The sequence below is a fragment of the Collinsella aerofaciens genome (assembly GCF_040910185.1).
Taxonomy (GTDB): Bacteria; Actinomycetota; Coriobacteriia; order Coriobacteriales; family Coriobacteriaceae; genus Collinsella; species Collinsella aerofaciens_BF.
Map to the genome: position 1 here is coordinate 1 of NZ_JBDGBA010000017.1, position 47,227 is coordinate 47,227.

Below are 47,227 nucleotides of genomic sequence, written 5' to 3' on the forward strand. Positions count from 1 at the left end.
GGTCACCGCGCGGTCCGCATCTGATGGTGTCGACGTCAATGGTATACGGGTGCATCATCGACGTCTTCAATACAGAAAATATCAGTGCGGAATGTTCTGAAAACTAAGTCCAGCACGGGCCCTGCGGTAACTCGGCAGGGGGAGTGCGATTCCTTGATCGCTCACTTAGTTTAATAAGAAATTGAGCGAGGCCGGAGCTTTAGCTCCGGCCTCCCCATATAAGGGCTCGGCAAAGCCGAGCCACCAAATTTGCATCAGCCCCCAGAACATGTTTGAGAACTGTGCCTGAAGTACGTATTTGCAGGCCCCGTATCGGTGGTGCCTCCCGGCGCATTCCGCAGGGGGAGCGATATTTTGCAGCATGAAGTGCGTAGCAAAATATCGCTCATGCCCGAGGACGCGCTGGGAGGCAACACCGATACGGGGCCGGACATATCGATTTACCAGCGCATTTACAAATTCGTAAACTTTTTTCAAAAAAGTGCTTGCACAGTTCTCGAATCATAGGTTATTATCTTCCTCGTTGAACGCGCGGGTCCAACAAAACGAACTGCGAATCAACAGCATAGCATGTCGGAGTGGCGGAATTGGCAGACGCGCTAGCTTGAGGTGCTAGTGACCGCTTTTTGGTCATGCGGGTTCAAGTCCCGCCTCCGACACCATCGCATTTGAGAAGCCTCTTCGGAGGCTTTTTTGTTACCGATAGACGGTGAGGTCCACGATGGAAACGCTTGAGCGCAACGAGTGGGCAGACGTTGCCCAACTGGTCGAGATCACGAGCGATGCTGTCATCATCTGTGAGCTCGACGGAACCATTCTGCATGTGAATAACCGTTTGCTCGACCTGATGTGCGAGGAACGCGCTGACGTCATCAGCGGTGATGTCAAAGACGTTCTGTACTCGTCTGCCTTTGAGCGCGCGACCGAACATCGTCTGCCGTTTGAGACCGATGGCTCCGAGAGCGAGCTGATGCTCAAGCTGAGCGACGGGTCTTTTATTCCCGTCTTGGTTCGCGCAGGTTCCGTTACGCCTCCGCGTATCTTTGGACGTCGTGCGCCGCGTGTCCTGGTGGCGCTTCACAGCATCGAAGAGCAGTATTCCCACGATCGTCAGCTCAAACGTGCGTTATCGGAGCTTAGGGTGGCGAATAAACGCCTTTCGGGTACCCTTTCGGTCATTATGAGTACCGTGGGCTCCGATGAGCTCCCCAGCTTGCTCGATACCGTTTTGAATCAGCTTGTTGGAACGCTCGATGCCTCCGGTGCGGCTATCTATTTTTCCGAGAGCGGCGGCTTTAAGCTCCGCGGTGTTTCTAAGGAGCTTGAGGACAGCTATCTGCCTGAGTTTATGCCGTACGGCGCGGGCATTCCGACCTACGTGCTTCGCGAGTCGCGTGCCTGTCGCCTGTCGATTCAGCAGGACCTTGAGGGCGACCGGGTTGCTTCGGGTATGTTCATGGATTTGGACAATCGTTCCAAGCACTTGCTGCGCGTGCAGGATATGCCCCCGTATCGCAGCGAGATCTGTCTTCCCGTGTTTTACGGCACGCAGGTCCTTGGCGTGTTGGAAGTTGGCTGGAAACGCCCCCAGGCGCCACTTGCCTATGACGTGAACGTGCTCGAGGTCATCTGCGATTACCTGTCTATTCAGCTGGTCGGCATGGCGTCGAGCTTACGTTCGCGCCGCACGGCGGAGCTCGGCCGCTCGCTCAATTTGCTGCGCGACGAACTGTTTACCTATCTCGATGATCCCGTTGCCGCCTCGCGAGCGGTGTCGACGGAAATCTGCACGGTGCTCAATTGTCATTTCTGCCCCGTGGAGTATGATGCGGGCCTTGAAACCTATGTCATCGATTTTGAGGGCGGCAGTCGTGTGGCGCTGCCGGACGATCCGGAGTCACTCTTCTTTTCTGTCACGGCGCCAGCAGCGCGCCTGGGGGCAGCCCCCGACGGGTTTGAGACATCGGTGTTGGGCGGGACGAGCGCTGACGACCTCAAGCACGTGCGCCTTACACGTGTGGACGAATCCACGTCTATGGGTTCATGGTTGAGGGCCCACGGCCTACCGTGTCAGGGGCTTTATGTCGACTCCGGCATCGAAGCGGGGCGCTACCACTCGGAAGCGGATGGCAAACGAAGTAACGATGCGATCGTTCCCGCTGATATCGCCAAGGGGCCGACGAGGCGCGCTTTGCTGCTCCGCGATGGCAGCCAAGAACCAATTGACGACCTTGAATACGACTACCTGGTGCATCTGGCGCATGACTTTGAGCTGATCTATGAGGGTGAATCTCAAAAGCGCGAAGAGCGTCATATCGCTCAGACGCTTCAGATTGGCATGAGAAATTCGCTTGGTGACGTTCCGGGCATTGCAACCGATTCGGTATACCTATCGGCAACGAATTCTGCGTTGGTCGGCGGCGACTTCTATACGCTTGTCCGTCTTCCCGACGATTGTGCCGTAATGATTTTGGGCGATGTATCCGGCAAGGGGATTGAGGCGGCGTCGATGTCGGCGCTCGTCAAGACGGCGCTGACGGCCTATGCCTGGGAGGGTGCAGGGCCTGCCCGTATGGCACGCTCGCTCAATAGCATGCTCATGGGCTTTTCGAGGGTCGAGACGTTTGTGACGGCGTTTATCGCCAAGATTGATCTTAAAGCGGGCCGCGCTACTTATTGCTCTGCGGGACATCCTCCCACTATGGTCATTAGGCCGTCGTCGACGCCGCGTGGCGGCGGCGAGACCTGCGGGGGAGAAGTGGAGCTCCTTGGGTGCCAATCGGGCGTGATCGGTGCCTTTGAGAGCATGGTCTACGAGACGGGCGTGTTTACATTCGCTCCTGGTGACATGCTATTTATGTATACCGACGGAACAATCGAAGCACGTGATCGCTCGGGTGCTTTCTTTGGCGAACAACGCCTTCGCGACCTTCTGCTCTCTGTCTCGGGTGAGGGCGTATCGGGAATCTGCGGCAAGGTCTTGGGCGAGCTTGATCGCTTTACCGAGTCGGCGCTGGACGATGACATCGCGCTGGTCTCCCTTGAGTTTTTACGGGGTCGATCGTAGGTCACGACGCCTGACGGGCGAAATCTGCGCGGTTGCAGATACGTGTGCATCGAGCGAGCTCTTTTGGGGAACCATGGTCGTATGAATGAGTGGAATGACATAGCGGTTTTGACGCCACCGGGCGATATCGACATCGCCTCGGTGCCCGTGCTGCGCCGACGGTTGGATAATTTGATCGACCGGGGCGTGCGTCGTGTTGTCATCAATTGCCAGACCGTGGGCTTTATCGACTCGACGGGTTTGGCGTTTTTGCTTACACGTGCTAGAGAGCTTATGAGGCATGAGGGACTGCTTTCGCTCGTTAACGCCTCCGATGAGGTCGTTCGCTTTTTGGAAATTGCCCGACTTGTCGACATCCTTCATGTCGCGGGCCCGGCGCGTGAGTCGATTCCCGCCATTCCGGTGGGGGAGTTGCCGCGATGGAGCAAGAGCGTCGAAGTGCAGCGAGGCATCGAGAATCTCCCGTATTATCGGCACCGTGTGGCCGAGCTTCTCGAATCACTTCCCCTGAGGCGTGATGAACGCTATGACGTCGCATTGGCGTTGGGGGAGGCATTGGGTAACGCATATGACCATGCGGGCGGTGTTGGCTGCATCCTGACGGTTCAGGCCTATGGGGACCGTGTTGTGCTCGAGGTGCTTGATCGTGGCGTAGGCTATTCTATCGATGGGGTGAGCGAGCCGGTGGCATCCGAGGAACGCGGACGCGGTATCAAGCTTATGCGTATGCTCGTCGATAATGTGGAAGTTGCTCGTCGTACGGATGGCGCCGGCACACGTGTTCGGATGGTGAAGCTGTTTAGCTCGGCATTGGAATCGTGCGCTTAGGGTCTTGGCTTGGCATTATTTACCTGCATGAACTTGCTTCGAGCAACTTTTTTGAAAAAAGTACTTGCGTCTTTAGGACAACTCGCGTAAATTAATAACCCGCAAGCGGACATGGCTCAGTTGGTAGAGCACAACCTTGCCAAGGTTGGGGTCGCGGGTTCGAGCCCCGTTGTCCGCTCCATTGCATTTCCGGACCGTTTAGGCGGTCCTTTTTCGGCGAAGTGGCCAAGTGGTAAGGCAGAGGCCTGCAAAGCCTTTACCCCCGGTTCGAATCCGGGCTTCGCCTCCAGGCAACATCCGGGCGCTCCGGCGCCCGTTTTGTTTTACATATGCGGACATGGCTCAGTTGGTAGAGCACAACCTTGCCAAGGTTGGGGTCGCGGGTTCGAGCCCCGTTGTCCGCTCCAACTATCTTACGCGGTTCTAACGAACCGCGTTTTTTGTTGACGCTGCGCGGGCCCCGGGCACCCCATCTTGCCCCTCAATCGTCGGTCGCGTACATAAAGTACGCTTCCCTCCTCTTTCGCGGCAACCTGGGGCACCCGGACCCCGCTCGCTGTCGTGGCCGGGAAAGTGGGTCTTCCGTTCTTTTCACTAATCGGTCGATTCGTCCCAGGAGGCTTGAACCCGAGAGGGGTCGAGCATTTTGGGTCGTGGCTGTGGCGTTGCTTGCCGCGGATGTCCGCTTTGGGCGTATCATCGTGGGCATCTCGCAAAACCTCGTTGCAAGGGAGACTCATCCCATGTCTACAGAAAAGTCCTCGTCGCGCTCATGGATGTCCGATGCCGCGATCTATCAGATCTACCCGCGCTCGTTTAAGGATTCGACTGGTTCGGGTCTGGGCGATATCGCGGGCATTACCCAGCAGATGGACTATCTTGAGCGGCTGGGTATCGAGGCCATCTGGCTGAGTCCGTTTTACCCATCGCCTCTTGTCGATGGCGGCTATGATGTGGCGGACTACTGCGATGTCGACCCACGTCTCGGCTCGCTTGACGACTTCGATGACATGATCGCTGCGGCTCACGCGCGCGGCATCAAGGTCATCGTCGACATCGTACCCAACCATTCATCCAACCAGCACCCCTGGTTCAAAGCCGCTCTTGCCGCCGGCCCCGGATCGCCCGAGCGCGCCCGTTATATCTTCCGCGATGGTCGCGGCGAGCATGGCGAGCTGCCTCCCACCAATTGGAATGCCAACTTTGGCGGCCCCGCCTGGACGCGTGTTGCGGACGGTCAGTGGTATCTGCACATGTTTACGCCTGAGCAACCGGACTTTGACTGGTCATGCCCCGAGGTTCACGCGTTCTTTTGCGATGTCCTGGCGTTTTGGAGCGATCGAGGCGTCGATGGCTTTCGCATTGATGTGGCGCACGGTCTCGCCAAGGATCTCGACCGCGATGACCTCGACCGGTGGCATCTCGCCGAGGGCGATGACATGGTTGACGACGGCACCCATCCGCTGTGGGACCGCAACGAGGTCCACGAGATCTATCGCGAGTGGCGCCGCGTGTTCGACCGCTATAATCCGCCGCGCAGCGCCGTTGCCGAGGCGTGGGTGCTGCCCGAGCGCCAGTATCTCTACGCGCGTCCCAGCGAACTTGGCCAGACATTCAACTTTGAGTTCGCCAAGGCCACTTGGACCTATGATGACATGCACGCTGCAATCGAGGAGGGCTTGAAGGCGGCCATCGAATCCGATTCCGCCTCGACCTGGGTACTCTCCAACCACGACGTGCCGCGCGTGGCGACACGCTATGCCCTGCCGCAAATCAAGGCGACGCGCTACCACCAGATTGCGCTCGACTGGCTCTTACGCGACGGGTCGTCTTATGACGAGGACCGTGAACTCGGCGAGCGCCGCGCGCGGGCGGCCCTTTTGCTTGAGCTGGCGCTTCCGGGCTCGGCATACGTGTATCAGGGTGAGGAGCTCGGCCTTTTTGAGGTTGCTGACATTCCGTGGGCTGCACTCGAAGATCCCACTGCGACCAATACGCACGGATCGAAGCGCGAGAAGGGGCGCGACGGCTGTCGTGTGCCCCTGCCGTGGGTGGCGGCGGACGATCCCGCGCAGGGCGGATCGTTTGGGTTTTCACCGGCGGACGCCGATACGGCGCCCCATCTGCCGCAGCCTGCATGGTTTTCCGATTACGCTGCCGATAGGGAAGAAGCGGACCCGACATCGATGCTTGCGCTCTATCGTGACGCCCTTTGGCTGCGGCGCAAGCTGCGCGGGCGCGCCAACGATCTTGCGTGGCTCGATCTTGACGGGCGCACTGGCCTTGCGGATGGTGCCGAGGGCACTGAGGGCGGCGTCATCGCCTATCGCCGCGACAACGGCTGGGCGTGTGTGACGAACTTCGGCGCAGCGCCCGTGGAACTGCCGGCGGGCAGGGTCCTGCTCACCTCATCACCGCTTGCAGACGGCAGGCTCGCGCAGGACAGCTCTGCCTGGATCATGCTCTCTGAGTTGTAGGGGTCTCTTGCGGCGAGTTTGCGTTTGCCTGCGCCTTCCGTGGTGGCTGATGTCTTCGCGAGGTTCGCGAGGGCGTTGCAAAACTTTTCAAAAAAAGTTCTTGCATAGGATGCGGGCATCACGTAAGATTAATCCTCGTAAGCGGACATGGCTCAGTTGGTAGAGCACAACCTTGCCAAGGTTGGGGTCGCGGGTTCGAGCCCCGTTGTCCGCTCCATTTGGGCGTTTAGCTCAGGGGGAGAGCGCTTCCCTGACACGGAAGAGGTCAGAAGTTCAAATCTTCTAACGCCCACCAAATGTTCGCAGCCCAGAGGCTTTGCCTCTGGGCTGTTTTGTTTTGCTACCAAGCACGCCGCCAAATAAGCCACCAAATATTGATCCAAGGTCCGTACGCGATGGTCTTCGCATCCCGTAGGGGTGCCGGCAGATTGCATACGTCCTGGCCGATCGTGACCGCAACATGTTGGTCAAGCATAATCTTTTGGATTCTTTTGGCGTGAGCGGCTTGGTTTTGGTAGGATTTGTCAGCGGCTTGACTAAGGGGGTTTTATAACTGCCATGCAGGTAGCCGTGTTGGTAACGTTTTACCGACTTGCCAAGAACCCCTCATAATTAATGCGTCTGCAAAATGACCAATTGCTTTGACCTGCTGAAACACTATATGTTGTGTTTGAACTAAAAAAAGAATACAGGATATAGATGCGTCTTTGTCGTATGATAGATGGCGGACAGAGAACGAAGACCTTATTCGTCCCATTTGGACACGCCTTTGAGCCGCTTGATCGGCCGCGAGGATTGTCCGCATGAGGACTTATGGTTTATCGAGAACACAGATTGCGCGACGGCGCCGCAAGACAGGGGCAAGCCCTGCCGGGCATCGTTTGGCTCTGAAGCGCAATGAGGCTACGACGCGAAAGAGGCAAGAGGATGAAGATCATCAAGCGCAGCGGCACCGAGGTTACCTTTGACATCGATAAGATCGTCAATGCCATCCGCGCCGCAAACTTGGAGGTCGAGGAGAGCTCTCGTCTTACCGACCGCCAGGTGGTTTACGCGGCACAAAACGTCGCCGAGGCATGTGAGAACGCGGGCCACACCGTGTCGGTCGAGGAGATTCAGGATCTGGTCGAGGACGAGATCATGCGTCTCGACTGCTACGAGGTTGCCCGCCACTACATCATCTATCGCTATGTTCAGAGCCTGAAGCGCCAGAAGAACACGACCGACGACAAGATTCTGTCGCTGATCGAGTGCAACAACGAAGAGGTCAAGCAGGAGAACTCCAACAAGAACCCGACCGTCAATTCCGTTCAGCGTGACTACATGGCCGGCGAGATCTCCAAGGACCTGACTCAGCGTGTGCTGCTGCCCCAGGAGATCGTGGATGCCCATAATGAGGGCCTGATTCATTTCCACGATTCGGATTACTTTGCCCAGCACATGCACAACTGCGATCTGGTGAACCTGGAGGACATGCTCCAGAACGGCACTGTTATCTCGGGTACGCTGATTGAGAAGCCGCACAGCTTCTCGACCGCCTGCAACATCGCGACGCAGATCATCGCCCAGGTTGCTTCCTCCCAGTACGGTGGCCAGTCGATTTCGCTGACCCATCTTGCCCCGTTCGTCGAGGTGAGCCGTCAAAAGATTCGCGGCGAGGTCGCCCGCGAGCTCGAGGAGCTCGGCGTTTCCGCATCTCCCGAAAAGGTCCGCGAGGTCGTTGAGGACCGTCTGCGTGACGAGATTCGTCGCGGCGTCCAGACGATCCAGTATCAGGTCGTGACGCTTATGACCACGAACGGCCAGGCGCCGTTCGTGACGGTCTTTATGTATCTTAACGAGGCCCGTACGCCTCAGGAGAAGCACGACCTTGCCATGATCGTGGAGGAGACGCTTCGCCAGCGCTACGAGGGCGTTAAGAACGAGGCCGGCGTGTGGATTACCCCGGCATTCCCCAAGCTCATCTATGTACTCGAGGACGATAACGTTCACGAGAATTCCCCGTACTTCTACCTGACCCAGCTGGCCGCTAAGTGCACCGCCAAGCGCATGGTGCCCGACTACATCTCCGAGAAGAAGATGCGCGAGCTCAAGCTGTCTAAGGGTGAGACCGCGGGCAACGGCGACTGCTATACCTGCATGGGCTGCCGCAGCTTCCTGACGCCTGACCGTTCCGGTAACGGATTTAACAACGTGGCCAACGCGCTGAACTATGATCCGAACAAGCCCAAGTACTATGGTCGCTTTAACCAGGGCGTCGTGACCATCAACCTGCCTGATGTCGCACTGAGCTCGCATCAGGACATGGACAAGTTCTGGAAGATCTTCGATGAGCGCCTTGAGCTGTGCCACCGTGCCCTGCTGTGCCGTCATGAGCGCCTGATGGGTACGCTTTCGGATGCCGCACCGATTCTTTGGCAGTACGGTGCCCTCGCTCGTCTGAAGAAGGGCGAGACAATCGACAAGCTGCTCGTGGGCGGATACTCCACCATCAGCCTGGGCTATGCCGGCCTGTATGAGTGCGTCAAGTACATGACGGGCCACAGCCACACCGAGAAGGAGGGCACGCCCTTTGCCATGGCCGTCATGCAGCGCATGAACGACAAGTGCGCGGAGTGGAAGGCCGAAAGCGATATTGACTTCTCGCTGTACGGTACCCCGCTTGAGTCGACGACCTACAAGTTCGCCAAGTGCCTGCAGCGTCGTTTTGGCGTCATCCCGGGCGTGACGGACAAGGGCTACATCACCAACAGCTACCACGTCCACGTGTCCGAGGAGATCGACGCATTCGACAAGCTCAAGTTCGAGGGTATGTTCCAGCAACTTTCGCCGGGCGGTGCCATCTCCTATGTCGAGGTTCCCAACATGCAGGACAACCTCAAGGCTGTCATCCGCGTGATGCAGTACATCTACGACAACATCATGTACGCCGAGCTCAACACCAAGAGCGATTATTGCCAGGTGTGCGGCTACGACGGCGAGATCAAGATTGTCGAGGATGACGGCAAGCTGGTGTGGGAGTGCCCCAACTGCGGCAATCGCGACCAGGAGAAGATGAACGTCGCTCGTCGTACGTGCGGCTACATCGGTACCCAATTCTGGAACCAGGGTCGAACCGAGGAGATCCGCGACCGCGTGCTGCATCTCTAATACCGCTCCGGGGCTGAACCGAGAGGGCCGCTTGGGCATTTGCTCGCTATTTCGGACAGTCCTGCGCAAGACGAAGGCCACATTAAGTGGCCTTCTTTGCGTGCGGAACTCATATCGAGCAAATGCCCAAGCGGCCCTCTCGGTTCAGCCAAGTTGACGTAGCTGAGATGCAGCGCGCAGCCTGCTCACTCCTCGAAGTTCTTAGTGGAATTGAGTTGACTTGCAACAGCGCTTTGCTTGCGAAGTCGGTTGAGCTGCAACTCAGTATTTATTAGACCTCGAACCCTATACTCGATGTTCGCTTCGTTCACCGAGTATCGCTCGCGAGGGGTCTGGAGTATATCGTCCCGCCCGCAGTTCTGCAGCGAGCGCAGCGAGCGAAGCTGTTTGAGGACGGGATGATATACTCCAGACCCCCAGAAAGGTTACCTATGAACTACGCGAACATTAAGTATTTCGACATTGCTGATGGGGAAGGCGTTCGTACTTCTCTGTTTGTGAGCGGGTGCCGTCGCGGGTGCAAGAATTGCTTTAACTCCGTCGCGTGGGACTTTGCTGCGGGCGAGCCGTTCGATCGCGCCGTCGAGGACAAAATTATCGAGAGTCTCGATCATCCCTTTATCGATGGCCTGACGATTCTGGGTGGCGAGCCCATGGAGCCCGAGAATCAGGCGGGGCTTGTTGACTTTATCGAACGCGTGCGTGCGGCCTATCCCGCGGGGTCGGGCAAGACCATTTGGTGCTTTACCGGCGACGTGCTCGAGGAGCTTATGCCGGGTGGTCGTCACCATACCGAGGCGACGGACCGTATCCTTGCCTGCCTCGATATGTTGGTGGATGGCCCGTTTGTTCAGGATCTGTACGATATCTCATTGCGCTTTAGGGGCTCGAGTAACCAGCGTGTGATCGATATGAACGCTACGCGCGACCGTGCTGAGCGCGAGGGCGTTGCGCTTTGTGATGCGGTTGAACTTTGGCGTGATGATCCGGTCTATTCGACCCATACTATGTAGCTTGTGGCCGATGCCGGAGGGCGTGGTACCATAGCGCGAACGCAAAATCGGAAAAGTGAGGCCCAGATGGTCGATCAGGAAAAAGTCGAGGCCGCCATTAAGCTGTTGCTTGAGGGCATAGGCGAGGACCCAACTCGGGAGGGCCTGCTGGAGACCCCGGCGCGCGTTGCCCGTATGTATGGCGAAATCGCCGGCGGTATGGACCAGAGTGCCGAGGAGCACCTGTCCAAAACGTTTGCCGTCGCTTCGAACGATTTGGTTATCGAGCGCGACATCACGTTCTACTCGCTGTGCGAACATCATCTGCTGCCGTTTTATGGCAAGGCTACCATTGGCTATATCCCCAACGGCCGTGTCGCAGGGCTCTCTAAGCTTGCTCGCACGGTTGAGGTTTATGCCCGCCGTCTGCAGCTGCAGGAGCAGCTGTGTGCGCAGGTTGCCGACGCCCTCATGGATTATCTCGCTCCCCAGGGAGCGATTGTGCTCATGGAAGCTGAGCATATGTGCATGACCATGCGCGGCGTGCAAAAGCCCGGCACCAAGACCGTGACGCTCGCTCGCCGCGGCGTCTTTGAGACTGATCCCGCGCTCGAGGATCGGTTCTTTAGGATGCTGGGCCGTTAGCATGAGGGTCGTCAACGACTTTACATCGAAGACCGATGAGGGGACGTCGCGTCGCGGCTTTATGGCTTCGGGCCTGACTCCCTTTGGTGCCATGCCTCGCATTGATTACATTTGTGCCAACGGGCTGTTCCGTCGGCACCTGGGCAACATTGCACAGTTGGAATCGGGGCGCATCTTCTGCCGCCACGGTATTGACCACCTGCTGGATGTCGCTCGCATTATGTGGATCAAGAATCTCGAGGAACAGCTCGAATTTGACCGCGAGGTCATCTACGCCACGGCACTTCTTCACGATATCGGCAAAGATGAACAGTATGAATCGGGTATATCCCATGATGTTGCAAGCGAACGCGTCGCTGATGCGATTCTCGGCGGTATGCCCGATGACGTAGCGTTTGAGCCGGCCGATGCCGCAGCCATTAAGACGGCCATTCTGGGCCATCGAAAGCTGCGCGTGAACAGCCAACCGCTCGAGCGCCTGCTCTATGCAGCCGACAAAGCGTCGCGCGCCTGCTTTGCATGCCCCGCGCGCAATGCTTGCAACTGGAGCGATGATAAAAAGAACCTGTCGATTCGCGTGTAGTTAGTTTACGCGGTCGGGGTTCTAAACGAAGGAGACGATCGCGATGAGCAACAAGAAACTGCCCGAGAATGCAACCAAGACTGAAGGCGCCGAGCTCGCCCGCCGTGGAAGGGGCGAAATATCCACCGCAACGGCGGTTCCCCACGTGAGCTATGACGATCTGCGCCATGCTGACCGCATTACTATCGACGGTCTCGAGGTCTTTGCCAACCACGGCGTGTATCCCGAAGAGAACGCGCTGGGCCAGAAGTTCATCGTGTCCTTGGTGCTCTATGCCGACCTGCGTGCAGCGGGGGAGCACGATAACCTGGACGCTTCGATTGACTACGGCTCGGTGTGCCACGATGTCGATGGCTATCTGCGCGAGCATACGTTTAAGCTCATCGAGGCTGCAGCCGAGGGTGTGGCCCAGATGCTGCTGCGTCGTTACCCCCTGCTGCTTGGCGTGCACGTTAAGCTTGATAAGCCTTGGGCGCCCGTCGGTCTTCCCCTGGCAAGCTGCGGTGTCGAGATCGAGCGTGTGCGCTAACCGACTCTAGAGCTCGTTGGCGGGCGGTTTTTTGAGCCGCTGCGACAGAGCCCTGTTGTTGGGGCAGTACGTGTCGAGCAGCGCGTGAAACCGATGATTGTGGCTCGGTTCGAGCAGGTGGACGAGCTCGTGGGCGACAACCATGTCAAGGCACTCGACGGGGTAGGCGGCAAGTTCTCGTGCGATGCGAATGGCGCCGGTTTTGGGCGTGCATGATCCCCAGCGCGTTTTCATGCTGCGCACGGAAACGCGGGAAACGGCGACACCCATTGCGATTTCGTACGCGCGCACCATATCGCGCAGCGCCGTGGTGACCTCGGATGCATAGAGCTGGTCGATGCGGGTCTGGAGCTCATCGGACGTCAGGCCGTCGAGGGTTGCGCGCCGCTTGGCCTGTGGGCGTTCGTTCGATTTGTCGGCACCCATAAAACTTGCGAAGGTGGCCTGCTTGGGCCGCGGTGCGGGTGATGCAAAGTTGCGATCGAGCGCATCTTGTACCGTGATGGGCTTGCCCCAAAGTGCAATGATGGACGAGGGGCTGAGCGGCTCTCGCGCCGTCGCCTGACGTTGCTCGCGCTGGGCAAGTCGTCTGATAATCCAGGCGCTGTTGCGCTTCACAAACGCTTCGATACGCTCGCGGCTGGCGCCGAGCGGTGCGCTGGCGTGGACCTCACCGCTCGATGTGACGCGCAGGTTGAAGTTTTTGACGCGCTTTTTGGTAACGACGACGGGGATGGGAGTCCCATCCGGTTGGGGTAGGAAAAGCGTAAATTGCTGCGTCAAAAGTGGTCCTTCAGATTGGGGACGGGCCGGCATGTCGACCGTTCGGCATGCCGGCCCGCTCAGGGGATGTGAAATTAATAACGCTCAAAGAAGGCAAGGGCATTATCGCTGCAGAGCTTCTGCATCACGGTCTTGCCAAAGTGCTTGGAGAGCATGTTCTGGAACTCGGGCATCTTGCTGGCATCGGAGAGGAAGGCGGGCACCGTGGCACCGTCCCAGTCGCCGCCGAGCGCGATGACGTCCTCGCCGCCCAGGTCGAGCCAGTGCTCGATATGTGCCGCCAGCTGGTCGAAGGTGACGTCTGCGGCTGTCTTGTCGGTTGCGTCGTTGGAAAGGAACTCGCTGCAGTAGTTGAGGCCGACGATGCCACCCATGTCGCGAATGGTGCGGAACTGGTCGTCGGTGAGGTTGCGCTTAACGCCGCAAACTGCACGGGAGTTGGAGTGGCTGGCGACGAAGGGACGTGTGGCGTGGGCGACAACCTCGTCAAAGCACTCATCGTTGAGGTGGGAGACGTCAAGCACCATGCCGGCGTGCTCCATCTGCGTAAGTGCCTCGATGCCGGCGGCGGTGAGGCCGGCGTGGGTATCGTGTCCGCTCGCGAGCGGTCCCTGCGCATTCCAGCTGAGCGATGACATGAGTACGCCCAAGCTCTTGAGCACCTCGATCAGCGCGGGGTCCTCGGCAAAGAACGTGGCGTTTTCGATGGTGTGGATGCAGGCGACCTTGCCGTCTTTGAGCGCGGGGCGAATGTCTGCCGCGCTGCGTACGTTGACCATGCGGTCGTGGTTGAGCATTGCCTGGCCGCTCATATGCGCCATGATCTGCGCCTGGAAGCGCGCGGCGTGGGCGGTGGGAATCTCATCGGGGACAAACGTGGCGAAGCACTGTGCCCATGGCGTGTTGCCGATCTTTGCGAGCGAGATGGCGCAGGCGTTGCCCTCGATGAGGTCGAAATCTTGCGGATGCGTTTCGTCGCCGGGGAAATAACCGTCGGTGCCGGCGGTAAAGCGCAGGTCGAGATCGAGCGTGGCCCAGCCGATGCGGTCGGCGGTGTCGCAGTGTAGGTCAAATACGGGATATGCCATGGTTCCTCCGGTTGCAGCGTTTCTTTGCAAACTGTCATTGAATTGTATGACTAGGGTATAGTTAGCGCCATATGTTCACGGCGGCCCGCGTTGTGCGCCGCCCTTATCACGGAGGTTACCATGTCCAACCAGGGCAAGAAGGTCAAGACTCATTATCGCGGCACGCTCGACGACGGCACGCAGTTCGATAGCTCCTACGATCGCGGCGAGCCGCTGGAGTTCACCTGCGGCGCCGGTCAGATGATCAAGGGCTTCGACGCCGCTGTTGTCGACATGCAGGTGGGCGAGAAGAAGACCGTGCACATTCCTGCTGCCGATGCCTACGGCGAGCACAATCCCGAGATGGTTATTACCTTCCCGGCCGAGCAGGTTCCCAACATCGAGCAGATCGAGAAGGGCATGAAGCTCTTCCTGTCCACGCCGAGCGGCATGCCTGTCCCCGCCGTCGTCATCGACGTAACGCCCGAGGCTGTGACGCTCGATGCCAACCACGAGCTTGCCGGCAAGGACCTCAACTTTGATATCGAGCTCGTCGAGGTCGAGGGTTAGAGCATGCCTGAGCGCTTGGTTTCGACGACATGCTTGGGAAATCTCAACGATCCGTCCTATGAACTTCTGCTTCGCCGGAAGCTGGGCGGCGTCTTTGAAGTTGACGAGCTACTGCTCGATTGGGACCAGGCTGATGTATGCGCGTTTGTGGGCGTGACGGAGCTGGGGCGCACGGTCGATGTTCGGCTGGATACTGCCGACGGCGGTCGTTTTGTCGACGGCGACGTGCTCGCCGTCGACCGTTCGGGCGTGGTGCCCGTGGCGGTTGTCGTGCGCCTGCGCAGCGCCGAGGTTTATTTGGTCGAAGTTGACCGCATGGACCCGATTGCGCTCGCGCATGCGTGCTGGGAGATCGGCAATATGCATGCGCCGCTTTTTCGAGGCGATTCGGACGAGTATACCGTGCGCATGTATACGCCGGTGCAGCCTGTTTTGGGCCGCATGCTCCGGGGCGTCGAGGGCGTTCGGCTCTCGACGGTTACCCGTGAACTCGATTCGGACCGGCGCTTTGCGTCGAGTGCGGCGGATGCCGTTGTGAGTATGGCACCAGACTTTACGATCGTAAAGAAGGCGCGCGGTTAACGTGCGTATAAGTAAGGCGGACTTTGAGAGACAACTATTCAAAGTCCGCCTTTCTGTTGATGAGATGCTGTGGGGGAGCATATGGGTCTTGAGGGAATCAAGCTGATTGCATGCGATTTGGACGGCACGTTGCTGCATCCGGGGGAGCGCGAGCCGCGTTCCGAGGCCTTTGAGCTCATCGATGAGCTGCATCGTCGCGGTATCGTGTTTATGCCGGCGAGCGGCCGTCAATATGCGAGCTTGCGCTATCTGTTTGCCCCGGTGGCCGATGAGCTCGCCTATGTATGCGAAAACGGAGCCCTGGTGATGAGCGAGGGGCGTGCCGTTGTCAAGCGTTCCATGGAGCGTAGCCTTGCTATGGATATCGCGAATGCCGTGGTTGCGTATCCCCATGCCGACGTGACCCTTTCGTGTGAGGGACACCTCTACACCATGAGCGGCAACGATGCGTTCGTCGACCATTTGCGCTATGAGGTTCACTGCGATGTGGCGGTGGTCGACCGCCCCGAGGACATCGACGAGGACGTCATTAAGATTGCCTTCCAGACGCCCGAGGTGGATCAGCCGGCGGCCCTGGAGTATTTCGAGCGCCTCTTTAGCGACCGTGTCGACGTGATGACGTCGGGAACCGAATGGACGGACTTTATCGGTTTCGGTTCGGGCAAGGGCTCCGCGCTTGCCGATTACGGTCGTGCCCTGGGTATTTCGCCCGATGAGATGATGGCGTTTGGCGACAATGAGAACGATCGCGACATGCTCAACGTCGTGGGCCATCCCTATCTGATGGAGAGCTGCAACCCCTCTATGCGTGGCATCAACGACCGCGTCCGCTACGTGCGCACGGTCGAAGAAGAACTGCGCCGTCTGCTCGCCGAGTAGGTTTTCGCGACATACCTAGAAATCTATTTTTTGCTGCAAAGTGCGGAAAGGCGGATTTTAAGGCATGTCCCGAACATCTACCGGCAGTCGGGGCAGAGACCCTCGAAGATGGTGTAGTGCGACGTGACGCGCCAGCCGATTTGCTCGGACGCCTTGGCGTCGAGCTGGGCATCGAAGGGGAGCGGTACGTCGATGACGCGGCTGCACGAGGTGCAGATGATATGCGCATGCGGCTCGATCGTGCGATCGAAGCGGCTGCCGCCCGGCGTCTTGATGGAGAGGATTTCGCCGGCGTCGGCCAAGAGATTGAGATTGCGGTAGACCGTACCGCGGCTGATTTTGTCATCCTGCGCGCGCACGACGTTGTAGATTTCGTCGGCGGTGGGATGGTTATAGCTTTGGCGCACGGCGTCAAGAACCAGCTTTCGCTGCCTGGTATTCCTTCTTTGCACCGCCATGCGCCTCGCCTCTTTTCTATTAACGGTCATAGGTAAATGATACCGTATTTAGTACACAATACTAATAATGAGGACTGAAACCGTCTTCATTGGCAAGTGGGGCTCGGGCCTGGGCGTCTACGAGGCGAAAACGCGTTCCCATGCGCTCGTAGGAGGCATGAAGCGCCTCGAGATGAGATAGGATGTTTGCCGGAGCTCCCTGTATCTCCATCTCGACTGAGCCGTCTTCCATGTTACGCACCCAGCCGGTGAGTGTGCGTGCCTGCGCGAGGTTGGTGTTGGTAAAGCGAAAACCAACGCCTTGGACTTGCCCCGTCCAGTGCAGGAAATAGCGCAGGGGAGCGTCTTGAGTGGCCTCGTCGCTTGCGAGTACGGTAAGCCTGCGGCGCAGCTCGAGCTCGACGTTTGATGGTTTTTGAGGCTCTCGACTGCCGCCGGTGACGCTGGAGAAGAACGTATCGAAGAGGCCCATCGCTATGCCTGCTTGCCTGCGTCGGCCGGGAAGGTAATGCCGGCCTGCCGGCGCACGGCATCCATGATACGCAGTGAGACGAGCGTGACATCGCGGTAGTGGCCAAGCTCGTGGCGTCCTGCCGGGGTCTCCCAAATCTCTTCCTTAACGTTATCGATGCCGCCGATGGCGGTGATAAAGTCTGTGAGTTCGTATTCCATAGTGTTGCTCGATTTGGGTAGGTCGAGCACGCGGCCGTTGTCGCCCTGTTCGCGCGGTGCCTCAGTCGCCGAGCCGCGTACGACATCGCCGCGATAGTCGATGCGGACGTTGCGGGGCGTGGACAGATGGTCGATCTGGATAGTGCCACGCTCGCCTTCGATCTGCGAGGGCAGCAGGTCATTCGTAATTTTGGAGTGCGCGAGCTCGACGGAGATGCGGCCTCCGCCATAGCTGGCGAGGATGGAACCGCAGCCGTCGATGGGGCCGTGCGTGAGCTGTCGCGTGGTGGGGTCGAGCAGAGTAGTCATGCTCGTAAGGCCGGAAGGCATGCCGAAAATCTCGACCATGGGCTCGACGGCGTAGACGCCAATGTCCATGAGGGAACCCGATGCCATATTGCAGTCGAAGATATTGGTGGCGCGTCCCGCGAGAATCTCGTTGTAGCGCGAGGAATACTTGCCAAAGCGCAATGAGGCGCGGCGGATGGGGGCGATCTCGCCCAGGGCGTCCTCGATGGCGTGGAAGGCGGGATCGTGGAGGGGACGCATGGCCTCGAGGGCCACGACACCTGCTGCCTCGGCAGCGCGGAAGACTTCCAGCGCCTGCGCTTCGGTGGCGCAGAAGGGTTTCTCGACGATGACGTGCTTGCCACCGGCGATGCAGGCGAGCGCCTGTTCGTGATGGAGTGCATTGGGACTGCCGATGTAGACGGCATCGACGTCGTTGGCGGACGCGAGCTCGTCGAGTGCGGTGAAGTTGCGTTCGCCGCCGTGCTCGGCAGTAAAGGCGGCGCCGTGCTCGGCATTGCGCGAGAGCGTGCCTACGAATACGGCCTGGTCGTTGGCATTGACGACCTGGATAAAGTCGTCGGTGATCATGGATGTGCCGATGGTTGCGATACGCAGCATGTGTCCCCCTTGCGTTGTTTGGCCTACAGGATGAGTGTAGCGCGTGGGGATATAAAGCTGCGCGAAAACGCTATTACAGGTCGCTCTCGTTAAAGCCGGTGTCGATATCGAGGTTACTGCCGTCGGCCGCCGTGGTGGCGAGTTCATCGCAGCGCTCGTTGAGCTCGTGACCGGCGTGACCCTTAACCCAGATGAACTCAACCTTGTGCTTGCTTTTGACGGTGAGTAGGCGCTCCCACAGGTCGCGGTTCTTGACGGGCTGCTTGTTGGCGGTTTTCCATCCGCGCTTTTTCCAGCCGTCAATCCAGTGTTTGTTGAAGGCGTTAACGACGTACTGCGAATCGGAATGGACCTCGACCTCGCAGGGGCGGTTAAGTGCCTCGAGCGCCACGATGACCGCCATGAGCTCCATGCGGTTGTTGGTGGTCTTGGCGTAACCGCGCGAAAGCTCGGAGGTGAAGGTCTTGCCGGCGGGGTTGGTGTATTTGAGCACGGCGCCGTAGCCGCCGCGTCCCGGATTTGATCGGGCCGAGCCGTCGGTATAGATGATGACCTTCACGGGCTTCCTTTCGTTGGGTACGTTTCGTGTGAGTGACCATTGTAGCGCCATGCCCGCCGGGGGCTAGCAATCTACGATTTCTATCCCGTCTTCCGACAGTTAGTTGGCATGGATGATGCGGTTGAGCTCGTCGAGGTATTGCTGCAAGAGGGGAGAGGGCTTGCGCTCGTCGTGCATGATATAGCCTACGTGCATCGTTGGGGCGTCTGCTAACGGGATCGATGCCATACCCCATTGCATTTCATTGGAGAGGACGCCGGTCGACAGGGTGTAACCGTTCGACGTGATAAGTAAGTTAGTAAGTGTTCCGCGGTCCGAGATTCGTATGTTGCGGTCGCAAGGGATATAGCTAAAAGGTTCCTCGGCGTAATAGAAGGAGTTTGAGGTTCCCTGCTCAAAGCTGTAGCGCGTATAGGGTGTGAGGTCGGCAAGGGACAGCTGCGGGCGGCGGGCAAGCGGGTGGCGCTCGCTAACGAAGACGTGGACCGTCGCGTCGAATAGGGGATGGAAGCTCGCGCGCGCATCGGCAAAAGCCTTCTGCAGAACACGGGCGTTAAAGTCGTCCAGATACAGGATGCCGATGTCGCTGCGAAACGCGCGGACGTCATCGATGATCTGCGATGTGGTAGTCTCGCGCATGATGAACTCGAACTTGCTGTCGCGGCAGCGCTCGACCACGTTGACAAAGGCCTCGACCGAAAAGGCGTAGTGCTGGGCGGAAATGGCGAGGCGGGCTTGCGGGGTGCCGCCGTCCTCGTAGCGCGCCTCGAGCATATCGGCCTGCTCTACGACCTGGCGCGCATAGCCCAAAAGCTCGGTGCCGTCGTTGGTGAGCGTGACGCCGCGGCTGGAGCGCGTAAAGATCTCCAGGTGGAGCTCCTGTTCCAGGCTTTTGACGGCGTTTGAGATGCTGGACTGAGCGGTATAGAGGCGCTGAGCTGCGGCATTGATTGAGCCGGACTCTGCTACGGCGATCAGGAAACGAAGCTGCTGGAGGGTCATCGGCGCCATCCTTTCGAGTGTTATCTATATAACCGATAACAGGTTAGCGCTTTTAAGTGATTGACCGAGGGAAACAATGCTCGTACTATTCAAAACACACAAAGGCGGTAGGTAATTAAGCCAAACACGGAACCGGGATGCGAAAGGAGGCCCGCATATGAATTGCTTACCAAGACGAATGCCGGGCTCCTGTTTGCGCCCGTCGGCGTGATCAGGAGACAGCGACTTACTTCTCTCTAATTTATTAACTTTTGTTCGATCAAGGAGATCATCATGAGCCAGTTCATCAACAACCCCGAGCACACCTTTGGTTTCGATACCCTGCAGCTTCACGTTGGCCAGGAGAGCGCCGATCCCGCATCCGACTCCCGCGCCGTGCCTATCTACCAGACCACGAGCTATGTGTTCCGCAACTCCCAGCACGCCGCCGATCGCTTTGGTCTTGCCGACGCCGGTAACATCTACGGCCGTCTGACCAACTCCACCCAGGGCGTCTTCGAGGACCGTATCGCCGCACTCGAGGGTGGTGTGGCAGGTCTTGCCGTCGCCTCCGGTGCTGCTGCCATCACCTATACCCTGCAGGCTCTTGCCCAGGCCGGTGACCACGTGGTGGCTCAGAAGACCATCTACGGTGGCTCCTACAACCTGCTGGAGCATACGCTCTCCCAGTTTGGCGTCGAGACCACCTTCGTCGATGCCCACAACCTGGACGAGGTCGAGGGCGCCATCAAGGACAACACCACGGTCATCTACCTCGAGACGCTCGGCAACCCCAATTCTGACATCCCCAATATCGACGCCATCTCCGAGATCGCCAAGAAGCACGGTTTACCGGTTGTCGTCGACAACACCTTCGGCACCCCGTATCTGTTCCGTCCGCTGGAGCATGGTGCCAACATCGTCGTCCACTCCGCAACCAAGTTCATCGGCGGCCACGGCACCTCGCTGGGCGGTGTGATCGTCGACGGCGGTAACTTCGATTGGAAGGCGAGCGGCAAGTATGAGCAGATCGCCGAGCCCAACCCCTCCTACCATGGCGTCTCGTTTGCCGAGGCTGCCGGTCCCGCCGCCTTCGCAACCTATGTCCGCGCCATCCTGCTGCGTGACGAGGGCGCCTGCATCAGCCCGTTCAACGCTTGGATCCTGCTCCAGGGCACCGAGACCCTGTCGCTGCGCGTTGACCGTCATGTCGAGAACACCAAGAAGGTCGTTGAGTTCCTGGCTGGTGATAGCCATGTCGCCAAGGTGAACCACCCGAGCCTGTCTGAGCACCCCGATCACGAGCTCTATCAGAAGTACTTCCCCAACGGCGGTGCCTCGATCTTTACCTTTGAGATTAAGGGTGGCCAGGAGGCAGCTTGGAAGTTCATCGACCATCTGCAGGTCTTCTCGCTGCTCGCCAACGTGGCCGACGTCAAGTCGCTCGTCGTGCACCCGGCTACCACCACGCACTCTCAGCTCTCTGCCGAGGAGCTCGCCGAACAGAACATCACGTCCTCCACGATCCGTCTTTCCATCGGTACCGAGAATGCCGAGGATATCATTTGGGATCTGAAGCAGGCCTTCGCCGCGCTGGACGAGTAAGGCGACTTGTGCAAGGACCCCTTGCGACTCGATAGGTATAACTGCATAAAATGCCTGCTCAAGGCGCCTGTGCGAACAATGGTTGCACAGGCGTCTTTTTTGCATAGAGAGGGCGCAAAAACAGGGTTTTTGACACGCTTTATGCAATCGAGATGTGGAAAACTCCTGTTAAGAGGATGTGAGTTTTACGCAATTGACGTGCGCCTTTTGAGTAAAACCGCAGGTCGCGATTTGCTCGGGGTACTATGCAGCGCGATCGAATCACACGCAGCTCAAACGCAGCAAAAACGCACTACGGAGGTTTCTAGCTACATGAGGATCGATTCACGAAAACCGAAAGCCGCCGCCCTTTCCGCCGCTCTGACCGTGGCACTTTTGGCGGGCGCCGGTGCAACTGATGCCCACGCGGTAACACTATCCGATACGGTCGGATCTACGCCGTCCGAGGCGACTCTGGTGCAGCCTGTCGACTACCGCGGCGACGGTTATGGCTCTATGCAGGAGTGGAACGCCTCGATGGAGGCCAAGCGCGATTCCCTTGAGATGCGCGCTCAGATCATTATGAATATGTATGGCGACTATGCTACCGATGACGAGCGTGCTGTGCTGCAGGGTTGCATCGACGGTGCGGGTAGCCTGTTGACGATGGGGGAGGTCGACGCCAAGTCGACCGAGCTCGATGAGCTGCGCGCTGCGCTTGAGGATGCCAAGTGCGAAGCGCTCGAGGCTGCCGCCGAGGCGGAGGCTGCCGAGGCCGCCCAGGCTTCGTACTACAACGCCGGTTACACTCCGTCTTACGCGTCTGCCGCGTCCTACGCGAACGGATCGGGCCTGACGCGCTCTGCGGGTGTCAATAACTACAACGGGCGCCGCGAGACCTATTACAGCAGCAATGTGCTTTATCACTATCGCACGGGCGAATGGACTCAGGATTCTGAGGGCTTCTGGCGCGATTCCGACGGCTATTACGTTGTTGCCGCGGGCGATATGGCCCAGGGCTCGACCTTTACGGGCTCCAAGGGTGATTGCAAGGTCTATGACTCCGGCTGCGCTGCCGGAACCACCGACTACTACACCGGTTGGTAATTATTCTGCATCACGGATATTTGGCGGACGGGCGTCTTTACCGAGCTTTAGGGCAACGTAAAGCCGCCCGTTCTTTATGCGCGTCTGAGTTAACAGAGCCCTTACCGTGGCGGTACGCTGGGCGTATGGATGCGGGGCACACTGGTTCTTGAGAAATAAGGTCTTTCTCTTGGAGGAAGTGGTCTTGTGAATGCTCGAGATATTGCCGTTGCCGCCGTCGCGTTGATGCTTGGCTGCCTTGGCCCCACGGCCGCGCTCGTCGCGGGCATGCTGGGGACATGCGGGGCTGCTCCTATCGTGGCCGGCGCGCTGATCGCGGCCACGCTGCTGGGAAGCACCGGTGTTGTCCTTTGTCGCGACGATGAGGACGAGGTTCCGGAGTCGCAACGCTAGCTGTTGTGAGATTGACCGCCGGTCATAGACGAAGATGAAAGCCGCCGTAAGGGGAGTGCTCCTTGCGGCGGCTTTGCTGTTAAGGCTGTTGAATGCGGCGCGTTGGCGCTACCAGCTTTTCTCGATATCGCGGATGCGCCGATAGAGCCACTCGTTTTGCGGTGCCTGGATATCGTGTTTGGCTGCGAGGCGGCAGATGGTGCCCGCGAACTCATCAACCTCGGTTTTGCGCCTTGCGATGCGGTCTTGAGCCATTGAGGGCATACCGGCGGGGTCGATTCCCTCGATGAGGTGCACCATTTGCGTCAGGTCTGCCTCGGTCAGCTCAACGCCCTCGGCGTTGGCGACCGCAAGCGTTTCGCGCATGGCGGAAACAAAGCAGCGACGCTGCTCGGAGCCCGGCTCCGTGGCGCTTCCGTAGGTCCCGCCGTAGGCCATGCAGGTCTGGTTGATGCCGTCGTTGAGCATGAGTTTGGCCCACATGCGGTGAGCGATGTCGTCCTCGACGGTATGGGCGATGCCGCAGCGCGTATAGAGCTCGTCGATAGCGGCGACGGTCGCGGGGTCGGTGCCGGCGGCTGCGCCAAAGCGGATTTCGCCCGCATTGGTAAAGGTGAGCGCGCCGTCGAGGAATACGGCGTCCATGCCCTGGCAGATACCCAGGACGGTATGCTCCCAGCCAAAGCGTTCGGCAATCTTTTGCTCGCTCGTAATGCCGTTGCACAGCGAGGCGATGAGCGTGTTGGGTCCCACGACACGCTCCATAGTCTTGAGTGCTTGGTCGAGACCGGTGGTCTTGACCGTCAGGATGACCAGATCGGCGGGCGCTGCCTCGCTGGCGCGGACGGATGTGAGATCGCAAGGCTTTCCGTTGACGGTGAGCGCATCGCCCGCGTGACGCTCAAAACGGGCGTCATCCATAACGTATTCGACGGCGTCATTGCCGAGGGCCTTGGCAATCATGCTGCCGTAGAGCAGGCCGACGCCGCCCTTGCCGATAAAGGCGACCTTGTTGATCTGCATGTGAATCATCTCCCCATATAAAAGGCGCCCGCATATGGGGCGCCTGATGGATTGTATGTCGTCGGGGCGTTTGGTGGGCGCGCGGGGCTGCTGTTGTGAAAAAGACACTATTGCGCAGTGCGCTTATGCCGCGGGGCAGACCGCAAAAACGCGCGCGGGGTATCCGACACCATCATGGACCTTAGGGAAGGTGCAGAAGATGACGGCGCCCGTGGCGGGAAGCTCGTCTAGATGGTCCATGACCTCGATCTGATAGCGGTCGACCGAGAGGATGTATTGTTCGCCGGGGTAGGGGTAGGCGTCCTCCCGCGTGGTCACGCTCGCCGGGTCGGTGTCGGCCGGCTCGTGGCCGATAGCGCCGATGTTGCGCTCTTCAACGAGCCACTTGATGGCGTCGAGGTCCCAGCCGGGGTAGTGGGGCTGGCCGTCCTCGTCCTTGTTTTCGAGGTCGGCGAGCTTGGACCAGTCGGAGCGGAAGGCAACAAAGGCGTCCTTGGGAATGCGACCGTGCTCATTCTCCCAGGCTTTGAGGTCCTCGATGGTCAGGATAAAGTCAGGATTTGCGACGCATTCCTTGTGCTTGTCGATCACGCAGAGCGGATGCATAAACTCGATGGGTTCAATCTCTCCAAGGGAACGACCCTCAACGTGGAAATGCCGCGGTGCGTCGACATGCGTGCCGTACTGCGAGGCGACCGAATACTGAAAGCAGCGCATAGGGGCGAGCATGTCCTCGGGCGTGTTTGGCAGATAGTCGAAGAGCTTGGTGGACTCAAACGGCTTAAAGCCAAACCAGTGTGGGGTGTCGCACGAGAGCGTGTGGGTGAGGTCGACCCAGCGATAATCGGTGCTTTTGAGCTGGGATGCGAGGTTCCAAAGGTCGAGCGCGGGCATGGGCGACTCCTTTCATCGGGCTTTTTGCTGATGTTAAAGCGGTGCCGTGACGGCCTGATTTCTGCTGCGTTACGATACGTTCTCAATTGCGATTCCGATGTGTTTCGATGACGTGACGGGTTTGTTTCGCCTTGTCAGGGCTTCGATGGGAGGGGAGGGGCCGTGCAATATCGCGTTGACCCCAAAAGCGGCAACCGTATCTCGGCGTTGGGGCTGGGCTGCATGAGGTTTCCCGGTGCGCCGGGACGCCCGGATGCGAAGACAGCCGACGCCATCATCTCCCGTGCGGTGGAGCAGGGGATTAACTACCTGGACACGGCCTATCTCTATCCCGGCAACGAGGCTTGTGTGGGTGCGTCGCTTGAGCGCCTGGGCTTGCGCGACCAGGTTTTGCTCGCAACCAAGTTGCCGCATGCTTCGTGCAAATGCGCGGAGGATTTCGACCGGTTCTTCGACGAGCAACTGCGCCGCCTGCGGACCGACCATATCGACTATTACCTCATGCACAACATTACCTCGCCCGCCCAGTGGGAACGTGTGGTGGCGTTGGGCATCGAGGACTGGATCGCGCGTCAAAAGGCGGCGGGGCGCATTCGCCAGATTGGTTTTTCGTACCACGGCAGCGCGGCGGATTTCCTGACGATGCTCGATGCATATGAGTGGGACTTTTGCCAGATCCAGTACAATTACGCTGGAGAGCGATATCAGGCGGGAACAGCGGGGCTCATGGCCGCCGCCGAGCGAGGCCTCGCGGTGTTTGTGATGGAGCCACTGCTGGGCGGGCGTTTAGCGGGCAAGCTGCCGCCACGGGCCCGCGCTGTGCTCGATAGCGCCCGTGACCCGCATTTGCGCACTCCTGCCGCCTGGGGTCTTTCGTGGGTGTGGAATCATCCTCAGGTGACGATGCTGCTTTCGGGTATGACCGATACCGCGCAGGTGGATGAGAACGTGGTGTTGGCCGATCGGGCCCTGCAGGATTCGATGACAGCTACTCAGCTCGACACGATCGCGCACGTGCTGGATGAGTTTGAAAAATCGAATCGCGTGCCCTGCACGGGATGCGGCTATTGCATGCCGTGCCCTAAAGGCATCAATATCCCTGGATGTTTTGCCGCCTACAACGCGAGTTATGCGCACAGCTGGTTTACGGGTCTATCGCAGTACTTTACGGCGAGCGCGGTGCGTACAAGCGAGGCCAAGCTGGTGAGCAATTGCGTCAAGTGCGGCAAATGCGCGCGCCACTGCCCACAGCATATCGATATCCCCGAGCGTCTCGATGACGTGCGCCGACGCTTCCAGCCTGGACCCGTGACGGCAGTGCTTAAGGCCTTCGGCAAAACGCGCTCCTCGTGACCCTTTTATAACTTGCGGTGGAATAGTTCCTGTTTGCGGCAGAATAGGGCTTAAACAGGGACTATTCCACCGCAACTGAAGGGGGCTGTCGTGGGCCATCGGGATTCATGTAATGATTCGCGTGGGGTTCGTTGGGGCATTTTGGGCGCTGGACACATTTCTCATCGATTTGCATCGTCGCTCAAGAAGGTCGACGGGGCACGGCTGGTGGCTGCGGCCGGTCGCACTCCTGCACATGTCGAGGAATTTTGCCGAGTGTTTTCGATCGATGCTGCGCATGGCCATGCCTCGGCCGACGATAGCGGCGATGCGGCTTATGACGCGCTGATTGCCGACCCCGATGTCGACGCAATCTACTTGGCTCTTCCGCATGGCATGCATACGCGTTGGGCCTGTCGCGCGCTGTGCGCCGGAAAGGCCGTGCTGTGCGAAAAGCCGGCCGTTTTGAGTGAGGAAGAGGCTCTCTCGATCGCCTCCACCTCTCGCGAGCGCGGCGTGCTGTTTATGGAGGCGATGAAGAATCGGTTTTGCCCGATGCGCACTCGCGTGAAAGACTTGCTTGCGTCGGGTGAGCTTGGCCGTATCGTCTCGATTGAAAGCGTGCAAAAGCTCGATTACGGCGAGTCTCCTTCGGGCTATCTGCTTGATCCGCTGCAGGGCGGCTGTCTATATGACATGGGCTGTTATGCGGTCGGTTGGTTTGAGGATTTGCTCGCGGGCACGTGCGAGGTTTCGTCCCGTGAAGTTCGCTGGCGTGACGTATCAGGCAGCCGTGTCGATTGGGCCGACGAGATCCATATGAGCGTCGGCGGTATACCCATTCATATGGTGTGCGACGGCAAAGCAGCATATGAAAGCCGCTTAACGATTGCCTGTGAGCGGGGCTCGTTGGAAATCGAGCGTCTTCATCGCCCCGAGCTCGCCCATGTGAAGTACTCCGACGGTCGAGTACTCGAAATCGATGCACCATTTGAGGTCGATGATTTTTACGGTGAGGCATCGCATGCGACACAGCTCATTCAGGCGGGGAAACTCGAAAGCCCCATCATGTCCCTAGCCGCTACACAGCGCTGTGCGCACATCATCGATGCGATTCGCTTGAAACTTTAGGGCGTGGGGGCTCGGCGGACCGTGCCCCTGATGCCCCTTGTATAACTTGCGGTGGAATACGGTCTGTTTGCGCCAAAATAGGGCACCAATAGACCGTATTTCACCGCAACTGATGAGGAGGGAGCTGGAGATGCTGACGATCGGGTGTCATCTTTCGACGACGAAGGGCTATCGGGCAATGGGGGAGACGGCGTTGTCCATTGGCGCCAATACCTTTGCGTTCTTTACGCGCAACCCGCGCGGTGGCAAGGCAAAAGAACTTGACATGGATGACGTGGCGGCTCTGCGCGAGCTTATGGAGCAAAACGACTTTGGCCCGCTCGTGGCTCATGCCCCGTATACCTATAACCCCTGCTCCGCTAAGGAGCGGGCGCGCGAGTTTGCCCTGGAGGCCATGGCCGAGGATCTGCAGCGCATGGAAGCGCTGCCCGGCAACTACTACAATTTTCATCCCGGTGCGCATGTGGGACAGGGGGCAGACGTCGGCATTCAGATGATTGTCGACACGCTGTGCCAGGTGATGTTTGAGGGCCAGCAGACGACGGTGCTGCTCGAGACCATGTCGGGCAAGGGCACCGAGGTGGGCCGCAGCTTTGAGGAACTGGCGCTCATCATTGAGGGTGTTGCCGGCAAACGCCCCGAGCTGTCGGCCAAGCTGGGCGTTTGCCTAGACACCTGCCATGTGAGCGATGCCGGCTACGACATCATCCATGATCTGGACGGCGTACTCGACGAGTTCGACCGCGTGGTGGGTATCGATCGCTTGCATGCCGTACACATCAACGATTCGAAGAACTCTTGTGGCGCCCATAAAGATCGTCACGAGTGCATCGGCAAGGGATACCTTGGCAGTGAGGAATTTGGTGGAGGTATGCAGGTTATGCAGAATATTGTATCGAATGGCCACTTGCGTTCGCTGCCGTTTATTTTGGAGACTCCGAACGAACTTGCAGGTTATGCAGCTGAAATTAGACTATTAAGGTCATTGCAGCAGTAATGACTGTCACAAAGTAGAGTATTCCATTCACGTTATGGGTTTGTTTCAATCAGTTTTCTCATTGCAGATTCGTAATTCCGGGTGCATAATAGCCAACAGTTTTTGCAGACCTCTGAATCAAACGAGGTCACCGGAAGGAGACTGATTATGAAGCTGAAGAAGCTTGGCGCATTTGCCGCCACGGGTGCTATGGCGCTCGCCCTTGCTCTGACGGGCTGCGGTTCGTCCAACGCCACCTCTGGTTCTGATGCCGGTTCCAGCAGCTCTGACGACGCTAAGGTCGAGAAGGTCGACGGCTCCAAGGAGTACGCGCTCGTCAAGGACGGCACGCTGACCGTCGGCACCTCTGCCGAGTACGCGCCGTTTGAGTACAAGGATGACAACGGCGACTACCAGGGCTTTGACCTTGAGCTCATCAAGGCTATCGGTGACAAGCTGGGCCTGGATGTCGAGTACGTCAACAATGACTTTGACACGCTGGTTCCGGGTGTCGCTTCGGGCGCCAAGTACGACGTCTCCATCGCGGCTATCACCGACACGCCCGAGCGTGAGAAGGAAGTCACTTTCTCCGATTCCTACTACATGGACGATCAGGCTATCGTGACCAAGGTCGATAACACCGACATCACGGCCGACAACTACAGCGAGAAGCTCAACAACGCCGACGCTACCATCATCGTTCAGTCTGGCTCGACCGCCGAGTCTTTTGCCCAGGAGAACTTCCCCAAGGCCAAGATCGTCCCCTACAAGGACGCTACCGAGTGCTTCAGCGCCCTGCAGTCCGATAAGGGCGACGCCGTAGTCACCAACCGCTCCGTTGCCAGCCAGCTGACCGCCGAGCAGTTCAACACCTGCCAGACCATTAAGCAGATCAGCACCGGCGAGGAGTACGCCATCGCCATCAACCAGGGTAACACCAAGCTCAAGGAAGACATCAACCAGGCCATCAAGGACCTGACCGACGACGGTACCATTGACGCCCTCATGGCTAAGTACAACATCAAGTAAAATAGCTACTTGATTGATCGCGGGCCCTTTCCGTTTTGGCGGAGAGGGCCTTTGCGCTTCTCTTGACGGAGAGTATTTCCGTCTCGTTTTGCCGGCAACTTCTACGATAGGAGCCACCTTGTCTCGACTGAACAAAGGGGCCGCGGAGCAGCGTTTTCCACTGCCCGCCTTGCTCCAAAAGCTAGCCTGCGCCATGGCCGTGGCGCTCGCGCTGGTGTGCGCAGGGGCATATGCGCCCACGACCGCCCAGGCGCTTGAGACCGCAAAGATTACCGCCCGACCCAACACTGGTTCGGGCAGCGCTGTGGTCGGCGGTACCGAGACGCGCATTACCTGGGAGGTCCAGGCCGATGCCGACGAGGAGCTGAGCGGTCTTTCGCTGACGTTTGTCGACGGCACGACGTTTGGTACCGATGACACGCGATTGACGATGCTCTCGGGCGAGGACCTCATGGATCGTACGCCCATGAAGCCCACGTGCAAGGCTGACGGCCAGACGCTCAAGATCGACTTTGGCGAGACGGCGCCTGCCGGCGGCTTTTTCCGTGTCGAGGTTTACGGCGTGACCTTCCCCGTCGAGGGCGGCGATGAGGTCTTTAGCGGCACCTGCACTTTGGCCGATGGCTCGACCAAGAAGATCTCCAAGATTCCGTCGGTGGAGATCAAGGGCGTGACGGCATTCGATAACTTCCTGGCCGATCTTAAGGAGCAGCCGTGGGTCGAGGCCTGGAACTCCAATATGTTCCTGCGCCTGTTCTTAAACCCGGTCATTTTGGTCCAGAGCCTGCCGATCGTCTTTAAGGGCTTCCTTATGTCGCTCTCGATCGTGCTTGTGGCGTTTCCGCTGGCAATTCCCTTTGGCTTTGCCTTGTCGCTCATGCGCATCTCCAAGTCGCGCATCCTGCGCTGCCTCGCCGGCATCTATGTGAATATCATCCGCGGTACGCCGGCGTTCCTGCAGATCTATATCGCGTTCTTCGGTCTGCCGTTGGCCGGCGTCAAGGTTGATGACTACGTGCTTGGCGTTATCGTCATGGCCATGAACTCGTCTGCGTACCTGTGCGAGATTTTCCGTGCCGGTATTCAGTCGATCCCCAAGGGCCAGAACGAGGCTGCTCGCTCGCTGGGCATGAATGCCTTCCAGACACTGCTCTACGTTATGATTCCGCAGACGTTCCGCAATGTTTTGCCTACGCTGACCAGCGAGTTTATCTTGCTTTACAAGGATACGTCGCTGCTTGCGGCCGTGGGCGTGGTCGAGATCGTCATGAACGCCCGTACCATCGTGGCCACGACGGGCTCCATTACACCGTACGTGGTTGCCGCCCTGTTCTATCTGGTCATCACCCTGCCGCTCGCTCGCTTGGTGAGCGGTCTTGAGGCGAGGCTTTTGGGCACGGCCGAGACCAAGAAGAAGCGTCCCGCCAAGAGCGCCGGACAGGTTGTCGCGACGCCTGCCGATCACATCGCCGGTCTGTAAGGAGGTCCTATCATGAGCGAAACCAATAACTCGAACGAGGTCGTCGTCAGCATCAAGAACCTCCAGAAGGCCTTTGGCGACAACGTGGTCCTGCGCGATATCGATCTGGATGTGCATAAGGGCGAGGTCGTTGTGGTCTTGGGCCCCTCGGGCTCGGGCAAGTCGACGATGCTTCGCTGCATCAATCGTCTGGAGCATCCCACGAGCGGCTCGATTATCGTCGAGGGTGTGGACGTGTGCGCCAAGGGCGTCGACCTTAACAAGGTGCGCACGCATCTGGGTATGGTGTTCCAGCAGTTCAATTTGTTCCCGCACCTCTCAGTCAAAAAGAACGTCATGCTCGCGCAGCAGAAGGTGCTCAAGCGCAGCAAGGAAGAGGCCGAGAAGATCGCCGTCGAGGAGCTGACCAAGGTCGGTCTTGCCGAGCGTATCGACTTTATGCCGAGTCAGCTTTCGGGCGGCCAGCAGCAGCGCGTTGCCATCGCCCGCGCCCTGTCGATGAACCCGCACGTCATGCTCTTTGACGAGGCTACCTCGGCGCTCGACCCTGAGCTCGTGCGCGACGTCTTGGGCGTCATGCGCGACCTGGCGCGCGACGGTATGACCATGATCGTCGTGACGCACGAGATGGGCTTTGCTCGCGATGTCGCCGACCGCGTCGTCTTTATGGACGGCGGCGTCATTGTGGAAGAGGGTACGCCGAGCGAGGTCTTCGACCACCCCAAGAGCGAGCGCACCAAGGCGTTCTTGGGCAATATCTCGTAGCCGGTTGATGTAACTGCCGTTATAAAAGAGCGGGGGCTGGACTTGAATCCAGCCCCCGCTCTTTTGTAGGGATAAGGATGTGCTTTGATGCAGACTCTTTTGGAGGTCCTGGGTTCGTTACGCGAGCTCGGCTCCGAGGGCCTTGCAAGCGGTCTCGCCCTCATCGTCGGGCGCATCGTAGCAAATGACGGAATCGACGACATTGACGCCCGCCTCGTCGGCATCGGCCTTCCAGTTGTCCATCCACTCGCCCTCGGCCCACGAATAAGAGCCAAAGAGGACGACCTTCTTGTCGCCGAGGGTCTCCTTGACCTCATCCCACATGGGCTGGAACTCATCGTATTCAAGCTCCTCGGAACCCATGGCGGGGCAGCCGAAGGCGAAGGCATCATATTCGGCGACCTTGTCGGCAGAGAAGTCGGCGCAGGAGATGACCTCTGCCTCGGCGCCGGCACCGGTTGCGCCCTCGGCAACGAAGTTTGCCATGGCCTCGGTGTTGCCTGTACCGCTCCAGTAGACGACTGCGATCTTGCTCATATGTCTTCCTTTCGGTTGTGCGGCGTGCGGCCGCGTTTTGTATGCTCTATCGGGTTGCCTGGACAAGTTGTCCCAGAGTGCAGCCCTGTTGATAGATGTAGGTAAGGTATTGCGTGCATGCGCGATAGGAATCGAAGGTCGTGAGCGCCTGCTCAACGTTTGTGTATACCTTCCATGCGCCAAAGACCTTATAGTTTTCGCCGTGCTGGACGATAAACTGATGGACATCTTCGTAGGGATAGCCCAAAAAATAGCCAATTTCGTGGGGGAACTCGCACATGCACCCCGTATCGCAGTGCCTATTTCGCGCGAGCGCGCAGACGCTGCCGTCATAGGCACTCTCTGCGGCATTGCTGCTTGCCAGTGTGATGCGCGCGGCGAGATGCACCAGGGACGCGGGCAGGTTGTGGACATCGTAACCTTCGGCGGCAAGCGCCGTCGTGGCGCGGGGGTCGGAGAGGTATCGCATGAGGTCTGCAGGGCGGTACACATAGATGAGCGCTCCGCAGGGGCGCCAGACCAAAACGCTCATATGGATCCCGAGTGGCTGGAGCTCGCAGTTGCATTGGGCTATGACGGCGAGCAGGCGAGAGCGTCGCTCTTCGATATGGGCGGCGCTGGGTTTTCCGTTTTGGTTGGCGTAAACGCCGGGATAGGTAAAGAGCGAAGCCGGCTTGATACCTGCGAGCGTAGGGGAGCAGTTGCGCACGACAGCCGTTTGGTATGTTGGGATGTCAATGGTTCGAGTCACGATGCCCCTTTCGGGTCCTCAGTTGTTAGCCAAGGAAAACTTATACACGAAAGTAAGCCACGGTCAACAAAAAAGTTTGAAGAGGGAAACTAATTGACCGAACGGACATGATTTTGGGTTAAGATGGGGACACCCCATGGGGGTATCTAGATAGAGCTACTTGAAAGGGGAACGCATGAGTGACTTGCTCAACCCTGCGAATCTCATCGTGTTGGCCGTCATTGCCGTCGGCATGTTTTTTGGACTGCGTCGCATTGTCGCTTCGACACACGGAAAGAGCTGCTGCAGCGATGGCACGAGCGGTAAGAAGGCCAAGAAGGTAGTGGTTGCGGATACCGATCCGTCCCACTACCCCTATAGCGATGAGCTGCTCATCGGCGGCATGAGCTGTGACGGCTGCGCTCAGAACGTAGCCAATGCCCTCAATGCGCTGGATGGCGTGTGGGCAACGGTGACGTATGCGGACCACACAGCGCGCGTGCGCTCCAAGCGGCCGATCGATCGCGGTGTCCTTGAGGCTGCCGTGAGAGATGCGGGTTACTACGTCATGACGCTGTAGGCCTTGCCTTGGATGCGCGTCCTTGTCTAGGCTCGTCCGCGTAGCTCGATGTCCTGGATGTCGTCGAAGTCGATGGCGATATCTTTGAGCTTGAGGAGTTTGAAAGCAGGGAGCGCCTCGTCGAGGATGCCGGTGCGGCTGCGATAGCCGTATGTATCGTAATAGGTGACACGAACCAAGTCGCCACGCTTGAGGCCCTCGAGCTTTTTCGAAAGTTCGAGGGCTTTTTCTTCTGTGAGTTCGCATTTTGGCTCGGCGGTGATCTCTTGTTTACGCACGAGCTCGTAGTATCCCGTGAGGGCGGCAAAGGGCATAAACTGCGCGGCACGGCCGGCACGGACGGTGCCGTTGGCGGTGAGCTTTGGGTCGGCGGAGCGACGTCTTCCCTCGGGGTCCGCTAGGCGTTCAAAAGGTGTCGGTGGCCGCATCGGCTGTTGTTGGGACTTAGGCACGATGTCCTCCAACTTGTTCGTTGCGTTCGCGCGCGGTGGCGCCGGCGGTAAAGCTTAATCCCTTGACGAGCGCGTTCTTGCCGTACTTGCCTTTCACGGCCAGGACGGCGCGCGCCAGGTCGCGCTCGCGCTCATCGGCCTCGATATCGCTGAACAGATCGATGGTGGCAAATTCCTCGGGCATGAGGTTGCCAAATCCCAGGTTGATGCGCTTGACCGGTCGTTTGGGATCGACAGTCTGCGCCCAGAGCTCATCGAAATAGCCCATGATCTTCTTAAACGAATTGGTACGCTCGGGCAGCTTTCGCGAGGCGTTAGAGTGCGCAAAGAGTGCGGCATAGCCACCGCGCGGTTTGCCGCCATGCTCTCCCACAAAGATGCCATCGATTGCCTGCGCTTCGCGCACCAGGCGACGCCGTTCGTCATCGCGCTGGACGGGCTTGGGCGCACGGGGCGCGAGCTCGGGGCCGGCGGTTGCGGTGGGTTCGATACTCGATGTGCTCGAGCGCAGGTGCCCGCATCCGTCCACATACTGCGCTGTACCGCTGGCGTCGAGGCGGCGTATGTCGGCGCGTTCGCTCGCGTAGCCCACAAAGAGCGAGATGCTGTCGCAGACCACGTGCTTATCGACCAAGTCTAAAACGGCGTTGTCGACCATCTCGCGCAAGACGGTATAGGCCTGTTCGTAGGCATAACCCTTCGAGAGCACCTGTCCTGTGGTGGTCGAAGTTGCCTGCGGGCGATAGGCTTGGATATCGGCGATGGTTGTCGGCTCGCGTCCGAAGGCGTGATCGATAAGATATTCGGCATTGACGCCGAGCTCGTCGTAGAGCAGGTTTTCGTCAAGGGCGGCGACGCCCATCAGGTCGTAGACGCCATACTTTTCGAGTCGGGCTGCCACGCCGGGGCCGATGCCCCAGATGTCGGTGATGGGGCGATGGGGCCAGATCTCCTTGCGAAAGGTCTCGTCGTCGAGTATGCCGATGCGGCTGGGTACGTGCTTGGCGGTAATGTCGAGCGCTACCTTGGCCTGGAATAGGTTGGGGCCGATGCCGACCGTCGCCGTGATGCCGGTGCGCGCGAGGACCTCGTCGCGCAGCGTGCAGGCGAACCCTTCCGCATCGGTGTGATAGAGGTCCAGATAGGGCGTCACGTCGATAAAGCACTCATCGATGGAGTAGACGTGCACGTCTTGGGGGCTGACGTATTCCAGATAGATACCGTAGATTTTCGCCGACACCTCCATGTAATGCTGCATGCGCGGTACGGCCGTGATGTAGTCGATGCCATCGGGAATTTCGAACAGACGGCAGCGATTGTGTATCCCGAGGTCCTTCATGGCCTGTGTGATGGCGAGGCAGATGGTCGTGCGTCCGCGTGATTCGTCGGCAACGACCAGGTTGGTGGTGAGTGGATCGAGCCCGCGGTCCACGCACTCGACGCTGGCATAAAACGTCTTGAGGTCGATGCAGATGTAGGTGTGCTGCTCGTGCGCCACGCGTCCTCCCATCAAACACATGTTCTTATCGAATACCTGTTCGATAATACCCGCTCGACCAGACACCGTCAAAACCTGTCCCTTTTTGGCGGGTATGGTCGTGCGGCTGCATCGGGTTTTTAACGCAGCCCTAAAGAGCGCGAAACAGCTCGGAAAAGCTCGCTTCGTAGCATGAGCCTAACGATCGATACCGCCTATACGCACGGAAGGGTTGTGGAAAAGATGGTCAATTATGGGTTTGGTATGCCGACGCGCCTTGTTGCGGATGGAGACGTGGCTCGCTGGTGCGGACGATTGGTCGCTCACTACGGTGGCACCAAGGCGCTGGTCGTGTTGGGCGGTGACAAACATACGCACGATGAGCTCGTCTCGGCGGCGCTCGGCTCGCTTGATCGAGCTCTGCTCGAACGCGTGCTTTTTCGCTGCGGCTTGGTCGGGGGCGACGGGGGAGACGATTTGGTCGATGAGGCCGTAGCCCTGGCGACCGACGAAGGCGTGGACTTTGTCCTGGCGATTGGCGATGCCGATACTGCCGGCTTTGCGCGCGAGCTCGCGCGGCGCATGGCGGCGCTCGATGCCGGCGAAGACGGCTTTGTGCCTTATGGATGCATTGTCTCGGAGGGCAAGGTGCCTGCTGTCGTGGGCACCGGCGAGGTTCCCGTTTTTGCCATTATCGCGCCCGAACTGCTGGAGGGCATCGGGTCTCCTTTGCGTGAGTTGCTCGGCAGCGTCTGCGCTGCGGCCTAATATCTGCCAGGAAGGGACAGGTTAATTTTGGTAGGTAAAGCGTTTGACCTGCCAAAATAAACCTGTCCCTATTTGGTCGGTTGCCGTTTGGGGGCCGATTGGCAACGCTCGCTGATTATAGTCTTGACCTGCGCTAGAATAGTGGCATCTGAATGTCCGGGCGCATGGAGGCGTGCGCCCGTATGCTGAGGAGGACTCTATGGCAACTGTTGCCGCACCTATCGATGCTACGTCGACTGCCGCTTGGAAGGCACTCGAGGCCCATCAGGAGAAGCTCGAGGCCGAGGGTATCGACCTCAAGGCCTGGTTCGCCGCCGATGCCGAGCGCGTGAACAAGCTGAGCTTTGACGCCGGTGACCTGCACTTCGACCTGTCCAAGAACCTGGTGACCGATGAGACCGTCAAGCTGCTGTGCGATCTTGCCCGCGAGGTGAAGCTCGAGGAGCGCCGCGACGCCATGTTCTCCGGCGAGCACATCAACACCACCGAGGACCGCGCCGTCCTGCACACCGCGCTTCGTCGCCCGGCAAGCGAGAAGGGCCAGCTCATTGTCGACGGCCAGGACGTCGTCGCCGACGTGCACGAGGTCCTCGACCGCATGTATGCCTTCGCCGAGCGCGTGCGCTCCGGTGAGTGGAAGGGCGTTACCGGCAAGAAGATCGAGCACCTGGTGTCCATCGGCATCGGCGGCTCCGATCTGGGCCCGGTCATGGCTTACGAGGCTCTGCGTCCCTATGCTGACGCCGGTATCGACTGCCGCTACATCTCCAACATCGACCCCAACGACCAGGCCGAGAAGCTTAAGGGTTTGGACCCCGAGACCACGCTCGTGATCATCGTCTCCAAGACCTTCACCACGCTCGAGACCCTCACCAACGCTCGCGAGGTCAAGACCTGGATGCTCGAGCAGCTCAAGGCTCAGGGCGCCATCGACGGCTCCGATGAGCAGAACGCCGAGGCCGTGGCAAAGCACTTCGTCGCCGTCTCCACCGCGCTCGAGAAGGTCGAGGCCTTCGGCATCGACCCTGCCAACGCCTTCGGTTTCTGGAACTGGGTCGGCGGCCGCTATTCTGTTGACTCCGCCGTGGGCCTGTCGCTGATCGTCGTGCTCGGCCCCGAGCGCTTCCAGCAGTTCCTCGAGGGCTTCCACGCCATCGACGAGTACTTCTGCAATACCCCGCTCGAGAACAACGCCGTCGCGCTAATGGGCCTGTTCAACGTCTGGTACGTCAACTTCTTCGGTTCCAAGAGCCATGCCGTGCTGCCGTACTGCCAGTACCTGCACCGTTTCCCGGCCTACCTGCAGCAGCTCACCATGGAGTCCAACGGCAAGCATGTCCGTTGGGACGGCAGCGCCGTGACCTCCGACACCGGTGAGATCTTCTGGGGCGAGCCCGGCACCAACGGCCAGCATGCCTTCTACCAGCTGCTGCACCAGGGCACCGTGGTGGTCCCGGCCGATTTCATCGCCTTTGCCAATACCGCCAACCCTGCGACCGATAGCGGCCAGGACGTGCATGAGCTGTTCCTGGGCAACTTCCTGGCCCAGACCAAGGCGCTCGCCTTTGGCAAGACGGCCGACGAAGTTCGTGCCGAGGGCACGCCCGAGCAGATCGTCCCGGCCCGTTGCTTTGAGGGCAACCGCCCGACGACCTCGATCTTTGGCGACACGCTGACCCCGTTCGCACTCGGTGAGCTCATCGCCCTGTACGAGCACATCACGTTTGTCGAGGGTACGGTCTGGGGCATCGACTCCTATGACCAGTGGGGTGTTGAGCTGGGCAAGCAGCTTGCCAAGCAGATCACCCCTGCCTTCCACGACGATGCCGCCAAGGCCGAGCAGGACGCTTCGACCCAGGCGCTCATCGAGTTCTATCGCGCGCATCGCAAGTAGTCGCTGCTGTTAACGCATCGCGCCTTATAGTCAGGGGCCCGTATCCTATCGGATGCGGGCCCCTTTGCTTTGCCGTGGTCCCGGGGCGCACGGCCTTTGTGGAGCATCGCCGGGGCGTCGCGCGCTGCGAGAACCCTGCGCCTAGATCTCGGCCTCCGCATGGCCTCGCTGCGCCTCGGGCAGCTCCCCGTAGAGCGGATGGTCTTCGAGCCTAAAGCGCTCGACCTGTTCGGGAGTGCGACCGCGTACAAAGAGCCACGAGCGATCGATCGGCGTCGCCATGAGCGTGCTGGGCAGCGCGTCGGCGCGGTCGGAAAACACCCGGGCACTCTCGGGATCCTGGAACGCCAGCACCAGATGCGTGTCGCAGTTGCCCATGATAGAGCGTGCGCGTGCCTCGCCATAGAGCGCATCGAGCTGGTTGGTCGACTGCAGCAGCAGCGTTGCCCAGATGTTGCGGCTTCGGATAATCGAGAGCACGTTGTCGATCTGGGGGATCTGCAGATTTGCGAAGTCATCGAGCATAAAGCGCACGGGCACGGGCAGGCTGCCGTCGGGCTGCCTATCGGCCTCACGAATGAGGCCCATAAACGCTTGCGTAATAAAGAGGCCGGTCAGCGGATCGAGATTGCGGTCAATATCGCTTACGGTTACAAACAGGGCGCAGGGGGTGTGTCCCATGGAAGCGAAGTCCACCTGATGGCACTCACGATAGAGCTGTGCCGCACCGTCGAATCCCAGACACATGACCTTTTCGGCAAGGATGCCGACGATGCTCGCGTGCATGCGCTCGGCATTTTGCGTAATGGCGTAGCGCCGCCATAGCGAGAGGGCATAGCTTTGGGGGTCGGTCGTGATCAGGTCGTCAAACAATCGACCCGTGGCACCGTCCTGCAGGTGCTCGATCAGCTTGATGACCGAGCTGATCGTCTGCTCGTCGGCGGGTAGCTGTTCGGTGACGTAGGCGATAAGACACGACAGCAGGTTTGCCGCCGCATGATCCCAAAAAGGCTGGTTGTTGTCCTCGATGGGGCAGATGGCCTTTGCCACCGAGAGGATGTCCTGCTGGTTGGGCCTGCCGTCCGCCTTGCGGCGAATGTGCCTCAGGGGGTTGTAGCCGCAGCGCTCGATGCCGGGCGCAAGGGCCGGGACGGTGTTGAGGTCGGCGAAGTTGAGACATTGCACGCGGTAACCGTGGGCTGCCAGCACGGGTCCCACTTCGCGACAGAGCGTGCCTTTGGTGTCGAGCACGATGTAGCTTGCGTTCATTTGCAGCAGGTTGGGCTTGAGGACGTTTCGGGTCTTGCCGGCTCCCGAGGGGCCGATCACAAGTGCGTTGTTGTTGAGTCCCGTTTGGCGGGTGTCGCAGGAAAGCGTTCGATCCTTGGCGAGGATGGTGGACGATGCGGACTTAGATGCGGCGAGGCGGCTGGCGAGGTTAGACATGGGCGACCTCCTTGGTGGTCGAGAGGATTTCGTGGGCAAAGCCGAGCTCGACGGCGCGCTCGGCCGAAAGGTAGGTGTCTTTTGCAGTGAGGGACTGGATGCGCTTGGGCGTGAGGCCGCTGCGGTCCGAGAGGATTTGCGTGAGGGTCTTGCGGGTCTGCATGAGACGCCGGCTGGTTTCTTGCAGCGCAAGTGCCGAGCCGCCTGCCCCCTGGGGGATCAGCGGGTCGTGAATCATGAGCTCTGCATGGGGCGCCATACGGCGATCGTCGCCGCCCATAAAGATCACGGCGCCCATGGACGCGGCGAATTCCAGACAGACGGTGCGGATGGGGCACGATGCGAGGCGCATGGCGTCATAGATCGCAAGGCCCGATCGCACGCTTCCGCCGGCGCTGGCGACAAATATGGTGATGGGGCGGCTGGGGTCGGTGGCATCGAGCAGGCGGATCTGCTGGCATAGGTCGTGGGCCATCGGGGTTTCGATGTTTCCCATGACGGAGAGCTCGCGACGGGCGAGCATCTCATCGTAAATGCTGGTGAGCGTGATACCTCGGGCGGATTCACGCATGGTGAGGGGGCTGATGATGGGGGAATGATTGGTGTCCATGAGGACTCCTTTCTGTTGGTTGTGTTGTGGAATAGGATTGTTGCCCGCGGAGGGGCTGGCGGGCTACAGGGTTCGTCCGAGCCTGAGATCGAGCTCGGTTGTGGGGCAGACTGCCTGTTCGTGCGGCTCGCAAGCGCCAAGGGCTCCAAAGCGATAGAGCGTTGCGGCGGGCGTGGTGTAGGCGAGCCGCAGCTGATGCTCGACAGGGGCACATCCGTCATTTTTGTAATGAGCCGCGTAGTACTGCGCGATGCTGGCGTTCATCTCGCTGCCATTGCGATGGCGCTCAAACTGGCGTCTGCAGGTCTCGATGATCTTTGCTACCGACTTGGGTGCCGTCGCGGGAACAAGGGCGAGATAGCCCTCAAATAGCTCGTTGATGCTCAGGAGGCACAGCAGGTCGATTAGCGTCCTTATGGCTGTTCCCTCGGCAGAAAAATGCGCGGTCATGCGGTTATATCGGTTGCGGTCGACGATGGCCGCATGGGGTCTTGGAGTTTTCTGCCCCGTGGTCCCGGGCTTTTGCCGCGCCTGTGTATTGAGCTCGACGTTGCAGCGCTTGAGGCCGTCCAACGGAAGGAACAGTGCGGTGCGCAGGGTGTTCCGCTTGCTTTCGAGTTCATGACGCTCGTCGGGTTCCCATTCGAGCTTGAGTTTCGTGTCAAGCGCCGTAAGCATATGGGCTAGGCAGCCTACGGTAAGAACGTACGAATCGTTGTCGCGTTTTGGGGCATAGGGGTCTGTCAGCTTGCGAATGTCGGGGTCGCCCATGATCTTTGTGCAGCGCTTCAGCAGTTGAGGGTGGTCGGCCAAGATCGTCGCGAGCGGTAGCGACGCGTAGTTCTTGATGGTCGCGGCGGCAAAGGCGGCGTCATATTCGTTTGCATATGCTCGCTCAATGCGGGCATCCAGAATGCTTTTCTTATCGCCGTCTTCAGCGTGGTGGTTTGTCATAGCTTCTCCAATCGGTTGATGTTCGTGCTGTTTGTTGATGTGTTGGTTGTCGTGAGTGATGTGCTTGCCGTGGGTGATGTGCTGACGTTGGGGTGCTATGCGGTTTTCAATGAGCCCGTGAGGCAGTTGCTGCAGGGGCGGGATGGAACGGCCCATGCAAGGCGGAAGGCATCGTGCTCAAAACCGAGACAGCAATGCCCGGGGTGCCTCACATGTGGCAGTTACTTCATTAAGTTGTCATTGCGTTCGGGGTTGTACTTTGCCGATCTTCTTTCTCTTACACGCTGAAAACTGAAACTGAATATGCTCGATCTACTTAAAACCGCAACGGCGGTCTTTTATCAACTTATATGTCGGAACGCGTCTTTGCAAGTACTTTTTTGTCTTTGTTTCAAATGGGGTGGTTTTGCAACCGTCATACGCGCGCTGTGCGAACGTGCCCCGGCTCGGATAAGATAGTGCGATCGAGTTCTACCGCGCTCGCCGCAAGTAGTCTTTGTTGCTGAGATAGGTCATGGCCGAAAGGGGCCCGTATCCTTTGGGATACGGGCCCCTTTTCTGTTGTCGGCCAGATACGATGGGTCGCGTGACGTCGTCAGAGGTCGAATTCGACCGCTAACGACGTTGTGCAGCTCATCATTTCTGGTCGCAAACAGTAAAGGGGCATGAGGGTGTATTGAGGAGGGGGATGTCTTGCTGTCGGCATCCGCGTGCGGTGCCATTCGCTGTCTGTAAATATACGTTTAAAGCTAATTTCATACCACTTGTCGGAATACGGACGCTGTCCTTGCATGCCGGGCGTACATTGAACGTGGTTTTTCGCGTGAAACCACGAATCGGTTGTCAGTCCTGAACAAGGAGGCCCAGCATGACGCTTGCCAAACCCATCAACAAATACATCGACTATATCGATGCCCCCGAGGACACGTTTGAGCAATATGTCGAGAAGGCGTTAAAGTACAACTTTCGCTGCGTATTTGCGAACCTGCAGGAGTACGAGACGGGCCGCGCCATGCTCGAGGACTCTGACATCATCCTTGCCGGCGCTATCGACTTTCCCCAGGGCACTATGGCGCTCGAGGAGAAGCTTGCGAGGTTTGAGGAATACGCTGCGTGTGGCTTTACCGAGATTGACTACGTTTTGAATCAGAGGTCGATCGAGAACCGCGATTTTGATGCCGTCGAGCGCGAGATGACTACCATTGCTGATTTTTGTCGCGCGCATGGCATCACTGACAAGGTAATCGTCGAGATGTGCAAGCTGGACGGCGACGACGCCGCCAAGCGCCGTGTATGCGAGATCGCGCTGGAGGCCAAGCCGGGATTCCTTAAGACATCGACCGGCAGAAGCTTTGGCGGTGCTAAGCTCGAGGACGTGCGGCTGATGCACGAGGTGCTCGGCGATGCCGTGGCAATCAAGGCGGCGGGCGGTATCCATAATTACGAAGAGGCCTGCGCATTCATCGAGGCCGGCGCCAGCGCGTTAGGTGCATCGGCGGGCATCGCGATCGTCGAGGGCGCACCGACGGATGAGCGTCGCTAGCAGACGTATTTGACCTGAGCGATAAAGCTTCACGACCACACGCTGTTCATGTTCGAGACAATATGACTTTTTGCCCGTTGTAAACGGAGTCGCGATGGGTGTTCTGTATGATGGCTCAGACAAGGTTGTTCAATGACAGGGAGGCATATATGGCAATCAAAGCCATCGCGATGGATATCGACGGTACGCTCACCAACGATCAGAAAGTGATTAGCCCGCGTACGCGCGAGAAGCTGCTCGCGGCGCAGGAGTCGGGCATTAAGCTCATTTTGGCTTCGGGCCGTCCCGCATGGGGGCTGCACGCCTTGGCGCAAGAGCTCGACCTTCAAAACCATGACGGTCTGCTGGTGGCCTTTAACGGCGCACACGTCGTCGATGCCCAGACCGACGAGGTGCTGTTCGATCAGGCTATGCCTGCCGACGAATTGCATCGCCTGATTGATCACCTGCGTAATTTTGACGTGATCCCTATGATTTCGCTCGGTCGCGATTTGCACGTCGAGGACTCGTACCATTGCATGATCACGCTGCCTGACGGCTCGCAGAAGAATATCGTCAAGTATGAGCGCGACGCGTGCGATCTTAAGATTCGCGAGGTGGAGAGCCTGCATGAGGTCGCTGATGCTTATCCCGTGGACAAGCTGCTGACGGCGGGCGATCCGGCCTACCTGCAGGCGCATTACGAGGAGATGTATGCGCCCTTTAAGCAGACGCTTTCGGGCATGTTTACGGCCGACTGGTACTTTGAGTACACGGCGCCCGGTATCGACAAGGCCCGCGCACTCGAGGGTGCCCTGCCCAAGCTCGGCATCGATGCCAGTGAGGTCGTATCGTTTGGCGACGGCCAGAACGACAAGTCCATGATTGAGTGGGCCGGCACCGGTGTTGCCATGGGTAACGCCGTCGAAGAGGTTAAGGCTGTAGCCCAGATGGTGACCGCCGATAACAACGAAGATGGCATTGCGGTGACGCTGGATAAGCTGCTGGGTTAGAATCGCCGATTAATGCATGGCTCGGGCGCCTGCTTGCGGGCGTCCTTTTGTTAGGGAGGGTGCCGTGTCCGCATTTCCGTTCGACGCCGTTATCTTTGACATGGACGGCGTCATTGTCGATACCGAGTATTACTACTTGGGCGAGACTGCCGCGTTTGCCAAGGAGCTTGGACTTAATCTGACTCAAGAGGAGTTGAATGGGCAGGTCGGTACCTCGCATCAGTTCTTCCTGCATATGCTGGTCGATTGGTTTGAGCGCGCCGGTAAGGGACACTTCACTGGCGAGGAGGCGTTGGCCCGTTGGGACGAGTGGGCGCATAAGCGTCCGCGTGACTATCAGGCTTTGATTAACCCAGGCGCCGTGGATACGATTCGAGAGCTGCCGCGCCGTGGCGTTCGCGTGGCGCTTGCCAGCTCGTCTCCCATGGTTAGCATCGAGGAAGTGCTCAACGCATGCGGGCTGTCTGATGCCTTTGAGTATGTGGTGAGCGGCGAGCAGTTTAAGGAGAGCAAACCCGAGCCCGACATCTACCTGCATGCGCTGGACCTGCTGGGGCTGCCCGCGAATCGTTGCTGCTGCGTTGAGGATTCCGTTCCGGGCATTACCGCGGGTAAGCGAGCCGGCCTGACGGTCATTGCCAAGCGCGAGGAGCGCTTTGGCTTTAGCCAGGATGCCGCGGACAAGATTATCGACCAGCTGCCGGACCTGCTGGAACTCGCGTAGATTCTGGGCGGCATTGTTGTCACAACAGTGGTTCCGCTGGCATAAGAGAGGGGCGCGCTATGGCATTTAACGTGAGCGCACTGGGGTTTGGCGACAACGTCGTCGACCGCTACGAGCATATTCGCACGATGTATCCGGGTGGCAATGCGGTGAACTTTGCCGTGTATGCCAAGAAATGCGGAGCCGCGCGCTCCGCGTATATGGGCATCTTTGGTAATGACGCTGCTGCCGAGCACGTGATTGCGAGTCTTGAGGATGAGGACGTTGAACTAGCCAAATGCAAGCAGCTCATCGGTGAGAATGGTGCTGCGCGCGTGACCGTCGTTAACGGCGACCGTGTTTTCCTTGGCTCCAATGAGGGTGGCATCCGTGGTGATACTCGCTATGTGCTCGATCGCTTTGACCTTGCGTACATGAAGCAGTTCGACGTAGTCCACTCGGGCAACTATTGCTTTACCGAGCGCGAACTTCCCAAGTTGAAGGCCGCGGGCATCACGGTTTCGTTTGACTTCTCGGACGATTCGACCGACGAGTACTACGAGCAGATTGCTCCCTACGTTGACTTCGCATTCTTTAGCGCGGCAGACGCCGCGAGCGAGGATGAGATTCGCGAGCGTCTGGCATGGGTGAGGGGTCTAGGTCCGCGTTTCGTATCGGCAACGGCTGGCGCTGAGGGCTGCATTGCCTATGATGGCGATCGTTATTACCGCCAACTGGCTAAACCGGTAACGGATTTGAAGGACACCATGGGTGCGGGCGACTCGTTCCTGGCTTCGTTCCTGATGTGTTATCTCGATTCCGCCAAGCGTGGCGAGGATGGTGCCGAGGCCATCGAGCGTGCACTCGACTTTGCTGCCGGGTTTGCCTCGACCGTGTGCGGCATGGAAGGCTCCTGGGGCCATGGAGTGCCGATTTCCGAATAGGTGAGCAGTCCCGGGGAGTCGAATTGTCGCCTCCCTGGGACTCCATGGACAAAAAATGCTAAATATGAGTACTGTCACTAATTTAGTAACAGCGAAATTAAGCTTTTGAGGGCCTAGTTGGGTGTCTGCGAGCGATTAAAACCTGCTAAAAATGACTTTAACCACCTTAAAGTGCCTTGATAATGGATGGCTGTACATTATCAAGGCACTATTTTGCCGTAAAATAATGTTACTGGATTTGCAACAGTACTCATATTTGACATTTTTTGCCCACAGGGGTTAGCGAAGGTCAAATACAGAGCGCGCATTTGCTAAAACTGCCGATTCAATGTGCTTAGCGTCACAGTTTTTGAGTGAGGCAATGCGCATCGAGGTCCTTGTGAGCGATCTGATGAGCGACTGTGCGCTTGTTTCTGTGTTTGGCTCGGCTGGCGCATCGGTCTCGAGCAGTAGACGGTCGAGTGGAATCTGTCGGGCGTATTCGCGTCCACGTTTGGTGGCGAGCATGCGCTGGTTGACGGAAAAATAACAGTCCGCATCACGCGCGCGGACGAGTTCGTCCGAAGTGCCGCTAAACCAGTGGAAGATGATAACGGGGGAGTCGGGGTTTGGGATGAGTAGTCCATGCGATTCGAGGACGTCCAGTACGGCTCCTGCCGAACGAACGGCGTGAATTGATATCACGCGCCCGGTAAGAGGATGCTGCACGAGTGTATCGCAGAGCCGGTCAAATGCCTGTATTTGTAGCGGCTCACTTCCGGCAAAGCGTGCGGAAAAGTCGAGTCCCACCTCGCCGATGTAGCGCTCTTGGGCAGCAACTTCGCAAAGCAGATCGACTTCGGCAGGACCGCAGCGGCCGTCGGCGAGCCACCAGGGGTGGAGCCCAACGCCAGCGATGATGCCTGGTAGGCGACGGGCGCGCTCGTTTGCGGCCGAAAAGTCGCGTGGGTCGACCCCGCAGTCAAAGAGCCCCAGACCCGACGCCGCCGACTCACTGGCTGCAGCATCGGGGCCGAGCATCAAATCAAGATGACAATGCGTGTCAAAGAATTGCGGTTCCATCGCAGGACATCCTGCTAGTCCAGGCGTTGGCCGTCGGCGCGCACACGCTCGGTGCCGCGTCCACTGATCTGGCGGATAACCTCGCCGGCAATCATCTGACCCATGATGGGCGGCATAAAACTAGCGGTACCCAACTCGGTACGCTCGTGGATGTTGGACGGGTCGCGGGGTTGGGTCTTAACCGATTCCTCGCAGCTAAACAGCGCGTGCAGACTCTTGATTCCGCGCTTCTTACATTCTTTGCGCATGATGCGGCTCATGGGGTCGCGTACCGTATCGAAAATGTCGGCAAAGCGGAGGCACTCGGGATGGAGCTTGTTGGCCCCGCCCATGGAGCTAACCAAACGAATGTCGTGGTCCTGAGCATATTTGGCAATGGTGAGCTTGGCCGAGATGGTGTCGATGGCGTCGACGACGTAGTCGAGCTTGCCGTCCGTCTGCTCCAAAACGCTCGCGAAGAACCCGTCAATGTTGTCGCTCAACAGGTATTCGGTGCGTTTGATGACGGTGGCGGCAGGGTTGATGTCGTGGATCATAGCCTCCATAACGTCCACTTTGCGCTTACCGATGGTGCTATGAAAGGCAATGGCCTGACGGTTGATGTTACTGGGCGCGACGATGTCTTTATCCAGAATTACGAAATGGCCAATGCCGCCGCGGGCAAGTGCTTCACAGCAGTTGGAGCCCACGCCGCCGCAGCCGAGTACCAGCACCGTGGCGTCAGCGAGCTTGTCGAGTGCCTCGCGGCCCATGATGATCTCGAGCTTGGTGTCGCGCGTCTCGATGGGTGAAGCGGCTATGGTTTCGGTCATGGATATCCTCCGATGGGGAAGCGAATCGTGTTTTAGCTATCGCCATTATAGGTATTATTGCGATGGTTGATTTCCGATCTCAGCCGAACACATTGAGCGGATAGGCCATTCCCGCAGTTAGCCGAACGCCTCCGCGGCCCCTCCTGGGGTCCGGGGGCGCCGTTTTCCCAGTTGAAGGAACGGTGGAGATGTGTTTCGATAGGTCCGGTGGCCATGCTCCGCCCGCCGCCCGGCACCTCTTCCCAGACTCAGCCGGACGGTCGGTCCGTCTATTCCGT

The 47,227-nt window shown here is 58.8% G+C and carries 45 protein-coding genes and 6 tRNA genes; 33 read left to right on the forward strand and 18 right to left on the reverse strand.

Going from position 1 to position 47,227, the window contains the following annotated elements; all coding sequences use genetic code 11:
* Window positions 1–572 precede the first annotated feature (572 nt).
* The 14 genes from AB5Z54_RS07290 to folB all read left to right on the forward strand — a co-directional run bounded on the left by AB5Z54_RS07290 (window position 573) and on the right by folB (window position 12,271).
* A tRNA-Leu gene (locus tag AB5Z54_RS07290) sits at window positions 573–662 on the forward strand.
* 59 nt (window positions 663–721) lie between these two features.
* Entirely contained in the window at window positions 722–3,067 is a 2,346-nt protein-coding gene (locus AB5Z54_RS07295; RefSeq protein WP_368160985.1) for a GAF domain-containing SpoIIE family protein phosphatase, read from the forward strand.
* 81 nt (window positions 3,068–3,148) lie between these two features.
* Entirely contained in the window at window positions 3,149–3,895 is a 747-nt protein-coding gene (locus tag AB5Z54_RS07300; protein ID WP_368160986.1) for an anti-sigma factor antagonist, read from the forward strand.
* A gap of 105 nt (window positions 3,896–4,000) precedes the next feature.
* Window positions 4,001–4,076 (forward strand) — tRNA-Gly (locus AB5Z54_RS07305).
* Between the two features lie 34 nt (window positions 4,077–4,110).
* Window positions 4,111–4,184 (forward strand) — tRNA-Cys (locus AB5Z54_RS07310).
* Window positions 4,185–4,226: 42 nt separating this feature from the next.
* Window positions 4,227–4,302: transfer RNA gene (locus tag AB5Z54_RS07315), tRNA-Gly, on the forward strand.
* Window positions 4,303–4,638: 336 nt separating this feature from the next.
* Entirely contained in the window at window positions 4,639–6,372 is a 1,734-nt protein-coding gene (locus AB5Z54_RS07320) for a glycoside hydrolase family 13 protein (protein WP_368134816.1), read from the forward strand.
* Window positions 6,373–6,513: 141 nt separating this feature from the next.
* Window positions 6,514–6,589 (forward strand) — tRNA-Gly (locus tag AB5Z54_RS07325).
* A gap of 3 nt (window positions 6,590–6,592) precedes the next feature.
* Window positions 6,593–6,667 (forward strand) — tRNA-Val (locus tag AB5Z54_RS07330).
* Window positions 6,668–7,299: 632 nt separating this feature from the next.
* The gene (gene nrdD, locus AB5Z54_RS07335; protein ID WP_368160988.1) at window positions 7,300–9,522 is read left to right on the forward strand and encodes an anaerobic ribonucleoside-triphosphate reductase; all 2,223 of its coding nucleotides are present in this window, start codon (window positions 7,300–7,302) and stop codon (window positions 9,520–9,522) included.
* 431 nt (window positions 9,523–9,953) lie between these two features.
* On the forward strand, window positions 9,954–10,535 hold the full coding sequence (gene nrdG / locus AB5Z54_RS07340; RefSeq protein WP_368134817.1) for an anaerobic ribonucleoside-triphosphate reductase activating protein: 582 nt from the start codon (window positions 9,954–9,956) through the stop codon (window positions 10,533–10,535).
* A gap of 66 nt (window positions 10,536–10,601) precedes the next feature.
* Window positions 10,602–11,159 (forward strand): GTP cyclohydrolase I FolE, encoded by a 558-nt coding sequence (gene folE / locus AB5Z54_RS07345; RefSeq protein ID WP_368160990.1) that lies wholly within the window; start codon window positions 10,602–10,604, stop codon window positions 11,157–11,159.
* A gap of 1 nt (window position 11,160) precedes the next feature.
* Window positions 11,161–11,742, forward strand: coding sequence for an HD domain-containing protein (locus tag AB5Z54_RS07350; RefSeq protein WP_199583454.1), 582 nt, complete (start codon window positions 11,161–11,163; stop codon window positions 11,740–11,742).
* A 43-nt stretch (window positions 11,743–11,785) separates the two neighbouring features.
* A complete protein-coding gene (gene folB / locus AB5Z54_RS07355) occupies window positions 11,786–12,271 on the forward strand; it encodes a dihydroneopterin aldolase (protein ID WP_368160992.1) in 486 nt (161 codons plus the stop codon).
* Window positions 12,272–12,277: 6 nt separating this feature from the next.
* Here the strand turns inward: folB and AB5Z54_RS07360 are convergent, their stop codons facing one another.
* Together AB5Z54_RS07360 and AB5Z54_RS07365 are read right to left on the reverse strand one after the other, a co-directional pair.
* A complete protein-coding gene (locus AB5Z54_RS07360; protein WP_368160994.1) occupies window positions 12,278–13,054 on the reverse strand; it encodes a M48 family metallopeptidase in 777 nt (258 codons plus the stop codon).
* A 74-nt stretch (window positions 13,055–13,128) separates the two neighbouring features.
* Window positions 13,129–14,142: a dipeptidase gene (locus tag AB5Z54_RS07365; RefSeq protein WP_117640822.1), complete on the reverse strand. Its 1,014-nt coding sequence runs from the start codon at window positions 14,140–14,142 to the stop codon at window positions 13,129–13,131.
* 120 nt (window positions 14,143–14,262) lie between these two features.
* Between AB5Z54_RS07365 and AB5Z54_RS07370 the strand changes: the two genes are divergently transcribed.
* From AB5Z54_RS07370 to AB5Z54_RS07380, 3 genes are all read left to right on the forward strand, one after another.
* Window positions 14,263–14,691, forward strand: coding sequence for an FKBP-type peptidyl-prolyl cis-trans isomerase (locus tag AB5Z54_RS07370; RefSeq protein ID WP_055286916.1), 429 nt, complete (start codon window positions 14,263–14,265; stop codon window positions 14,689–14,691).
* A gap of 3 nt (window positions 14,692–14,694) precedes the next feature.
* Window positions 14,695–15,273 (forward strand): urease accessory protein UreE, encoded by a 579-nt coding sequence (locus tag AB5Z54_RS07375; protein ID WP_022094405.1) that lies wholly within the window; start codon window positions 14,695–14,697, stop codon window positions 15,271–15,273.
* Window positions 15,274–15,354: 81 nt separating this feature from the next.
* Complete coding sequence (locus AB5Z54_RS07380; RefSeq protein WP_368160996.1) at window positions 15,355–16,152, forward strand: HAD-IIB family hydrolase; 798 nt, start codon at window positions 15,355–15,357, stop codon at window positions 16,150–16,152.
* A 77-nt stretch (window positions 16,153–16,229) separates the two neighbouring features.
* Here AB5Z54_RS07380 and AB5Z54_RS07385 read toward each other — a convergent pair whose 3' ends face one another.
* The 5 genes from AB5Z54_RS07385 to AB5Z54_RS07405 form a co-directional block, all read right to left on the reverse strand.
* Window positions 16,230–16,610, reverse strand: a complete 381-nt coding sequence (locus tag AB5Z54_RS07385) for a Fur family transcriptional regulator (protein ID WP_368160998.1) — start codon at window positions 16,608–16,610, stop codon at window positions 16,230–16,232.
* A 61-nt stretch (window positions 16,611–16,671) separates the two neighbouring features.
* Window positions 16,672–17,082 carry an acylphosphatase gene (locus AB5Z54_RS07390; RefSeq protein ID WP_368160999.1) on the reverse strand — a complete coding sequence of 137 codons (411 nt, stop codon included), beginning with the start codon at window positions 17,080–17,082 and terminating at the stop codon, window positions 16,672–16,674.
* Between the two features lie 2 nt (window positions 17,083–17,084).
* On the reverse strand, window positions 17,085–18,191 hold the full coding sequence (locus AB5Z54_RS07395) for a Gfo/Idh/MocA family protein (RefSeq protein WP_368161001.1): 1,107 nt from the start codon (window positions 18,189–18,191) through the stop codon (window positions 17,085–17,087).
* 73 nt (window positions 18,192–18,264) lie between these two features.
* Entirely contained in the window at window positions 18,265–18,801 is a 537-nt protein-coding gene (gene rnhA / locus AB5Z54_RS07400; protein ID WP_368161003.1) for a ribonuclease HI, read from the reverse strand.
* Between the two features lie 48 nt (window positions 18,802–18,849).
* Complete coding sequence (locus tag AB5Z54_RS07405; protein ID WP_148332745.1) at window positions 18,850–19,752, reverse strand: LysR family transcriptional regulator; 903 nt, start codon at window positions 19,750–19,752, stop codon at window positions 18,850–18,852.
* 273 nt (window positions 19,753–20,025) lie between these two features.
* Between AB5Z54_RS07405 and AB5Z54_RS07410 the strand changes: the two genes are divergently transcribed.
* The 3 genes from AB5Z54_RS07410 to AB5Z54_RS07420 all read left to right on the forward strand — a co-directional run bounded on the left by AB5Z54_RS07410 (window position 20,026) and on the right by AB5Z54_RS07420 (window position 22,815).
* Complete coding sequence (locus AB5Z54_RS07410; RefSeq protein ID WP_368161004.1) at window positions 20,026–21,336, forward strand: O-acetylhomoserine aminocarboxypropyltransferase/cysteine synthase family protein; 1,311 nt, start codon at window positions 20,026–20,028, stop codon at window positions 21,334–21,336.
* A gap of 312 nt (window positions 21,337–21,648) precedes the next feature.
* The gene (locus tag AB5Z54_RS07415; protein WP_368161005.1) at window positions 21,649–22,422 is read left to right on the forward strand and encodes a hypothetical protein; all 774 of its coding nucleotides are present in this window, start codon (window positions 21,649–21,651) and stop codon (window positions 22,420–22,422) included.
* A 186-nt stretch (window positions 22,423–22,608) separates the two neighbouring features.
* Window positions 22,609–22,815, forward strand: coding sequence for a hypothetical protein (locus tag AB5Z54_RS07420; protein WP_055309746.1), 207 nt, complete (start codon window positions 22,609–22,611; stop codon window positions 22,813–22,815).
* A 108-nt stretch (window positions 22,816–22,923) separates the two neighbouring features.
* On the opposite strand, the gene AB5Z54_RS07425 is transcribed toward AB5Z54_RS07420, so the two are convergent.
* Both AB5Z54_RS07425 and AB5Z54_RS07430 read right to left on the reverse strand, forming a co-directional pair.
* Complete coding sequence (locus tag AB5Z54_RS07425; protein WP_368161007.1) at window positions 22,924–23,838, reverse strand: ketopantoate reductase family protein; 915 nt, start codon at window positions 23,836–23,838, stop codon at window positions 22,924–22,926.
* Between the two features lie 123 nt (window positions 23,839–23,961).
* Window positions 23,962–24,732 carry a cyclase family protein gene (locus AB5Z54_RS07430; protein ID WP_368161008.1) on the reverse strand — a complete coding sequence of 257 codons (771 nt, stop codon included), beginning with the start codon at window positions 24,730–24,732 and terminating at the stop codon, window positions 23,962–23,964.
* A 162-nt stretch (window positions 24,733–24,894) separates the two neighbouring features.
* Here AB5Z54_RS07430 and AB5Z54_RS07435 point away from each other — a divergent pair, with 162 nt between their 5' ends.
* The 6 genes from AB5Z54_RS07435 (at window position 24,895) to AB5Z54_RS07460 (ending at window position 31,445) form a co-directional block, all read left to right on the forward strand.
* A complete protein-coding gene (locus AB5Z54_RS07435; RefSeq protein ID WP_368161010.1) occupies window positions 24,895–26,085 on the forward strand; it encodes an aldo/keto reductase in 1,191 nt (396 codons plus the stop codon).
* 90 nt (window positions 26,086–26,175) lie between these two features.
* Entirely contained in the window at window positions 26,176–27,195 is a 1,020-nt protein-coding gene (locus tag AB5Z54_RS07440; RefSeq protein ID WP_368161012.1) for a Gfo/Idh/MocA family protein, read from the forward strand.
* A 130-nt stretch (window positions 27,196–27,325) separates the two neighbouring features.
* Window positions 27,326–28,192, forward strand: coding sequence for a deoxyribonuclease IV (locus tag AB5Z54_RS07445; RefSeq protein WP_368161014.1), 867 nt, complete (start codon window positions 27,326–27,328; stop codon window positions 28,190–28,192).
* Between the two features lie 147 nt (window positions 28,193–28,339).
* Window positions 28,340–29,200 carry an ABC transporter substrate-binding protein gene (locus tag AB5Z54_RS07450; RefSeq protein WP_148345627.1) on the forward strand — a complete coding sequence of 287 codons (861 nt, stop codon included), beginning with the start codon at window positions 28,340–28,342 and terminating at the stop codon, window positions 29,198–29,200.
* A 118-nt stretch (window positions 29,201–29,318) separates the two neighbouring features.
* Entirely contained in the window at window positions 29,319–30,680 is a 1,362-nt protein-coding gene (locus AB5Z54_RS07455) for an amino acid ABC transporter permease (RefSeq protein ID WP_368161015.1), read from the forward strand.
* A 12-nt stretch (window positions 30,681–30,692) separates the two neighbouring features.
* Window positions 30,693–31,445 (forward strand): amino acid ABC transporter ATP-binding protein, encoded by a 753-nt coding sequence (locus AB5Z54_RS07460; protein WP_055286888.1) that lies wholly within the window; start codon window positions 30,693–30,695, stop codon window positions 31,443–31,445.
* A 117-nt stretch (window positions 31,446–31,562) separates the two neighbouring features.
* On the opposite strand, the gene AB5Z54_RS07465 is transcribed toward AB5Z54_RS07460, so the two are convergent.
* Together AB5Z54_RS07465 and AB5Z54_RS07470 are read right to left on the reverse strand one after the other, a co-directional pair.
* A complete protein-coding gene (locus AB5Z54_RS07465) occupies window positions 31,563–31,982 on the reverse strand; it encodes a flavodoxin (protein WP_368161017.1) in 420 nt (139 codons plus the stop codon).
* A gap of 46 nt (window positions 31,983–32,028) precedes the next feature.
* The gene (locus tag AB5Z54_RS07470) at window positions 32,029–32,733 is read right to left on the reverse strand and encodes a DUF3793 family protein (protein WP_055286885.1); all 705 of its coding nucleotides are present in this window, start codon (window positions 32,731–32,733) and stop codon (window positions 32,029–32,031) included.
* A 175-nt stretch (window positions 32,734–32,908) separates the two neighbouring features.
* Between AB5Z54_RS07470 and AB5Z54_RS07475 the strand changes: the two genes are divergently transcribed.
* Complete coding sequence (locus AB5Z54_RS07475; RefSeq protein ID WP_271758921.1) at window positions 32,909–33,292, forward strand: heavy-metal-associated domain-containing protein; 384 nt, start codon at window positions 32,909–32,911, stop codon at window positions 33,290–33,292.
* Window positions 33,293–33,318: 26 nt separating this feature from the next.
* On the opposite strand, the gene AB5Z54_RS07480 is transcribed toward AB5Z54_RS07475, so the two are convergent.
* Both AB5Z54_RS07480 and AB5Z54_RS07485 read right to left on the reverse strand, forming a co-directional pair.
* Window positions 33,319–33,744, reverse strand: a complete 426-nt coding sequence (locus tag AB5Z54_RS07480; RefSeq protein WP_231500777.1) for a hypothetical protein — start codon at window positions 33,742–33,744, stop codon at window positions 33,319–33,321.
* A complete protein-coding gene (locus AB5Z54_RS07485) occupies window positions 33,737–35,263 on the reverse strand; it encodes a Y-family DNA polymerase (RefSeq protein WP_271758953.1) in 1,527 nt (508 codons plus the stop codon). The genes AB5Z54_RS07480 and AB5Z54_RS07485 overlap by 8 nt, the downstream gene beginning before the upstream one ends.
* Window positions 35,264–35,464: 201 nt before the next feature.
* Between AB5Z54_RS07485 and AB5Z54_RS07490 the strand changes: the two genes are divergently transcribed.
* Both AB5Z54_RS07490 and pgi read left to right on the forward strand, forming a co-directional pair.
* A complete protein-coding gene (locus AB5Z54_RS07490; RefSeq protein ID WP_158558624.1) occupies window positions 35,465–35,989 on the forward strand; it encodes an iron-containing alcohol dehydrogenase in 525 nt (174 codons plus the stop codon).
* A gap of 199 nt (window positions 35,990–36,188) precedes the next feature.
* Window positions 36,189–37,883: a glucose-6-phosphate isomerase gene (pgi, locus tag AB5Z54_RS07495; RefSeq protein ID WP_117757367.1), complete on the forward strand. Its 1,695-nt coding sequence runs from the start codon at window positions 36,189–36,191 to the stop codon at window positions 37,881–37,883.
* Between the two features lie 141 nt (window positions 37,884–38,024).
* Here the strand turns inward: pgi and AB5Z54_RS07500 are convergent, their stop codons facing one another.
* The 3 genes from AB5Z54_RS07500 to AB5Z54_RS07510 all read right to left on the reverse strand — a co-directional run bounded on the left by AB5Z54_RS07500 (window position 38,025) and on the right by AB5Z54_RS07510 (window position 40,893).
* The gene (locus tag AB5Z54_RS07500) at window positions 38,025–39,329 is read right to left on the reverse strand and encodes a VirD4-like conjugal transfer protein, CD1115 family (protein WP_368161020.1); all 1,305 of its coding nucleotides are present in this window, start codon (window positions 39,327–39,329) and stop codon (window positions 38,025–38,027) included.
* A complete protein-coding gene (locus AB5Z54_RS07505; RefSeq protein ID WP_022094432.1) occupies window positions 39,322–39,939 on the reverse strand; it encodes an ATP-dependent Clp protease proteolytic subunit in 618 nt (205 codons plus the stop codon). Before AB5Z54_RS07505 ends, AB5Z54_RS07500 begins: the two co-directional genes overlap by 8 nt.
* Before the next feature lie 63 nt (window positions 39,940–40,002).
* Window positions 40,003–40,893, reverse strand: a complete 891-nt coding sequence (locus AB5Z54_RS07510) for a hypothetical protein (RefSeq protein WP_217749972.1) — start codon at window positions 40,891–40,893, stop codon at window positions 40,003–40,005.
* A gap of 868 nt (window positions 40,894–41,761) precedes the next feature.
* On the opposite strand from AB5Z54_RS07510, the gene deoC reads away from it, so the two are divergent.
* From deoC to AB5Z54_RS07530, 4 genes are all read left to right on the forward strand, one after another.
* Complete coding sequence (gene deoC / locus AB5Z54_RS07515) at window positions 41,762–42,436, forward strand: deoxyribose-phosphate aldolase (protein ID WP_368161023.1); 675 nt, start codon at window positions 41,762–41,764, stop codon at window positions 42,434–42,436.
* A 149-nt stretch (window positions 42,437–42,585) separates the two neighbouring features.
* Complete coding sequence (locus AB5Z54_RS07520) at window positions 42,586–43,428, forward strand: Cof-type HAD-IIB family hydrolase (protein ID WP_195444518.1); 843 nt, start codon at window positions 42,586–42,588, stop codon at window positions 43,426–43,428.
* A 64-nt stretch (window positions 43,429–43,492) separates the two neighbouring features.
* Window positions 43,493–44,152: an HAD family hydrolase gene (locus AB5Z54_RS07525; RefSeq protein WP_368161025.1), complete on the forward strand. Its 660-nt coding sequence runs from the start codon at window positions 43,493–43,495 to the stop codon at window positions 44,150–44,152.
* Between the two features lie 59 nt (window positions 44,153–44,211).
* On the forward strand, window positions 44,212–45,075 hold the full coding sequence (locus AB5Z54_RS07530; protein ID WP_195444520.1) for a PfkB family carbohydrate kinase: 864 nt from the start codon (window positions 44,212–44,214) through the stop codon (window positions 45,073–45,075).
* A gap of 279 nt (window positions 45,076–45,354) precedes the next feature.
* Here the strand turns inward: AB5Z54_RS07530 and AB5Z54_RS07535 are convergent, their stop codons facing one another.
* Window positions 45,355–46,137, reverse strand: a complete 783-nt coding sequence (locus tag AB5Z54_RS07535) for a TatD family hydrolase (protein WP_368161028.1) — start codon at window positions 46,135–46,137, stop codon at window positions 45,355–45,357.
* Between the two features lie 14 nt (window positions 46,138–46,151).
* Entirely contained in the window at window positions 46,152–46,949 is a 798-nt protein-coding gene (locus AB5Z54_RS07540; RefSeq protein ID WP_368161030.1) for a tRNA threonylcarbamoyladenosine dehydratase, read from the reverse strand.
* Between the last annotated feature and the right edge of the window lie 278 nt (window positions 46,950–47,227).

Coding starts and splice junctions, on each gene's coding strand:
- AB5Z54_RS07465 (WP_368161017.1), bottom strand. CDS start 31,982: ATGAGCAAGATCGCAGTCGTCTACTGGAGCGGTACAGGCAACACCGAG.
- AB5Z54_RS07475 (WP_271758921.1), top strand. CDS start 32,909: ATGAGTGACTTGCTCAACCCTGCGAATCTCATCGTGTTGGCCGTCATT.
- AB5Z54_RS07300 (WP_368160986.1), top strand. CDS start 3,149: ATGAATGAGTGGAATGACATAGCGGTTTTGACGCCACCGGGCGATATC.
- pgi (WP_117757367.1), top strand. CDS start 36,189: ATGGCAACTGTTGCCGCACCTATCGATGCTACGTCGACTGCCGCTTGG.
- AB5Z54_RS07485 (WP_271758953.1), bottom strand. CDS start 35,263: ATGTGTTTGATGGGAGGACGCGTGGCGCACGAGCAGCACACCTACATC.
- nrdG (WP_368134817.1), top strand. CDS start 9,954: ATGAACTACGCGAACATTAAGTATTTCGACATTGCTGATGGGGAAGGC.
- AB5Z54_RS07370 (WP_055286916.1), top strand. CDS start 14,263: ATGTCCAACCAGGGCAAGAAGGTCAAGACTCATTATCGCGGCACGCTC.
- AB5Z54_RS07380 (WP_368160996.1), top strand. CDS start 15,355: ATGGGTCTTGAGGGAATCAAGCTGATTGCATGCGATTTGGACGGCACG.
- deoC (WP_368161023.1), top strand. CDS start 41,762: ATGACGCTTGCCAAACCCATCAACAAATACATCGACTATATCGATGCC.
- folE (WP_368160990.1), top strand. CDS start 10,602: ATGGTCGATCAGGAAAAAGTCGAGGCCGCCATTAAGCTGTTGCTTGAG.
- AB5Z54_RS07365 (WP_117640822.1), bottom strand. CDS start 14,142: ATGGCATATCCCGTATTTGACCTACACTGCGACACCGCCGACCGCATC.
- AB5Z54_RS07395 (WP_368161001.1), bottom strand. CDS start 18,191: ATGCTGCGTATCGCAACCATCGGCACATCCATGATCACCGACGACTTT.
- nrdD (WP_368160988.1), top strand. CDS start 7,300: ATGAAGATCATCAAGCGCAGCGGCACCGAGGTTACCTTTGACATCGAT.
- AB5Z54_RS07415 (WP_368161005.1), top strand. CDS start 21,649: ATGAGGATCGATTCACGAAAACCGAAAGCCGCCGCCCTTTCCGCCGCT.
- AB5Z54_RS07460 (WP_055286888.1), top strand. CDS start 30,693: ATGAGCGAAACCAATAACTCGAACGAGGTCGTCGTCAGCATCAAGAAC.
- AB5Z54_RS07520 (WP_195444518.1), top strand. CDS start 42,586: ATGGCAATCAAAGCCATCGCGATGGATATCGACGGTACGCTCACCAAC.
- folB (WP_368160992.1), top strand. CDS start 11,786: ATGAGCAACAAGAAACTGCCCGAGAATGCAACCAAGACTGAAGGCGCC.
- AB5Z54_RS07535 (WP_368161028.1), bottom strand. CDS start 46,137: ATGGAACCGCAATTCTTTGACACGCATTGTCATCTTGATTTGATGCTC.
- AB5Z54_RS07425 (WP_368161007.1), bottom strand. CDS start 23,838: ATGCAGATCAACAAGGTCGCCTTTATCGGCAAGGGCGGCGTCGGCCTG.
- AB5Z54_RS07385 (WP_368160998.1), bottom strand. CDS start 16,610: ATGGCGGTGCAAAGAAGGAATACCAGGCAGCGAAAGCTGGTTCTTGAC.
- AB5Z54_RS07490 (WP_158558624.1), top strand. CDS start 35,465: ATGGTCAATTATGGGTTTGGTATGCCGACGCGCCTTGTTGCGGATGGA.
- AB5Z54_RS07405 (WP_148332745.1), bottom strand. CDS start 19,752: ATGACCCTCCAGCAGCTTCGTTTCCTGATCGCCGTAGCAGAGTCCGGC.
- AB5Z54_RS07430 (WP_368161008.1), bottom strand. CDS start 24,732: ATGCCCGCGCTCGACCTTTGGAACCTCGCATCCCAGCTCAAAAGCACC.
- AB5Z54_RS07350 (WP_199583454.1), top strand. CDS start 11,161: ATGAGGGTCGTCAACGACTTTACATCGAAGACCGATGAGGGGACGTCG.
- AB5Z54_RS07540 (WP_368161030.1), bottom strand. CDS start 46,949: ATGACCGAAACCATAGCCGCTTCACCCATCGAGACGCGCGACACCAAG.
- AB5Z54_RS07390 (WP_368160999.1), bottom strand. CDS start 17,082: ATGGGCCTCTTCGATACGTTCTTCTCCAGCGTCACCGGCGGCAGTCGA.
- AB5Z54_RS07505 (WP_022094432.1), bottom strand. CDS start 39,939: ATGGACACCAATCATTCCCCCATCATCAGCCCCCTCACCATGCGTGAA.
- AB5Z54_RS07530 (WP_195444520.1), top strand. CDS start 44,212: ATGGCATTTAACGTGAGCGCACTGGGGTTTGGCGACAACGTCGTCGAC.
- AB5Z54_RS07320 (WP_368134816.1), top strand. CDS start 4,639: ATGTCTACAGAAAAGTCCTCGTCGCGCTCATGGATGTCCGATGCCGCG.
- AB5Z54_RS07295 (WP_368160985.1), top strand. CDS start 722: ATGGAAACGCTTGAGCGCAACGAGTGGGCAGACGTTGCCCAACTGGTC.
- AB5Z54_RS07510 (WP_217749972.1), bottom strand. CDS start 40,893: ATGACAAACCACCACGCTGAAGACGGCGATAAGAAAAGCATTCTGGAT.
- AB5Z54_RS07410 (WP_368161004.1), top strand. CDS start 20,026: ATGAGCCAGTTCATCAACAACCCCGAGCACACCTTTGGTTTCGATACC.
- AB5Z54_RS07375 (WP_022094405.1), top strand. CDS start 14,695: ATGCCTGAGCGCTTGGTTTCGACGACATGCTTGGGAAATCTCAACGAT.
- AB5Z54_RS07500 (WP_368161020.1), bottom strand. CDS start 39,329: ATGTCTAACCTCGCCAGCCGCCTCGCCGCATCTAAGTCCGCATCGTCC.
- rnhA (WP_368161003.1), bottom strand. CDS start 18,801: ATGGCGCTACAATGGTCACTCACACGAAACGTACCCAACGAAAGGAAG.
- AB5Z54_RS07445 (WP_368161014.1), top strand. CDS start 27,326: ATGCTGACGATCGGGTGTCATCTTTCGACGACGAAGGGCTATCGGGCA.
- AB5Z54_RS07450 (WP_148345627.1), top strand. CDS start 28,340: ATGAAGCTGAAGAAGCTTGGCGCATTTGCCGCCACGGGTGCTATGGCG.